General features: G+C 35.4%; 68 protein-coding genes, 1 pseudogene and 2 riboswitches (1 of these 71 only partly in view). Of the genes and pseudogenes, 19 read left to right on the top strand and 50 right to left on the bottom strand.

Annotated features, from left to right (window positions below; translation table 11 throughout):
- The first annotated feature begins 129 nt into the window (after positions 1-129).
- A complete protein-coding gene (locus NLW78_RS01195) occupies positions 130-606 on the top strand; it encodes a hypothetical protein (protein ID WP_254494473.1) in 477 nt (158 codons plus the stop codon).
- Positions 607-661: 55 nt separating this feature from the next.
- Here the strand turns inward: NLW78_RS01195 and NLW78_RS01190 are convergent, their stop codons facing one another.
- From NLW78_RS01190 to putP, 3 genes are all read right to left on the bottom strand, one after another.
- On the bottom strand, positions 662-1,348 hold the full coding sequence (locus NLW78_RS01190) for an aspartate/glutamate racemase family protein (protein WP_254494472.1): 687 nt from the start codon (positions 1,346-1,348) through the stop codon (positions 662-664).
- A 304-nt stretch (positions 1,349-1,652) separates the two neighbouring features.
- Positions 1,653-2,603: an agmatinase family protein gene (locus tag NLW78_RS01185; protein WP_254494471.1), complete on the bottom strand. Its 951-nt coding sequence runs from the start codon at positions 2,601-2,603 to the stop codon at positions 1,653-1,655.
- Between the two features lie 48 nt (positions 2,604-2,651).
- Positions 2,652-4,151: a sodium/proline symporter PutP gene (putP, locus tag NLW78_RS01180; protein WP_254494470.1), complete on the bottom strand. Its 1,500-nt coding sequence runs from the start codon at positions 4,149-4,151 to the stop codon at positions 2,652-2,654.
- A 521-nt stretch (positions 4,152-4,672) separates the two neighbouring features.
- On the opposite strand from putP, the gene NLW78_RS01175 reads away from it, so the two are divergent.
- Positions 4,673-5,689 carry a DUF3231 family protein gene (locus NLW78_RS01175; protein ID WP_254494469.1) on the top strand — a complete coding sequence of 339 codons (1,017 nt, stop codon included), beginning with the start codon at positions 4,673-4,675 and terminating at the stop codon, positions 5,687-5,689.
- 43 nt (positions 5,690-5,732) lie between these two features.
- Here NLW78_RS01175 and NLW78_RS01170 read toward each other — a convergent pair whose 3' ends face one another.
- The 3 genes from NLW78_RS01170 to NLW78_RS01160 all read right to left on the bottom strand — a co-directional run bounded on the left by NLW78_RS01170 (position 5,733) and on the right by NLW78_RS01160 (position 7,868).
- Positions 5,733-6,956: a dicarboxylate/amino acid:cation symporter gene (locus NLW78_RS01170; RefSeq protein ID WP_254494468.1), complete on the bottom strand. Its 1,224-nt coding sequence runs from the start codon at positions 6,954-6,956 to the stop codon at positions 5,733-5,735.
- A 262-nt stretch (positions 6,957-7,218) separates the two neighbouring features.
- Complete coding sequence (locus NLW78_RS01165) at positions 7,219-7,533, bottom strand: DMT family transporter (RefSeq protein ID WP_254494467.1); 315 nt, start codon at positions 7,531-7,533, stop codon at positions 7,219-7,221.
- The gene (locus tag NLW78_RS01160; protein WP_254494466.1) at positions 7,515-7,868 is read right to left on the bottom strand and encodes a DMT family transporter; all 354 of its coding nucleotides are present in this window, start codon (positions 7,866-7,868) and stop codon (positions 7,515-7,517) included. The genes NLW78_RS01165 and NLW78_RS01160 overlap by 19 nt, the downstream gene beginning before the upstream one ends.
- A gap of 151 nt (positions 7,869-8,019) precedes the next feature.
- Between NLW78_RS01160 and NLW78_RS01155 the strand changes: the two genes are divergently transcribed.
- Positions 8,020-9,171, top strand: a complete 1,152-nt coding sequence (locus NLW78_RS01155) for a conserved virulence factor C family protein (protein WP_254494465.1) — start codon at positions 8,020-8,022, stop codon at positions 9,169-9,171.
- An 11-nt stretch (positions 9,172-9,182) separates the two neighbouring features.
- A complete protein-coding gene (locus NLW78_RS01150; protein WP_254494464.1) occupies positions 9,183-9,614 on the top strand; it encodes a BrxA/BrxB family bacilliredoxin in 432 nt (143 codons plus the stop codon).
- A gap of 39 nt (positions 9,615-9,653) precedes the next feature.
- Here the strand turns inward: NLW78_RS01150 and NLW78_RS01145 are convergent, their stop codons facing one another.
- The 4 genes from NLW78_RS01145 to NLW78_RS01130 form a co-directional block, all read right to left on the bottom strand.
- A complete protein-coding gene (locus NLW78_RS01145) occupies positions 9,654-9,905 on the bottom strand; it encodes an alpha/beta-type small acid-soluble spore protein (RefSeq protein ID WP_302328399.1) in 252 nt (83 codons plus the stop codon).
- 107 nt (positions 9,906-10,012) lie between these two features.
- Complete coding sequence (locus NLW78_RS01140) at positions 10,013-10,996, bottom strand: TIGR03943 family putative permease subunit (RefSeq protein WP_254494463.1); 984 nt, start codon at positions 10,994-10,996, stop codon at positions 10,013-10,015.
- Between the two features lie 13 nt (positions 10,997-11,009).
- Positions 11,010-11,960 carry a permease gene (locus NLW78_RS01135; RefSeq protein WP_254496070.1) on the bottom strand — a complete coding sequence of 317 codons (951 nt, stop codon included), beginning with the start codon at positions 11,958-11,960 and terminating at the stop codon, positions 11,010-11,012.
- Between the two features lie 151 nt (positions 11,961-12,111).
- Positions 12,112-12,576: a GNAT family N-acetyltransferase gene (locus NLW78_RS01130; protein WP_254494462.1), complete on the bottom strand. Its 465-nt coding sequence runs from the start codon at positions 12,574-12,576 to the stop codon at positions 12,112-12,114.
- Positions 12,577-12,645: 69 nt separating this feature from the next.
- On the opposite strand from NLW78_RS01130, the gene NLW78_RS01125 reads away from it, so the two are divergent.
- Complete coding sequence (locus NLW78_RS01125) at positions 12,646-13,098, top strand: YaiI/YqxD family protein (protein WP_254494461.1); 453 nt, start codon at positions 12,646-12,648, stop codon at positions 13,096-13,098.
- Between the two features lie 12 nt (positions 13,099-13,110).
- Here the strand turns inward: NLW78_RS01125 and mgtE are convergent, their stop codons facing one another.
- Positions 13,111-14,457 (bottom strand): magnesium transporter, encoded by a 1,347-nt coding sequence (mgtE, locus tag NLW78_RS01120; RefSeq protein WP_254494460.1) that lies wholly within the window; start codon positions 14,455-14,457, stop codon positions 13,111-13,113.
- A gap of 357 nt (positions 14,458-14,814) precedes the next feature.
- Positions 14,815-14,899: riboswitch (cyclic di-GMP riboswitch) on the top strand.
- Positions 14,900-14,964: 65 nt separating this feature from the next.
- Here mgtE and NLW78_RS01115 point away from each other — a divergent pair.
- From NLW78_RS01115 to NLW78_RS01105, 3 genes are all read left to right on the top strand, one after another.
- Positions 14,965-15,486, top strand: a complete 522-nt coding sequence (locus NLW78_RS01115; RefSeq protein WP_254494459.1) for a hypothetical protein — start codon at positions 14,965-14,967, stop codon at positions 15,484-15,486.
- A gap of 14 nt (positions 15,487-15,500) precedes the next feature.
- Entirely contained in the window at positions 15,501-16,340 is an 840-nt protein-coding gene (locus NLW78_RS01110; RefSeq protein ID WP_254494458.1) for a DUF5667 domain-containing protein, read from the top strand.
- A 121-nt stretch (positions 16,341-16,461) separates the two neighbouring features.
- A complete protein-coding gene (locus tag NLW78_RS01105; protein WP_254494457.1) occupies positions 16,462-18,315 on the top strand; it encodes a copper resistance CopC/CopD family protein in 1,854 nt (617 codons plus the stop codon).
- A 50-nt stretch (positions 18,316-18,365) separates the two neighbouring features.
- On the opposite strand, the gene NLW78_RS01100 is transcribed toward NLW78_RS01105, so the two are convergent.
- Together NLW78_RS01100 and NLW78_RS01095 are read right to left on the bottom strand one after the other, a co-directional pair.
- Positions 18,366-18,920 carry a CBO0543 family protein gene (locus NLW78_RS01100; RefSeq protein WP_254494456.1) on the bottom strand — a complete coding sequence of 185 codons (555 nt, stop codon included), beginning with the start codon at positions 18,918-18,920 and terminating at the stop codon, positions 18,366-18,368.
- A 103-nt stretch (positions 18,921-19,023) separates the two neighbouring features.
- Positions 19,024-19,779 carry an STAS domain-containing protein gene (locus tag NLW78_RS01095; RefSeq protein ID WP_254494455.1) on the bottom strand — a complete coding sequence of 252 codons (756 nt, stop codon included), beginning with the start codon at positions 19,777-19,779 and terminating at the stop codon, positions 19,024-19,026.
- 191 nt (positions 19,780-19,970) lie between these two features.
- On the opposite strand from NLW78_RS01095, the gene NLW78_RS01090 reads away from it, so the two are divergent.
- Positions 19,971-20,576, top strand: a complete 606-nt coding sequence (locus NLW78_RS01090; RefSeq protein ID WP_254494454.1) for a CBO0543 family protein — start codon at positions 19,971-19,973, stop codon at positions 20,574-20,576.
- 170 nt (positions 20,577-20,746) lie between these two features.
- Here the strand turns inward: NLW78_RS01090 and NLW78_RS01085 are convergent.
- The 12 genes and pseudogenes from NLW78_RS01085 to NLW78_RS01030 all read right to left on the bottom strand — a co-directional run.
- A pseudogene (locus NLW78_RS01085) lies at positions 20,747-21,126 on the bottom strand (LD-carboxypeptidase); the annotation flags it as partial.
- A gap of 67 nt (positions 21,127-21,193) precedes the next feature.
- Positions 21,194-21,994: a hypothetical protein gene (locus tag NLW78_RS01080; protein WP_254494453.1), complete on the bottom strand. Its 801-nt coding sequence runs from the start codon at positions 21,992-21,994 to the stop codon at positions 21,194-21,196.
- A gap of 191 nt (positions 21,995-22,185) precedes the next feature.
- Entirely contained in the window at positions 22,186-22,341 is a 156-nt protein-coding gene (locus tag NLW78_RS01075; protein ID WP_254494452.1) for an aspartyl-phosphate phosphatase Spo0E family protein, read from the bottom strand.
- Positions 22,342-22,433: 92 nt separating this feature from the next.
- Positions 22,434-22,517: riboswitch (cyclic di-GMP riboswitch) on the bottom strand.
- A gap of 125 nt (positions 22,518-22,642) precedes the next feature.
- Positions 22,643-23,197 (bottom strand): histidine phosphatase family protein, encoded by a 555-nt coding sequence (locus NLW78_RS01070; RefSeq protein ID WP_254494451.1) that lies wholly within the window; start codon positions 23,195-23,197, stop codon positions 22,643-22,645.
- Between the two features lie 345 nt (positions 23,198-23,542).
- Positions 23,543-23,785: a hypothetical protein gene (locus NLW78_RS01065; protein WP_254494450.1), complete on the bottom strand. Its 243-nt coding sequence runs from the start codon at positions 23,783-23,785 to the stop codon at positions 23,543-23,545.
- Positions 23,786-23,854: 69 nt separating this feature from the next.
- Positions 23,855-24,352 carry a glycine/sarcosine/betaine reductase selenoprotein B family protein gene (locus tag NLW78_RS01060; protein ID WP_254494449.1) on the bottom strand — a complete coding sequence of 166 codons (498 nt, stop codon included), beginning with the start codon at positions 24,350-24,352 and terminating at the stop codon, positions 23,855-23,857.
- Positions 24,336-24,626: a hypothetical protein gene (locus NLW78_RS01055; protein WP_254494448.1), complete on the bottom strand. Its 291-nt coding sequence runs from the start codon at positions 24,624-24,626 to the stop codon at positions 24,336-24,338. Before NLW78_RS01055 ends, NLW78_RS01060 begins: the two co-directional genes overlap by 17 nt.
- Positions 24,627-24,738: 112 nt before the next feature.
- Positions 24,739-25,086, bottom strand: coding sequence for a DUF2512 family protein (locus tag NLW78_RS01050; RefSeq protein WP_254494447.1), 348 nt, complete (start codon positions 25,084-25,086; stop codon positions 24,739-24,741).
- A 397-nt stretch (positions 25,087-25,483) separates the two neighbouring features.
- Positions 25,484-25,855, bottom strand: a complete 372-nt coding sequence (locus tag NLW78_RS01045; protein WP_254494446.1) for a DMT family transporter — start codon at positions 25,853-25,855, stop codon at positions 25,484-25,486.
- A 319-nt stretch (positions 25,856-26,174) separates the two neighbouring features.
- A complete protein-coding gene (locus NLW78_RS01040) occupies positions 26,175-26,693 on the bottom strand; it encodes a CBO0543 family protein (protein WP_254494445.1) in 519 nt (172 codons plus the stop codon).
- Between the two features lie 216 nt (positions 26,694-26,909).
- The gene (locus NLW78_RS01035) at positions 26,910-27,305 is read right to left on the bottom strand and encodes a hypothetical protein (RefSeq protein WP_254494444.1); all 396 of its coding nucleotides are present in this window, start codon (positions 27,303-27,305) and stop codon (positions 26,910-26,912) included.
- A gap of 85 nt (positions 27,306-27,390) precedes the next feature.
- Positions 27,391-28,410: a DUF3231 family protein gene (locus NLW78_RS01030; RefSeq protein ID WP_254494443.1), complete on the bottom strand. Its 1,020-nt coding sequence runs from the start codon at positions 28,408-28,410 to the stop codon at positions 27,391-27,393.
- Between the two features lie 176 nt (positions 28,411-28,586).
- Here NLW78_RS01030 and NLW78_RS01025 point away from each other — a divergent pair, with 176 nt between their 5' ends.
- Entirely contained in the window at positions 28,587-29,156 is a 570-nt protein-coding gene (locus tag NLW78_RS01025; protein ID WP_254494442.1) for a hypothetical protein, read from the top strand.
- Between the two features lie 23 nt (positions 29,157-29,179).
- On the opposite strand, the gene NLW78_RS01020 is transcribed toward NLW78_RS01025, so the two are convergent.
- The 4 genes from NLW78_RS01020 to NLW78_RS01005 form a co-directional block, all read right to left on the bottom strand.
- Positions 29,180-29,797 carry an NUDIX hydrolase gene (locus NLW78_RS01020; RefSeq protein WP_254494441.1) on the bottom strand — a complete coding sequence of 206 codons (618 nt, stop codon included), beginning with the start codon at positions 29,795-29,797 and terminating at the stop codon, positions 29,180-29,182.
- Positions 29,798-29,916: 119 nt separating this feature from the next.
- A complete protein-coding gene (locus tag NLW78_RS01015; protein WP_254494440.1) occupies positions 29,917-30,468 on the bottom strand; it encodes a GNAT family N-acetyltransferase in 552 nt (183 codons plus the stop codon).
- Between the two features lie 94 nt (positions 30,469-30,562).
- Entirely contained in the window at positions 30,563-31,174 is a 612-nt protein-coding gene (locus NLW78_RS01010; RefSeq protein WP_254494439.1) for a hypothetical protein, read from the bottom strand.
- A 22-nt stretch (positions 31,175-31,196) separates the two neighbouring features.
- Positions 31,197-31,547, bottom strand: coding sequence for a hypothetical protein (locus tag NLW78_RS01005; protein WP_254494438.1), 351 nt, complete (start codon positions 31,545-31,547; stop codon positions 31,197-31,199).
- A gap of 251 nt (positions 31,548-31,798) precedes the next feature.
- Between NLW78_RS01005 and NLW78_RS01000 the strand changes: the two genes are divergently transcribed.
- A complete protein-coding gene (locus NLW78_RS01000) occupies positions 31,799-32,608 on the top strand; it encodes an Fpg/Nei family DNA glycosylase (RefSeq protein WP_254494437.1) in 810 nt (269 codons plus the stop codon).
- A gap of 19 nt (positions 32,609-32,627) precedes the next feature.
- Here the strand turns inward: NLW78_RS01000 and NLW78_RS00995 are convergent, their stop codons facing one another.
- Entirely contained in the window at positions 32,628-32,867 is a 240-nt protein-coding gene (locus NLW78_RS00995; RefSeq protein WP_254494436.1) for a hypothetical protein, read from the bottom strand.
- A gap of 179 nt (positions 32,868-33,046) precedes the next feature.
- Here NLW78_RS00995 and NLW78_RS00990 point away from each other — a divergent pair, with 179 nt between their 5' ends.
- On the top strand, positions 33,047-33,349 hold the full coding sequence (locus NLW78_RS00990) for a DUF2642 domain-containing protein (RefSeq protein ID WP_254494435.1): 303 nt from the start codon (positions 33,047-33,049) through the stop codon (positions 33,347-33,349).
- 111 nt (positions 33,350-33,460) lie between these two features.
- Here NLW78_RS00990 and NLW78_RS00985 read toward each other — a convergent pair whose 3' ends face one another.
- The 5 genes from NLW78_RS00985 to NLW78_RS00965 all read right to left on the bottom strand — a co-directional run bounded on the left by NLW78_RS00985 (position 33,461) and on the right by NLW78_RS00965 (position 37,596).
- Entirely contained in the window at positions 33,461-34,069 is a 609-nt protein-coding gene (locus tag NLW78_RS00985) for a LysE/ArgO family amino acid transporter (protein ID WP_254496069.1), read from the bottom strand.
- A 534-nt stretch (positions 34,070-34,603) separates the two neighbouring features.
- Complete coding sequence (locus NLW78_RS00980) at positions 34,604-35,005, bottom strand: rhodanese-like domain-containing protein (protein WP_254494434.1); 402 nt, start codon at positions 35,003-35,005, stop codon at positions 34,604-34,606.
- Between the two features lie 237 nt (positions 35,006-35,242).
- Entirely contained in the window at positions 35,243-35,695 is a 453-nt protein-coding gene (locus NLW78_RS00975) for a hypothetical protein (protein WP_254494433.1), read from the bottom strand.
- A gap of 16 nt (positions 35,696-35,711) precedes the next feature.
- Positions 35,712-36,476, bottom strand: coding sequence for a hypothetical protein (locus NLW78_RS00970; protein WP_254494432.1), 765 nt, complete (start codon positions 36,474-36,476; stop codon positions 35,712-35,714).
- 121 nt (positions 36,477-36,597) lie between these two features.
- Positions 36,598-37,596: a DUF3231 family protein gene (locus NLW78_RS00965; protein ID WP_254494431.1), complete on the bottom strand. Its 999-nt coding sequence runs from the start codon at positions 37,594-37,596 to the stop codon at positions 36,598-36,600.
- 274 nt (positions 37,597-37,870) lie between these two features.
- Between NLW78_RS00965 and NLW78_RS00960 the strand changes: the two genes are divergently transcribed.
- The 3 genes from NLW78_RS00960 to NLW78_RS00950 are packed head-to-tail and all read left to right on the top strand — an operon-like array spanning position 37,871 to position 41,369.
- A complete protein-coding gene (locus NLW78_RS00960; protein WP_254494430.1) occupies positions 37,871-39,163 on the top strand; it encodes a spore germination protein in 1,293 nt (430 codons plus the stop codon).
- A 17-nt stretch (positions 39,164-39,180) separates the two neighbouring features.
- Positions 39,181-40,281: a GerAB/ArcD/ProY family transporter gene (locus tag NLW78_RS00955; protein ID WP_254494429.1), complete on the top strand. Its 1,101-nt coding sequence runs from the start codon at positions 39,181-39,183 to the stop codon at positions 40,279-40,281.
- A complete protein-coding gene (locus NLW78_RS00950) occupies positions 40,278-41,369 on the top strand; it encodes a Ger(x)C family spore germination protein (protein WP_254494428.1) in 1,092 nt (363 codons plus the stop codon). The genes NLW78_RS00955 and NLW78_RS00950 overlap by 4 nt, the downstream gene beginning before the upstream one ends.
- A gap of 290 nt (positions 41,370-41,659) precedes the next feature.
- Here the strand turns inward: NLW78_RS00950 and NLW78_RS00945 are convergent, their stop codons facing one another.
- The 4 genes from NLW78_RS00945 to NLW78_RS00930 form a co-directional block, all read right to left on the bottom strand.
- Positions 41,660-42,265 carry a CBO0543 family protein gene (locus NLW78_RS00945; RefSeq protein ID WP_254494427.1) on the bottom strand — a complete coding sequence of 202 codons (606 nt, stop codon included), beginning with the start codon at positions 42,263-42,265 and terminating at the stop codon, positions 41,660-41,662.
- Between the two features lie 146 nt (positions 42,266-42,411).
- Complete coding sequence (locus tag NLW78_RS00940; RefSeq protein ID WP_254494426.1) at positions 42,412-42,714, bottom strand: DUF5316 domain-containing protein; 303 nt, start codon at positions 42,712-42,714, stop codon at positions 42,412-42,414.
- A 229-nt stretch (positions 42,715-42,943) separates the two neighbouring features.
- Entirely contained in the window at positions 42,944-43,474 is a 531-nt protein-coding gene (locus NLW78_RS00935) for a GyrI-like domain-containing protein (RefSeq protein WP_254494425.1), read from the bottom strand.
- Positions 43,475-43,636: 162 nt separating this feature from the next.
- Positions 43,637-44,137 (bottom strand): GNAT family N-acetyltransferase, encoded by a 501-nt coding sequence (locus NLW78_RS00930; RefSeq protein WP_254494424.1) that lies wholly within the window; start codon positions 44,135-44,137, stop codon positions 43,637-43,639.
- A gap of 247 nt (positions 44,138-44,384) precedes the next feature.
- On the opposite strand from NLW78_RS00930, the gene NLW78_RS00925 reads away from it, so the two are divergent.
- Positions 44,385-44,663: a DUF2651 family protein gene (locus NLW78_RS00925; RefSeq protein ID WP_254494423.1), complete on the top strand. Its 279-nt coding sequence runs from the start codon at positions 44,385-44,387 to the stop codon at positions 44,661-44,663.
- Positions 44,664-44,710: 47 nt separating this feature from the next.
- Here the strand turns inward: NLW78_RS00925 and NLW78_RS00920 are convergent, their stop codons facing one another.
- From NLW78_RS00920 to NLW78_RS15520, 6 genes are all read right to left on the bottom strand, one after another.
- Positions 44,711-46,054 (bottom strand): TrkH family potassium uptake protein, encoded by a 1,344-nt coding sequence (locus NLW78_RS00920; protein WP_254496068.1) that lies wholly within the window; start codon positions 46,052-46,054, stop codon positions 44,711-44,713.
- A gap of 359 nt (positions 46,055-46,413) precedes the next feature.
- A complete protein-coding gene (locus NLW78_RS00915; RefSeq protein ID WP_254494422.1) occupies positions 46,414-46,959 on the bottom strand; it encodes a GNAT family N-acetyltransferase in 546 nt (181 codons plus the stop codon).
- Positions 46,960-47,133: 174 nt separating this feature from the next.
- The gene (locus tag NLW78_RS00910; RefSeq protein ID WP_254494421.1) at positions 47,134-47,439 is read right to left on the bottom strand and encodes a MerR family transcriptional regulator; all 306 of its coding nucleotides are present in this window, start codon (positions 47,437-47,439) and stop codon (positions 47,134-47,136) included.
- A 51-nt stretch (positions 47,440-47,490) separates the two neighbouring features.
- Entirely contained in the window at positions 47,491-47,670 is a 180-nt protein-coding gene (locus NLW78_RS00905) for a Fur-regulated basic protein FbpA (RefSeq protein WP_254494420.1), read from the bottom strand.
- 37 nt (positions 47,671-47,707) lie between these two features.
- Complete coding sequence (locus tag NLW78_RS00900) at positions 47,708-48,007, bottom strand: LrgB family protein (RefSeq protein ID WP_302328396.1); 300 nt, start codon at positions 48,005-48,007, stop codon at positions 47,708-47,710.
- 6 nt (positions 48,008-48,013) lie between these two features.
- Positions 48,014-48,187: a CidA/LrgA family protein gene (locus NLW78_RS15520; RefSeq protein WP_302328430.1), complete on the bottom strand. Its 174-nt coding sequence runs from the start codon at positions 48,185-48,187 to the stop codon at positions 48,014-48,016.
- Positions 48,188-48,524: 337 nt separating this feature from the next.
- On the opposite strand from NLW78_RS15520, the gene NLW78_RS00895 reads away from it, so the two are divergent.
- The 3 genes from NLW78_RS00895 (at position 48,525) to NLW78_RS00885 (ending at position 52,667) form a co-directional block, all read left to right on the top strand.
- Positions 48,525-49,886 (top strand): cytochrome ubiquinol oxidase subunit I, encoded by a 1,362-nt coding sequence (locus NLW78_RS00895; protein ID WP_254494418.1) that lies wholly within the window; start codon positions 48,525-48,527, stop codon positions 49,884-49,886.
- A gap of 11 nt (positions 49,887-49,897) precedes the next feature.
- The gene (locus tag NLW78_RS00890) at positions 49,898-50,935 is read left to right on the top strand and encodes a cytochrome d ubiquinol oxidase subunit II (RefSeq protein ID WP_254494417.1); all 1,038 of its coding nucleotides are present in this window, start codon (positions 49,898-49,900) and stop codon (positions 50,933-50,935) included.
- Positions 50,936-51,191: 256 nt separating this feature from the next.
- Positions 51,192-52,667, top strand: a complete 1,476-nt coding sequence (locus tag NLW78_RS00885) for a Na+/H+ antiporter NhaC family protein (protein ID WP_254494416.1) — start codon at positions 51,192-51,194, stop codon at positions 52,665-52,667.
- A 119-nt stretch (positions 52,668-52,786) separates the two neighbouring features.
- Here the strand turns inward: NLW78_RS00885 and eutH are convergent, their stop codons facing one another.
- From eutH to fabI, 5 genes are all read right to left on the bottom strand, one after another.
- Entirely contained in the window at positions 52,787-53,914 is a 1,128-nt protein-coding gene (gene eutH / locus NLW78_RS00880) for an ethanolamine utilization protein EutH (RefSeq protein WP_254494415.1), read from the bottom strand.
- 191 nt (positions 53,915-54,105) lie between these two features.
- A complete protein-coding gene (locus NLW78_RS00875) occupies positions 54,106-54,630 on the bottom strand; it encodes a GNAT family N-acetyltransferase (RefSeq protein WP_254494412.1) in 525 nt (174 codons plus the stop codon).
- 33 nt (positions 54,631-54,663) lie between these two features.
- The gene (locus NLW78_RS00870; protein WP_254494410.1) at positions 54,664-55,326 is read right to left on the bottom strand and encodes a cyclase family protein; all 663 of its coding nucleotides are present in this window, start codon (positions 55,324-55,326) and stop codon (positions 54,664-54,666) included.
- Positions 55,327-55,463: 137 nt separating this feature from the next.
- Complete coding sequence (locus NLW78_RS00865; protein ID WP_254494407.1) at positions 55,464-55,994, bottom strand: flavin reductase family protein; 531 nt, start codon at positions 55,992-55,994, stop codon at positions 55,464-55,466.
- Between the two features lie 34 nt (positions 55,995-56,028).
- Positions 56,029-56,079 carry the 3' portion of an enoyl-ACP reductase FabI gene (fabI, locus tag NLW78_RS00860; protein ID WP_254494405.1) on the bottom strand. 729 nt of this gene lie beyond the right edge of the window, so the window shows 51 of its 780 coding nt (coding positions 730-780); its start codon lies beyond the right edge, outside the window — the gene reads right to left on this strand; its stop codon occupies positions 56,029-56,031.

Below are 56,079 nucleotides of genomic sequence, written 5' to 3'. Positions count from 1 at the left end.
TGGAGGAATAGTAATGGAGCATATTCAGGATAAAGAATCTTTACTCGGAAGTTATCATAACATTTGTTGGGATTGGTATCACTATTACAAACATAGTGTTAATAAAAACATGGTAAGGTTTGAACTATTATGAGCACTAACCAAAAAAAACCAACCGAAATGTTGTTATGGTCAATTGCACTACCTGGTTTCGGACAACTATTGAATGGTAAGTTTTTAAAAGGGGTTACCTTTATTATTTTGGAGTTTTTAATTAACGTACAAGCTAATTTTAATGAAATTATTCGGTTTAGTTTTAATGGACAAATTCATTTAGCAAGCGAATATGCGAACTACCAATGGTTAATGTTTTACCCATGTTTATATTTTTTTGCTATGTGGGATGCCTTTAAAGATGCAGGAGGAGGCCAAAAGCCTTATTCTTTCTTGCCATTTGTCTTTTCTGCGTATTTCGTGACAGTAGGATTAATGTATTCTGATCAAGTTAAGCTATTTGGTGTATCGTTAGGACCAGTTTTTTTTCCGATGCTTTCTGTTTTACCAGGGTTAATTGTAGGTTTTATTATTCAAAAAGTGATAACAAAAAAAACTAACGGCCCAACCTGATTGAACTTTCATCGCAATTTTAGTAATACTAATTCAAAACAGGTGGGCCTTGCAATTAGGCTAAAGCATATTCAACTGCACTTATTGCATGAATTCTAGTCGTATCAAATATTGGCATTTTATTCGACTGAAATTGAAAAAGGCCAAGTTCAGTGCAACCCAATATAATTCCTTCAGCTCCTTGTATGCCTAACTGATTTATGATCTGATTTAGTTTTTCTCTGGAAGTGGGCCTTATTTCTCCTAAACAAAGCTCTTCAAAAATAATTTGATTAATGAGGTTAATATCATTTTCATCAGGAAGGATTACTTGAAATCCTAACGCATGAAGCTCCCCTTTGTAGAATGAATGCTCCATTGTATATTTTGTCCCGAGTAGCCCCACTCTACTGATGTTTTCTTTTGTTAGTGCTTTCCCCGTTGCATGTGCTATATGTAACATTGGAACATCAATAGTAGCTGAAACAACGTTAAACACTTTGTGCATTGTATTTGTACATAGAATAATGATATCAGCACCTGCCGTTTGCAACGACTGTGCGGCTTTTGTTATGATTTCACTCGCTTTTTCCCACTGTCCAGTCGCTTGATATTTTTCTATCGGATGAAAATCTACACTATATAAAATACATTTTGCTGAGTGTAGACCTCCTAGCCTTTCCTTAACTTCTTCATTAATGATTCGATAATAGAACGCTGACGACTCCCAACTCATTCCTCCGATTAACCCTATTGTTTTCATTAGTACCTCCTTAGAAACAACTTTATTCCCGCTTCATCGATTGCAGGTCCATATCCCAATTCCACATCCGTTTATAATAGATAACTTTCTTGCCGTATCCGACGAGGAGAGACAGGAAGAATGTCGCCTGAAACACCACTTTTTCACCGGGAAACCAATATAGACTGCGAATTTACCTGCAACATTGTACATCCCACCTTGTATCATTGTCATTTCTTCTTAGGCGTAATTTACAGAGTTTTTAACCAAATAAAAGGAGATGGGGATAGCATAAACCATCCTCATCTCTCTTCTATAACCTTCATTAATTTTTTTCACTTAAAATGTTACCAGCAAGTGCATACAAAACAATTGTTGTCGCTAAGTGTGAAGAAAAGTCATTTGGATCCTGTTGTGGATATATTTCCACCAAATCCATACCACTTACTCCAAGTTTACAAAATTCATGTACTAATTCAACAAGCTCGTAAGATGAAAGTCCGTTACCGTCTACTGGCCCCCCTGGATTGAAGGCAAAATCTAGAACATCACTACAAATACTTAAGTAAACAGCATCTGTACCTTTACTAGCGATTTCGTATGCCTTCCTAGCCATTTCTACCAAATTACTTGATTGTTTAATGTCACGTGAAGTAATAGTAGTAGCACCGACTTCGTTTGCAAACTTACCTGTTTCGGGCTTATTTCTTGGGCCGTGGATTCCCATATGAACGATACTTTCATTTCGGACATTTTCATCCTCATAAATGCGTGCGAAAGGTGTACTTCTCGCATATAAGTCCCCTTCATGATCAGGATGATTATCATAATGGGCATCAAGATGGATAATTCCAACTTTTCCGTTAATCTCCTCGCCTAATGCCTTTACAATAGGGTATGTGATTCCATGGTCCCCGCCGAAGGCTACAGGAAATTTACCTGTCTTCCATACTTTTCCGGAAAAATTCTCGATACGTTTCATTGTTTCGATCGAATCTGCCGGAACAACATCTATATCCCCTAAGTCACCTAATGTATAATGACTTAACACATCAATGTGATTCAATTCAGGTAGATACCCTGAATATCTTGCCGACGAAAGTCTTATAACTTTCGGTCCTAGTTCACATCCTGTGTAATCACCCCAAGTTACTGAACCTTCCCACGGAACACCATAAATTAATACATCCTTTTCGTTAATCTCCTTTGAATCAAAGGACACTTTACGACCGCCTAGAAAGCAAGGAGTATTTCCATATATTTTTTCGTTACTCATGATGGCCTCTCCTTTTCACATATGTTTCGTTTAGTTTTATATTATGAGTTATTTTACGCCAGTAACCTTATCATATTCTTCTAAGATTTCTTCTGATGGTCCTTCTCCAATTAAACTAAAAACTACAATTGCAATGGATGAGAAGATGAAACCTGGAACCATTTCGTATAAATCTGATCCTGTGTAGCCCCAAAGGAAAATGGTAAGACCACCAACAATAATACCGGCTAATACACCGTTACGTGTAGTTTTTCTCCAAAATAGAGAAAATAGAATTGCTGAACCGAATGTAGCACCAAAACCAGCCCAAGCGTAAGATACTAGGTCGAGAACAGAGCTTGTTTCGTTCCATGCTAATGCCATTGCAACAAGCGCAATCCCTAGTACACAAAAACGTCCAACCCATACTAATTCAGTTTCACTAGCTTCTTTACGTAAAAACTTTTTGTAGAAGTCCTCTGACAGTGCACTAGAAGACACTAATAATTGAGAGTCAATCGTACTCATAATGGCTGCTAATACTGCCGCTAATAAGAAACCTGCAACCCATGGGTTATATATAACTTGTACAAGTTGTATGAATACTTGCTCAGGATCACTAAGTGGCACATCAAATGTTGTAATACCAACCATACCAACGATAATTGCTCCATATAGAGGAATAACAGCCCCCATTGTAATCGCAATTACTTTTGCTTTTGCTACTTCTTTATGGGATTTAATCGCCATAAAGCGTGCTAAAATATGTGGTTGTCCAAAGTAACCTAAGCCCCAAGCTAGTGCGGAAACAATTCCAACAAAACCAATTGAGCCAGCTGCAGCCCATACTACTGAACCTTCAGAATCATAAGCTGTTGCAGCCGAAGCGTCTATTAAACTACCATCGATAGATTTCAACGTATCAAATAAAGCACCAAAACCACCGATTTCAATTAGTCCGTATACTGCTGTAACGAATAGCGCAAGGAACATTAAAAATCCTTGAATGAAATCTGTATAACTTACGGCTAAGAATCCACCTAAGAATGTATATCCTACAATAACAATACCACCAAGAATAAGTGCTGTATGGTAATCCATTCCGAATGTACCATTAAATAGCTTCGCACCTGCTACTAAACCAGATGCTGTGTAAAATAAGAAAAATGCTAGAATAAAAATCGCGGAAATAACACGTAAAAGACTTGATTTATCGCGGAACCGATTTTCAAAGAATTCTGGTAATGTGATGGAGTTGTTTGAGTATTCTGTGTATACACGAAGTCTTTTGGCAACATACTGCCAATTAATCATTGCACCAATTGCTAAACCTACGGCAATCCATAAACTCCATTGCCCTAAACCCGCAGCATATGCAGCACCTGGAAGACCTAACAATAACCATCCACTAAAATCACTAGCTTGTGCTGAAAAAGCAGCAACCCAACTATTTAATTTACGTCCTCCAAGGATATAATCTGAAAGAGTACTTGTCATCCGGTATGTAATAATACCAATAACGATTAACATAACTAAATATAATATAAACGTAACTGTCGTGGGGTTCATTACTGTTCACCCTTCCCTTCTTTAATATAACTAATTACTGCCCAAACTACTAACAGTGGCATTGGAACTGCAAACCAAAAAAATGTCCATGCATCTAACATTTGTTGTGACACCTCCTGTTTATTTTAAAACAAAGAGAGCTCTGAGTGGTTTCATTGCAGAGATCGTTTGTTTTATAACAATAAAATTCAAATAGTACTAGTAGTAAAGACCTATTAAATACTACGAATAACTACTTTCGATTATGTATTTTTATACAATAATATCCATTTATGTTAATAAACAGAAACTGCAAAACCTTCTCGAAAGTAATAACTTAAAGTAGAATTATATAAAAAATGTATAATATTCAGACTATTATGTCAAGGTTGAGCACTTAATATTCGACAATTTCAAACAACTTAACCCTTTGATTTATAAGACTTTCGTAGGGGTTTCGCTATTTTTCGATACTTCTATACATATTAACAGAACTTATTTGGAAAATTATATATAATCATTGCTTCTTTAGGAGGCCGAATATGGAATTAAATCATAAAGTACGATTAACAGCTCCGGAAATTGCAAGCCTTTGGACTCAATATATGTATGATTCAATGTCTATATGTTTCTTTCGATATGCTTTAACCCACTTAGAAGATGAAGATACGATACATATTTACAAACGAGCATTAAGCTTAGCCGAGAGTCATATTGAAAGTTGTAAACAGTTTTTCCACGAAGAAGGATTTCCTATTCCAACAGGTTTTACAGAACAAGATGTAAACGTAAAAGCTCCTAGATTATTTCAAGATCCTTTTTACCTATATTACATATATATAATGACACTACATGGGTTAACAGGTTACAACTTGTCGGTTGGTACTTCCATTCGACCTGATATGAGAAAATACTTTATTCAGTGCAATGAGGAAACGATGGATCTATTCGATCAAGCAATGAATGCACTGCTTGAGAAGGGATTATTTACACGGCCACCTTCAGTACAACCACCGGAAACTACTAGCTTTGTAGATAAGCAGAGCTTTTTAACGGGTTGGTTCGGTAATCGTCGTCCTCTTACAGTAATGGAGATAGGTGATATATCTTTTAATATGAATAAAATGCACTTACACGTCGCTTTAAAAGTCGCCTTTGCTCAAGTAACTCAATCCAAAACCATTAAAAACATCGTTGAACGTGGCATACGGATTTCCAACAAACATACTGAAATTTTCAAATCCATATTTAACGAAGAACAGTTGAATTCACCGATCTCGTGGCAATCCCTAGTGACAAACTCAACAACGAAAACATTCTCAGACAAATTCATAATGTATCAAATTCAATTTTCCACTCAAGCTGCTGTTGGATTTTACGGTGCAGCATTAAGTGTTAATAGTCGAAGAGACTTAGGGGCTCACTATACCCGCCTAACAAGTGAACTATTAGCCTATGCGGAAGACTGCGCCAATTTAATGATTAAAAACCGATGGCTTGAACAGCCTCCTTTAGCAAGTGACCGCCAAAGTTTAGCGAAAAAAAAGAAAAAATCATAACAGTCCTTATATTGGGACTGTTATGATTTTTTAAAATTCTATATTATGCAACTTCACCTTCGTGTTTCTTTTCCGTTTTTGCTACAACTACAGCACATGAAGCATCCCCTGTAATGTTAATAGCTGTACGGACCATGTCAAGGAGACGGTCCACACCAAGTATTAGAGCAACAGCCTCTACTGGCAATCCTACAGATGTTAGTACCATCGTTAACATAATTAACCCAACACCAGGAACGCCTGCGGTACCAATACTAGCTAAAGTAGCCGTCAAAATGACAGTTAATATAGCCGATAACCCTAAATCTAAACCATAAATTTGAGCAATAAATACGGTTGCAACACCTTGCATAATTGCAGTTCCATCCATGTTAATTGTTGCACCTAATGGTTGCACGAAACTACTTACACCTTTTGGAACTTTCAATTTTGTTTGTGCCATATCCATGGATACAGGTAATGTTGCTGCACTACTTGCAGTACTGAAGGCAACAACCATAGCTGGCGAAAAGTTTTTAAAGAATTGAATTGGATTCATTTTCCCTAAAGTAGCCACCGCAGTGCCATATGTCAAAATAGCATGCAGGAATAATACAAATAGCACAACAAACATATATTTCCCCATTGCCATAATTGCATCTAACCCTTGGCCACCGATTGCAATCGCAATTAGTGCGAACGCACCATATGGAGCCAATTTCATGACTACGTGAACGAGTTTCATAATAATTTCGTTACTTTGTTGAACAAATTTCAATACTGTATCTGCTTTTTGACCTAATTGTGCTAAAGCATATCCAACTAAAATGGAGAATAGGATAATTTGGAGCATGTTTCCTTCAGCCATTGCCGTAACTGGGTTAGTTGGAATGATATTAAGTATTGTTTCTACAATTGGAGGTGCTTCTTGACCTTCAAATTCCGCACCATCTAGTTGGAAATTTCCGGAACCTGGTTTCACAATAAAAGTGGTAGCAATCGCTAATGTAAGCGCAATAGTCGTTGTTACTAAGAAATATCCGATTGTTTTTACACTCATGCGCCCTAACTTTTTAGGGTCACTAATACCGGCTGTACCGAGAATTAATGAAACAACAACAACAGGAACAACTAACATCTTAATTAAGTTAATGAAAATCTTACCTACCGGGTCTAGAATATATGTTGCTAAAAATTCATATCCTGCTTCTGGAACGGCTACATTTAATATTACACCTGCTACAATACCGGCGATTAAACCAATAATAATTTTTTTCGTTAATGACATACACGTTTCCCCCTATCTTTCATTTTTCGTTCCTATTGTTAGAATATTCGCATAAAAGCGTAGATAATACCACTTTATCATTTACTGTATATTTATAATATAATATTTTTTTGTACAAGTCATTAATTAAAAAATGGAAAATGGATAACTCCCTCTATCATCTATAGGTTGTAAGGTGATTATCGAAGCCTCAAAAAACAAACTTAAAATATCAACTTTTTCATTTATTATTCAAAAAAATTCATGATTACTCATTTATTATTTAAACAGTAAATTTTAGTCCTATTACTGTAAATAAAATGAGCATAATAAACGACAGACGCTGCCAATTCATTGATTCTCCAAAAAACAAAATATTACATAGTGTGCTACCAACAACACCAATCCCAGTCCAAACAGCATATGTAACACCCATCGGTAATACTTCCATGACAATAGCTAATAAAAAGAAGCTAGCACCAAAAGAAATGAGCAATAATAATAGAGAACTAATATTACGTTTCTCATGTAAATAATTAATCATAATAACGCCTAACATTTCAAATATGCCTGCTAAGATTAATAATCCCCATTCCATTTGTCTTCAACTCCGTCTTTTTCTTCATCTGTTATAACTTTTAACCCGATAATTCCGACTAACAAAAGTGCAATCAATAACAATTTCATGATACTTACATCCTCATGAAAAAAGACAATCTCTGATAATACAACTCCTGCAGTGCCTAATCCTACAAATACAGCATAAACCGTACTTGCTGGAAGGTATCGGCCTGCCATCACTAAATAATAAAAACTAAAGATAATGGCAACTACTGTACCTGACCATGATAAGAAGGTGTTAGCGTGCTTTAAACCAATTACCCATAAAATTTCAAATATAGATGCAATAAAGACTTTGATCCAGTGTTTCATGTATCTTCACTCCAAACGAAGCTCTCGAAAAGGTTAATATATTCAATACCGCCAATTATACAGAACGATATTCTTAAGTCCAAATCTCAATCAATGGAATCCTATCACTTTCTTTGATAAAATCACCGTAGTGGGTGAAAGGGGGAATTGTATGCAAATTGTCACGATTGAGCCGACACCAAGTCCAAATTCGATGAAAATCGTTTTAAGCACCCCGCTACCAGAAGGGGAAAGACATAATTATAAACATGGGGAAACTTATGCGAACGCACCGAAATATATTCAAAAAATCATTGCAATCGATGGGGTGAAGAACCTTTATCATGTAGCAGATTTTATTGCGTTGGACCGGAATCCAAAGTATTCATGGGAAGATATTTTACCTCAAGTGAAGCACATTTTTGGCACGACTATGCAGGAACCAATCCCTACAACAAAGCAAAAAGATCCTGAAGAAACATATGGTGAAGTGAAAGTGTTAATACAAATGTTCCGTGGAATTCCAATGCAGTTAAAACTCATTGATGATATAGCTGAACATCGAATTGGCCTTCCTGAAATGTTCATGAATGCTGCAATGGAAGCTTCACAGTCCTCTCCTAATTTCGTTATGGAACGAAAATGGGTAGAGCAATCTCCACGTTATGGCTCAATAGATGAAATTGGGAAAGAAATTGTAGAAGAACTAAATGCAACATATGATGAGCAGCGCCTTGCACATTTAACAGAAAAAGCACTGCACATGGATAATAATGACGTTATATTAACTGAAGAACACAAAGATGATGTAACATTAGAAGACTTGGACCATCCCGATTGGAAGGTTCGTTTTGCAGCATTAGACCGTATTGAACCTACATATCAATCTTTACCACTTCTTGAAAAAGCGTTACATGATAGCAAAACTTCTATTAGGAGACTGGCTACTGCATATCTTGGCATGATTGAAGAGCCTGAAGTTTTGCCCTATCTATATAAAGCACTCCAAGACAAAGTTGCAACTGTAAGACGAACTGCAGGAGATTGTTTGTCGGATTTAGGCTTTCCTGAAGCAATACCTGAGATGGTGAAAGCTTTAAATGATCCAAGCAAACTGGTTCGGTGGAGAGCAGCTATGTTCTTGTATGAAGTAGGAGATCATTCAGCTGTTCCTGCTTTACAAGATGCCATTCGAGACCCGGAATTTGAGGTTAGAATGCAAGCGAAGATGGCATTACGTCGTATAGAACAAGGTGAAGAAGCTAAAGGATCTGTATGGCATCAAATGACAGAAGCTACAAAAAAAGAACGAGATAATTCATAAGGAGGAAATAAATGATGAACCCGTATGAACAGTACATGCGTGAAATTTCACAACCAATGAGAGACGAGCTAACGAGTGTAGGTTTTGAAGAGTTAGTTACTCCTGAAGAAGTAGATCAATTTATTGCAAACACAAAGGGAACTGCACTTGTATTCGTAAATTCTGTATGTGGTTGCGCTGCTGGATTAGCACGCCCGGCCGCAAGAGCCTCACTAAACAATGAAAAAAAGCCAGACCAAACTGTAACAGTATTTGCTGGACAAGACCGGGAAGCAACCGCGAAGATGCGAGAATATTTCGGTGATATCGAGCCTTCTTCCCCATCGATGGCACTATTAAAAGACGGCCAAGTTGTACACTTCATTCCTCGCGAGCAAATCGAGGGACATGAAACTGAAGATATTGTTGAAAATTTAACAAATGCGTATAATCACTATTGCTAAAAAAGGACTTGCATGATCATCATGCAAGTCCTTTTTTCTTTATTCCTCATTCGTTAAGTTTTGTTTCGCGATTTCCACAAATTCTCGAACCATGCTTCCCCCGATATTGCCACCAACTTTACCGGCATCTTTCGCCTTTAAATCTCCATTATACCCTCTACGAAGATGAATGCCATGTTCCTTTGCAATTTCATATTTCGCTTCATTAGGATCAGTCGTATGCGCAACTTTTGCCTTTAACTGATTTACCTCTTCTCTTGCCTCAGGTACGAGTATACGATGTTTACTCATAATGATTCCCCCCTAGAGGTTCGTGAGAAAATACATTTCTCTTTTTTATTTTTTAAAAAGAGGCCAATTCTATACGCGATAAAAAAATAGCTATGTTTGCCAGCTTTCTACCCATCAATAATCGGATAATAAATATATGGCTGCTCCGGTTCATCAATTATTTCCCAACTTGTCACTTGTATTGAAGGGAGTGGCGTTCCTTGATAATCACCCGTACTAAATGTTCCTTCAACTCTCAGCCATGTATCTTCATCTATTGATGCTGCTTCCGGAACTTCCGATAAAAATCCGACAATACTTGCATCGGCGACACAATGTGTAATAAGAAATCGAGCAAGAACAAGTTCTGATTCCCCAAATTCTTCTTCTTTATACACAAAACCTTCAATCGTAACGTTTCGACCTTCATAATATTCGATGTTAGAGTTGATTTCCTCATAATATATAGAATAAACAGATTCGGTCATGTTAATAGTTGAATTCGAATCTCTTATACCTGTTCTAATTTCTCCATATTCCTCTTCAGTCATTTTGTTGGAATAAAGATTTGGATCTATTTCATCGTCAATTTGCCCATCTTGCCCGTCACTCACTTCAGGATTTTCAGGCTGTGCTACTTTATCTACTTGTGCCTTTGGAGATTTTTCAGCACCAGGTTCTAGTAAAGGTTGCTCATCTTTCGTACTGTTATTGGCTGGCTTGGTGACTTGATTTGTTAATGAAACCATTGCTCCCTTCTTCGCTGCAACTGACGCATCTAACGTCTTAGGAGGTAGCATAAATCCAGTTAAAAGTGGAAATATAATGACACCATATGAGAACCCTCTTCTCCATTTGCCACCTTGATCATGGCTATGATCATGATGACAATGATGGTGATTCGTACAGTCTCCTTGTGCTTTTTCTACCCGAATCTGTGTAATTTGAACAAGGAACAATACGAAAAAGAGCAATGCCCCTATTTGACTTAATTGTTTATATTTTGGATTAATATACTTTAAGATATCACCAGATATATGAAGATGAATGAGAAAATAGGTGAATGCCAGTAAAACAATTGCCCTCAATAATTGTTGACCATTAAATTTCAAAATGCACCCCTCCTTACATAAACCCTTGAAAGGCTATTAATGTAACGAATACTATCACTGTCACTAATAATGAAAAAACAACGACAAATCGAGCTTTAAAGTAATGTAACATCATTATCGTATTTTTCAAATCAAGCATTGGGCCATAAATTAAGAAGCCCATAATAGCTGTCGTTGGGAATAAATTCTTAAATGATGCACCAATGAAAGCATCCGCTTCTGAACAAAGTGAAAGTAAGTAGGCTAGTCCCATCATAACGACCGTTGAAGAAACAAGACCTGTACCGATTTCGAGCAAAGTACCTGTTGCCACATAAGTTTGTACAAAAGCAGCTAAAAATGCCCCAATAATTAAGTACTTACCCATATCAAAAAACTCATCAATGGAATGTTTCATCATACTAACTAATTTTTTCGTAAACGGAGCTTTATAATCTGAAGTTGTCTGTATATTGGACTGCTGCTCTGACGGTTTTAACGGATTGTTCTTGAAAAATAAGCTCACAATGAAACCAATAATCATAGCAATAATAAAACCAAAAACCATTCGATTTAGGGCCACTTTTAATTCATTCCCAAATGCCATATACGTAGAAAGGATAACAATTGGGTTAATAAGCGGACCTGTTAAGAGAAACCCCACCGCTGCATATATAGGTACACCTTTTCCTAGTAATCTACGAATAATAGGAACAATTCCACATTCACAGGCTGGAAAACTTGCACCAACAACACAGCCCATTGTAACAGCTGCAAATTTATTTTTGGGAATCCATCTTTTTATATGGTCCTCAGTGATAAAAATTTGAATCATTCCGGCAATTAAAACTCCAATGAGTACAAATGGTACAGCTTCTATAAGGATGCTTAAAAATATTGTATTTAAATTATAAAATGACGCCGGTAACGTCAGAAAGGTATCAATGGAATGTTGCAATACAGTTATATAAACCAAACTAAACATGATTATGGCTACCAATATATTTGCGAAGTTCGCTTGGACTAGTCTTCCCATTTTCGCCCTCCATTATTTTTATTCCAAATTACAAGTATTATATCGTAATCATTACGATTTTTAAATACAATTTAAATGGAACAAAATGGTGGAAATCTGTCTAACATAAATGTAATTCCATTTTAAAGTCAGTCTCTATATACTTCGATATTTGGCCCGACACCTTTTTAAATCCGTACTTTTCATACATTCGTAATGCTGTTTCTAAATTTTCATTTGTATATAAAATCATTCTCTTCATATTCAATTCTATTGCTTTTTGAATACTGTACTCCATTAATGCCTTCCCTATTTTTAACCCTTTATAATCTTCAGTAACTCCTAATTTTGCAAGTTCGACTGTATCATGATCTACTTTAAGTATTGAGACAGTTCCGACAATGTGCTGTTCATATTTTGCAAAGAAGATAAAACCGCCCTGATCAATAATTGCTCCTTGTGGATCCTGTAATAACTCTTCATCCTCTGGCAATACTGTTACATATTTCTCTAGCCATTCGTAGGATATCTTCCGAAAATCGTTCGCGTATTTCGGGGCAAACGGTATAATCGTCACGTTGTTCATTGACCTTCCTCCTCGGTGACAAACATGATATTCTAATTATAGTACATTCTTTGGAAAGAGGGCGGAATTATGGAAATCTACGTTGATGCAGACGCATGCCCTGTAAAATCAGAAATTATCCATGAAGCAAAACAATTTCAAGTGCCAGTTTTGTTGGTCAAAAGTTATTCACATTTTTCTCATAGCCCTGATCCTGAAGGTGTATCAACGAAATATGTTGATACTGGTGCTGATTCTGTTGATTATCATATTTTACAGTTAGCACAAAAGGGAGATATTATTGTAACTCAGGACTATGGCCTAGCAGCACTTGGTCTAGGAAAAGGTTGTACGGTTCTTCACCATAAAGGATTTATTTTTTCACAAAAGAATATTGATCAATTATTAAATACCCGACACGCTCATGCAAAGGCTAGGCGTAGTGGGGCAAAGACTAAAGGGCCAAAAGCTTTGACAAATGAAGATAAAGAAAATTTTTCCCATTTACTTCGAAACATTTTAACAGAAAAAAGCTGTGAGTAAATCACAGCTTTTTTACGTTAAATGTGCAATAAACGCGGTTGCTATACCAAAATAGATAAACAAGGATAATATATCATTAACGGTAGTAATTAATGGCCCTGATGCAATTGCTGGATCGACATTTAATTTATACAATATGATCGGAATAATTGTTCCCGCTAACGTCCCTATAATTAATGTGATAACAAGTGAACTTCCAACAACAAGACCGAGAAACGGATTGTCTTGCCATACGTATGCAATAATTGCAATTAATAGGCCGCAAACAGTACCAATGATTATCCCTACACCAAACTCCCGTAAAATTAATTTGGTCACGACCGATTTATGTATATCCTTTTGTATAAGACCACGAACTACAACTGCTAATGATTGTGTACCTGTATTCCCCGTCATGCCTGCAATCATTGGCATGAAAAAGGATAATGCCACAACGCGAGACAGGGTTTCTTCAAATTGACTAATGATTGTACCTGAAACAACCCCAATAAAAAGTAACACAATGAGCCAAGGTAAGCGACGATACGCAGCAACAAAGGCTTTTGTATCAAAATCAATTTCTTTACCTGATGCTGATAATTTTTCAATATCCTCATTCGCCTCTTTTATGACAACATCAATAATATCATCTACGGTAACAATCCCTAAAAGTATATCATTTTGACCAACAACTGGGATTGCGACGAAATCATACCTTTCAATAAGCTGTGCTACCTCTTCCTGGTCAGTATCGGCATTAACAGAAATCACTCTAGTAAACATAATGTCTTCTATCTTTGCTTCAATATCAGCTAAAATTATTTCTCGATATGAAACAACACCAACTAAACGTTTTGCTTCGTCAATTACATATAAATAATTAATGGTTTCAGCTAGTTCGGCAAATGATTTTAATTTTTCAACCGTTTGTCTCACCGTATAATGTTTCGGTATCCACACAAAACGATTTGTCATTAACCGCCCTGCTGTTTCAGGAGGGTAGTTCATTAAATTCTGAACAATTTTGGATTCTTCTGTTTTCATTCCTGACAGGAGAGTTTCAACTTGCTCTTCGTCTAATTCTCCAATCATACTTGCAATATCATCATTGTCCATTAAATCCATTACTTTAGCAGATTTTTCAATCCCTAATTTGGTTAATACTTCTAGTTGTTTTTCTTTGTCTAATTCTTGAATTAAGTCTGCTAATTGTTCAGTTTCTAATAAAAGCAAAAATTGAACTTGTTGTTTCGCCTCTAGCAACTCATATATACGAGCAATATCATACGGTTGTAATTCATCTAGAACAGATTGAAAATCGTTCTTTCGTGATTTGTGGAGTATGTCAATAATATGATCTTTCGTATTATGCTCTGCCATAAATATGTTCCCCTTTGTGCCACGAATAACTGCTTCCCTATTTTATTTAACCAGACCATAACCACTATAAACATATTTCCATTAATATGAAAGGCTATCTTATATTATCTCCTACTCAAAATAAGGTATGTATGCTGTGCAAGTCAAAAAGGAAGCCATAGTCAACGTCGATATATATGAAAGTTATTTCCACTTCCATATAGGGAGATTGAATCATTTTTAAAGATGTGCTTGTCTTCAAAACGATTTCAACTATAATATGCTTAACAATTAAAAAAAGTTTTTTCCCACACCCCCAAAAGAGCATTTAAGGCTTCGTATATTGTAGTAGATTTAAGGGGTACTAAAATACAGTTAATTGTTTAATGGCAAACTTAGTGAAAACTAAGGACGCAAAGCTATAGGGGCTAATGGATTACACCTATGCCAGCCAGCTACCGGTTACTGGATAAACACATCCACGTAAGCGGATGTGTTTTTTATTAAGATAGGTAGGGAGGGGAATTGTTGAAGCGGCACATATTGTTAAGCTTAATCTTCATGTTCTTATTGGTCATCGTTCTCGCAGCATGTAAGAATGAGAATCAACGAGATGAGAATCATCAAAACAAGTTTGATGATCGAAAAGAAGAACAAGAAGTGTTATACGATAACGATGATTTCAACCTAATAGTATATGAAACTGATAGTTGGAACGTTGATGAAGAGAAAAAGGATGAACATAAGCTTATCGTATCCTTTCAAAATGAACAGTCAACAGCCATCATAACATCAGTCAATACAGAGAAAAACTTTGATGAAATTAAACAAGAACTAAAAACCGCCTCAGGAAACGTAGAGATTATTCAAAACAGCGCAAACCAAATATCCTTTAAATCAAAGCGAAAAAGTAGTATTCGAACTGATATTTACTTAGAAAAGCAAGATCATCATACGTATATCTACAGTTTTAAAACGCCTGTAGCCAAGTACGATGAGGCAGCTGCAGAAAGTATAAACCAATTCAAAACGAATATAACCATAAATTAAAAGGAGTGTATATTATGAAAAAACTAACAAGTATTGTCTTAAGTTTTGCTATTATAACCGGAGGACAAGTATTCGCCGATGAACATGAAACAGATGAGCGTGAAATAGAAGTTGTAAGCCCTGATTCAGATCTTTACGACACGACACGTGAAATGGAAGACGCAGAATATGCGTTAACCGAGGATTCGGTTGATAAGGTCATTCTTCAAGATGAATATGCCGATAAAAGATTAAAAGAAGCTGAACTCGTCATTGAGACAGGCGATGAGGAAAAAGCAGAAGAATTACTTGAAGATGCTGAAGAGAACGTTAGTGAAGCAGAAAGAGTGTTAACAGAAGCAGAGGAAAAAGGCGAAGATTTATCTGAAATTGAGAGAGTTGTTACAGAAAATGTTCAAAAACGTACAGAACAGTTAAATACGTTATTAGAACGTGAAGATTTACCACAGGCTGCAAAAAATAGTATTCAAAACGCATTAAAACACCAAGAAAAAGCTGTTACTAAACTACAAAAAGCTCTAGATAAAGCAAATAAAGCTTTAGAAGAAGCGGAAACTGAAGAAGAAGTAGAAAAAGCATTAGAGAAGGCTGAAAAAAAGGCTGAAAAAGCACTAGAAAAAGCGGAAAAGAAAGCGGAAAAGGCGGAAAAGAAAGCTGATAAAAAAGCGAATAAAGGAAAAGGTAAGAAAAAGGGTCACAAAAAAGATGATGATGACGATGAAGAACGCGAAGACGAAGAGCGTGAAGATGAACGCAAAGATGAAGAACGCGAAGGCGAAGAGCGTGAAGATGAACACAAAGATAATGATGATGAAGATGATGACGAAGACGATGATGACGAAGATGACGAATAATTTTTATAAGTAATGATTAGTAACCCTCCTGTTGGAGGGTTTTTATTTTTGTTTTTGTTAAAACCTATTGTATGGTAGCCTATATATAACCTAGTAAAAAGAAAGTAAGTGGTGTTCATCAATGAATCTACATGTTAAATTTTATTTATTCATTATCTTAATACTTTATAGTCTCGCTTTTCCTGTTGAAATTTACGCCCACTCTTCCATTGAAAAAACGTCTCCCCAGAACAATCGTGAAGTTACGGAAAACATAAAAAAAATTGAGATCTGGTTTCAAGACCCAATTGAAATCCATTCTGAATCTATCACGATAAATAGGGATGACGAAATGATAGATATCGGTAACGTGCATTTACGGAATGAACGTAACACTCACATCGAAATTATGTTTGATAGAACGTTACGTCCAGGCCATTATAGTGTCGAAATAGAGGCAATCGCTCAAGACGGAGATGTGATAAGGGAGAATTTTCAATTCTACATAAGTACAACTCATAAAGAAAACAATGAAACTAAAGATTTAAAACTGATTACTTCCAAGCCCAAAGACGGTGATTTAGTTAAGGGACAAGTTGATGAAATCGAATTATGGTTTAACGAACCTGTTCAAGTTGCAATGATGGGCTTATTTAACGATCAAAAACAAATGATTATGAATGAACCTATCGTAGACCCAAATGACCCTAGCCATGTAACACTACATGTGGAAGAACCACTTGAAATGGGGAGTTACCAACTGTCATGGTTTGTCCGTCCAGCAGATCCAGACAAAAATGAAGAAAAAATGGGAATCTTTTATTTTGCCGTAAACGAATTTACCTCAATAGAAGGTCAACAGGAGATAGATCAACCATCACTTATTACCAACTTCGATACAAAACAATTCAGTCACTTCCTGATGATTGGAGGTATACTGGTACTGTTTGGCCTATCTTGTTACCAGCGGTTCATAGCAATAAGGACTAATAATAAGAAGATAGACTGGATTAATCTATGTTTGCTATTTATTACACTCCTTGGATACATTATATACTTACTTTATACAATAAACGTTTTATCTGTAGAAAGCTTTCAAGAACTAATCAAATTAAACATATTCCAATTCCCTACCGTACAAGTATTCTTCATACTATGTGCTTTTATGTTTAAAAGGTATCGTTACGTATTATTCGCCCTCTCTTTATTATTATTTTCTTTTTATACAGGGCACTCATCTTATCCTAGATATGGTGGGATGATTAATATAACAATGAACTCAATACACCTTCTTTCCATCGGAATCTGGATTGGAGGGTTAGTTGGGTTACTTACAGGTGTACGTACGAAAGCATTACTGACAAAGTTTTCCAAGTGGGCTCTCATTAGTGTAATGCTTACTATTGTGACCGGAATTTGGATGTCAATTCAATTTGTTCCCTCTTACACTTTTTCCTCCTGGGCGAGCAGCAATTGGGGAACATTTATAATAATTAAAATCATTCTCGTCATCATAGTGAGCATTTTTGCATTATATAATCGAAAATTGATTCGCCTAGGTTCTACTACTGTTCAACCGCAAGTTGTAGCGGAGCTGTGTATTGGTATAGTCATTATTCTGATTGCGTCTGCGCTAATTATAGCTTCACCTGGTGCAGCTGAACAAGGAGTTTATGCAGATAAACACAGTGGGGATAATCGTAAAATTGAGGTCGATATAACACCGTTTCAACCAGGGTATAATGATATGACATTTCAAATTAAATCATTGGATGCAAACATTAAAGATGTTTACGTCACCCTTTCGATGCCGCCAAATTGGGAGAAAAGAAACCGAGCATTTCAAATTAATGATAACATCTATAAAATTACAGGACTGAACATACATGCAGCAGGTACTACCTTTATGGAAGTAGAAGTAGTAAAAGAAGACAATACAGTGGAAACCTTTCCTTTTAAAATGATAACACCAGGGGAAATTCGTCTTAACGAGTAAATTATATTTTAAACATTTTATAGGAGCATTCGATATCGAATGCTCCTTATCTATTTCTCTATATGTTGAAACCCTTGCAAACGACTACTTTTATGACAGATAAGATAAAGTATAAAATATATTATAAAGGAATACGTATTGTACCAATTAATTGGTTCATAATATTGAAAATAAACAAACAGTGGTTCACCAACAAATGCCGTTAAAAAAGCGAATAGGAATGCTTTTATATATGGAGATAACTTCGGCTTCCACTCAAGCAATAACATGATTATGACCGGAATTAATGTCCAGTCCCACGGTAGATAAGCAGGTATCCACGGAAAAACCTCATAATAATACATCCACAATCCAAACTGAACACCTAAAAAATCTAAAAAAGAGGCAATAATAGTTGCAATAAAACCGACAAAGAGCAATCGATATCTTCGCTCACGACTATGCACTACGAACCACATTACCCAAGGAACCACTGACAATGCGACACTTCCCCACCAATGAGGGGTAAATAATATATGTTCTATCCACGTATTCAACTTTATATGGTTAGCTGTTTCGATAAGCTCATAAGAATGATTTATTTCTGTTTTTAGTTGAACATTCATCTCATTCAACTACCTTTTATTTTTAGCATGGGTGAAATGTCCTGAATTTATGCCAACTAATAAAAAGTGCGGCTTTACCTTTATCCGCACTTCATGATCAAGTTTACTTATTTTTAGATATAATATATTCTGTAGCCGCCTTTGTAGATGTGAAAAATTGTTCCTGATCAGAAAAACCGTGCAAATGTTTTGCTAGTTGAGGTTTAATGCCTACAATTAACGGATCGGCTCCCATAACTTTAAGTGCTTGAACCATCCGTTCTAATTGATAACGTATTTCCTCAGTCCATTCTGTTACACCATTTAAATCGATTGCAACATAATCTGCTTTGCGGCTTTTACATTCGTTTAAAATTTTGTAAATCACTTTGTCCAATCTTTTCTCATCTAGAGGTCCAATTAGGGGTACTGCCAGAGCATTTTCCCATATATGTAAAATGGGAACGGATAACTCACTGATTAATTGTTCTTTTCTCTCATCCTCTTGTGCTTTCGTCGTAATATCCATTAATAATACAACATAACCCTTTATTTCCCCTTCAACTTTAACAGGGTTAATAATGATATCGGCTATATACGTATCTTTAATATTTATTCTCGAACTATGTGTAGTTGTTAAGTTATCCATAATTGATTTTTGGTAGGCTGGTTTTCTATGAAAATGGCCCATATTTACTCCGATAAGATCCTCTACATGATCAATATTAAAAAGCGGGACTACATGTTCCATCAATTGAACCGCTGCTTCATTTAACCAGATCACATTGTATGCTTTATCAGCTAAAATGATATTTTCATTAATTGCGTTTAATACCGTAACTTCAGACATAAATTCCGGAAATTTCCCTAACGATTTCACAAATATCAGCCAACCTCTCACCGCTAAACTTTGTATCGATAAATTAATCTTCTTTCTATAATAAAACTTTATGAATGTAAAAGGAAGTATGTTCTAAAATTAAGTACGAAAAGAAAATGGATTAATACATATTTTATTAACATCCGTGAACATTAATTATAAGATGGATAATAAAGGAAGTAGGATATACGATGAGAATCCAAGAGTATATAAATTTAGGTTGGAATATTGAATCCTATATTTATGTAACAGTCATCCTATTCGGTATTGTTACGCTAATCTACTTTTTAAGGTTAAACTGGAAGTTGTATGGATTATTATTTCTATTGGCTACAATTATTGGGAACGTCTTATGTTACATCTTTGTGAAGCTTGGTTTTTATTCATACCCTTATGTTCTATTTCCAAAGATTCTCATTATGCCAGTAACAGCTGTTACATTTGCATTCCCCGCATTTGTACTTATCGGTGTTTATTTTAGTCCTGTTAAATGGGTTTGGAAAATACCGTTCTACTGGACACTCATACATATAGGGATGTTTTGTGAAACTTATGCTTTAAATAAGACGAGGATCATTGAATATAATTTCAAATGGGACTTTTGGGACTCCTATACGTGGTGGTGGATTTTCTTCTTATTATTCGAATGGATAGGAGGCTTAATCATACCGAGTCACTTACGTCGTCCAATCAACCTCCATCACTTACAGTATGGTAGGATTGGCTGGGCCATTATTCATTTCGTCCTCATCGTGACCATTTTTTTAGGCGGTTATTACGTGGGAACTATGCAGTAATCATTAGATGAACAAAAGAAGGGTGGACACTTATCCTTCTTTTGTCACTTCTTGTTTCTGCAAACTATTTTGAACGCCTCTTTTCAACGTATACACGCTGTTGACATTCTTATTTGTCCTCTTCAGTTCCCCCTCGATCAATACAATGATCAAGTTGGCAAAGCCGTAACTGTAGCTATCCCGGTATTTAACATTATTGATAACAGTAATGTGCTCGTATCCGAATATCCTAGCACCCACTTTTCTGTTAAATCCTCAAATGGTATATGCTCCAATATTTCAAAAAGTAGCTCTCCTCCCCTCGGAGGGATAATCATATCAATTTCATCATCTTTCATCATATTAAGAAACTCAATAGCCCTTTGTTTGGATGGTGCAGATTTCGCTTTTTCTTGCTGCCATACTGTGTCCCACAAACAACGTTATATCCTCTTTCACTGATTCGACTTAACGATGATCGAAACATTGCATGAAGTGAAACAGGGATTCCAGAAGAGGGGGCTGTAACACCAATCGTTCCGTTTTTCTTAAAACGAGGATACGTAATCATTTAATTTCCTCATATTCAACCTTTGGTTAATTTTACCACATATTAAAAATGACTACATAAATTGTAGTCATTTTTGCTTTGACATCACTTCACTCCAATTCCCACTTTCATCTTTCATCATTAAAACATATCTATCAGTCTTTTCTACAACATCAATATGATAATATACAATCTTCTTGTCTCGCTCATCTACATATTCAGGGGAATTGTCAATATAACTTAAATAGCGGTCTTTCTTATGTATTGTTGTCGTATAGATCGTTTCTTCCCCCCAATTCACCTTAAACACAATCGTTTTAGGCTTATGTGTACTAGACCAAACTCTGTTCACGACAAACATCATATCATCATTGAGTCTTCTTTTTATCGTACGTACTTTGTTTTCCGTTAACGGTTCCCCAGTATCTAAATACTGATCTAAAACATTATTTTTTGCGGTTCCGTAGTTTAAAGTAACCTTTAACTGTTTTGTTTCATCATGAAATGTAAATGTTTCTACGATAGCAAAATCTAAGTGATTTGGCCGGTTTAATTCGTCCTTTATTTCTTCTCTTACCGGCATTTGTTCTTTTTGTATTTCATGCACAATTATATGTGTATATAGGGGAATAACGAACAGAGAAATCAATCCTATTGATACAATATGGAAAACCTTTTTCATTTTCCAATTTCGGATAAACATAACGATACCAATGAAATATAACAATAGAAAACCATAACGTATTAGAGGTCGATCATCTAATTCATATGCAATATGATATAAAGTTGTATTTCCATTGAATAATTGAAACAGCTTCCCTTCTATATAAAGCCAACCCCCACATAATAATAACAGTGAATAAATAACAAACGATAGTTTCGTATTCAATGCTCTCTCCCCTTAAATAAAAATCCGAATTTTGTTACTAACACCTTATTTTATCATATAAAAAGAGCTCCTCAGCGCTGGGGAGCTCCTTAAAAACTAAATTAGTACCCTAAAAACAGTTTTTCATTCTTTAGACGTAAGTGCAAAGAAACCTACAATAACTCGCTCTTTTTAACCTTGATAAGAAATATCTATTTATGAAATTGCATGTATTGCTGAATTAATTGGTCCATTTCCTTTGAACATTGTAATACTTGTTCATTGTTAAGGCCCTTTTCATGAGCGCACTGGTTTAACTCTTTCCGTTTTTCCTCAATTTGCTGTAGAAGTGTGTTCCTCTCCGACATTTAACTCAAATACCTCCATTAGTCTAATAGGTAAAAACAAAAAAACAGGTATGCCGTAAGAAACTCGACACACCTGTTTTAGGAAATGTTTCTTCGGCGGCCCGGCTACCGTAGCGATTTGCTTTAGGCCCGTGGCTTTGCGTCCTTATCTTTCGATAAGTTTGCCTTTTTCGGTTAAAAAGAACTATTATTCTATAGTAAATTATACCTTCATTAACAAATAAATCAATAGTTTTTACCTAATAATTTCATTAAGAAAGATTAATGACTATGACTATTGACTCATTGGAGGGTGGTTTATTTAAATTGGAATATGTTCGACAGTTTTTAAAGATCTATCATGAAAAGATAGCTTGTAGATGTCAGGCATGTTTAGCTGTTTCCAAAATGAGTAGCCATACTTCTCATCAAAATAATTCATGATAAGCACCATAATATTTCCATGTGTACCAATTACAATATTTTCCCCTTTATACGTTTGTAAAATCCACATCATTGTTTTCACACCTCTTTGTTGAGCTACAACATTAGATTCTCCACCACTCCACGAAAAAGAGTAGTCACTCCATACCTTTTCACTAGCGTAGTCAAAATTGTCCACAGAAACTCCTGCTAATTTTCTCTCTCTTAAATCAGCTTCAATGATGACCTTTTGATTGAGTTGCTTAGCAACTCCTTCAACTGTTTGTATAGCCCGTTTGTATGGGCTTGAAATTACACAGTCAATCTCCTCTTGTTTCAACCGATTCGTAACCCTTTTTGTATCTTCCATCCCTCTATTGGATAATGGCCTTCTTAGTTCATCTGGTGTATAAATGGAATGGGCATGACGAACAAAAAATATAGTAGTACTCATAAAAAATCCCCTTTTTTTAAAAAACTTGTTTTAAATGTTCGTATATGTTATATTATTTAAATGCGATATATTGAATAAAGTAACTGGCATCCACTTATGTTTTTCGGAACTGCTTACTCACACTGGATCGGCTTCGGAGCCGTAAGGACGTAAGAGAGGTAGGGCTTACGTTGTTTAGGTTAAAACATCCAGGTGGAATATAACCGCGGCATAGATAATAAAAATTATAAATTTAAAACATTATTTTCAATATATTCAAAAAGCGAACGAGAAACAGCTCGTTCGCTTTTTCAATTTATAAGCTAATGCTACGTACCTCAACCTTAGTGATTCTCTAGCAGTTTTTTACTTCAGTCCTAACTTTTTTTTTATTGCATTTCCTTCTTTTCGGACCTTCGCCCACTTATACGGAAGTGTTCTAATTTCTCCACTGTTCTTTGCATCTTCCAAATGTTCCAATGCTTCTAAAATAATACTCCGTTGTAATTCCTTGTGAAAGGGAACGCCAAAATGATGTCCCATCATAAAAGGTACAAACACTGACCTTGGTGGTTTTATATATTCTGTCACATCTAATGCTACTGACATGGATACAGTAGGAATTCCTCTATTCTCTATAGCGCGCTGAACTAGCGCGATCGACTGATGGCATATAGGTCATGCGGGAGACAACAGAGCAATATCTGCATGATCCTTCACTACAGCATCAGCAATATTTTCAGCCAATGTTTCTTCTAAAAGAGTTGGGTCCATATTGTAGCCGATAAATGAGAAGAAATGGTCGGTTAATCCCCCAATTACACCTTCATCCGCTAATTCTTGTAATCTCTTAATGGGAAAAATTACGTTAATATCTTCATTGGCTCCAAACGTAGGATATTTTAATTGATGAATTTCTAAATCTTCTTGTTTTAAATGAGAAGGCACTTTTCGATATGTATAGTCTCCAACTGGATGTACTGTATCGAAGGGCATCGTACCTTTAGGTTGTACCCCTGCTGTGCTGACAAATGTTAAACGAGACTCTGAAATCGGCTTCGTTATATTTGCTAATGGTACGTAACTATCCTTTGTAATCATAGAACCTGGATACCTTTCGTTAACAGTATTCCATAGTCCTGAACGTAGTTGTTTTGATTTAAAGGTTTCCGTCATGCTTCCATTCCCCCGATCGTTTCACAAAATAAAAATGCAAATGAAAATATAAATGAGCTAAAGTAGAGTCGTCCTTTTTATCCATTGTTTCCAATATAAATTCTCTATCTGTTTCAGGTAAATCTAATAATAGTTTTAATGCTTCAATCCATGATTTATCAATCTCTTTTTTTCCCATTTCCTCATTGCCATCACCAAAGTGAAGACGAACATACCGGATTAATTTTTCATTGTCCCCGTTAGCAATGGCCTCTTTTAAGTAAGGTAAAGACATAAAACTTCCCCCTATTCTATTGCTATAAATTTCAATAATATAGAAAAATTTCGAAACTTTCAAACAAATAAGCAGTTGCCTTAACACGTCTGCCTTTATTCTATTTAATTCCCTATTTTTTCTTTGTTTTCCCACTTTTTATTAACCAACGATGTTGGATAATCTCCGTTATCGTTAACAGAAGCGCAGTTAATATAGCACCGAAAAACGTAACATATGTAACTTGTAATTGTGAGACAAAATAGACGATGAGCGTTGCGGCGATAAAATCGGCTATAGTACTCACCCAAAACGTTAATTTTCTTAATATAAGAATCTCCATCAAATGTGCTGATACTGCTAAAATGAAACCAATAATGATTGGCTGAAATATAGTTGTATAAAATACATTCGGAAACATAATCCAAGCTAATATAACCCCAATTGGGCACATAAACAATTTCATGACGAGGCCTGACATGTTGAATCTCCCCCCTTTACTTTGCATCTCATTCGAGAATTTTTGAAACTACATTTAACAGTCTAACCCTATTGTTCTTCTTGGTCTACATCATCAAAAAAAATACATGTCTTTTTCTAGTTTCTCCTTTCCGTAACTTCTACATCTAATTCATCCATTTCCATAATTGGGGCAATATTTGTCTTGTTTATCATATTTTCTTTCTTTTCTCCATACTACCACTGTTACAACTGCTAGTTTTGTACCTTATAATCGATATTAAGGGAGATACCGTTTCCACCAATTCATTTGCTCATGAAACCCATCCCTAATAGTATTTTTTGTTATCTTTCCCATTACTCTTTATAGCATTCATTCGATAAAAGAAAAAACTGCCACTTGGCAGTTTACAAGGTTATTATTGTATAGTCATTTGGTGTTGTTTGTGAAGTGACTTCTCGCTAGTCTGGTTTGGTTGTGCCGTCACGTTTAGTAACACTATTCCAATTACAATTAAGGCCATTCCTATTATTCCGGGTAGGTTTAACTTTTCTTTCCAAATAATCATACTAATAATGGATGCGCCGGCTATCCCAACTCCACACCATGTTGCATATGCAACACTTAAAGGTATGGTTTTAAAAGATAAAGCTAAGAAAAATAACGCGAAACCAAACCCGAAAATTGCACCTAAAATCGGTAAAACTTTCGTAAAACCATCAGAGGCCTTTAACATTGTAGTTCCAAAAATTTCGGAGATAATTCCTAAAAAAAGATATAAATACGCCATAAAGTCTCCCCCTATGATGTTTGATCTCACTCAAACGTTGTTGAGGAGTATATAAGTCATTGAACTTCAATACTAACATAACTATGTATGATTTCCCACTCGCCTGATTTACACCTTCTTATATGTTACGCTCTTTATACTGACCGACTATCGTGTTTTAACTATGTATCCATTGTTCTTTATGCAAGATTTCCTTCCAAGCTTGTAAATTCGTTTCGTGTTCATATTCCCCATTTTTTATCGAATTCCCCATACAATTTCATAAGTTTCCTCCCCAATCCCCCGGATTTACATTATTACAATTCCCTATTAATACCATTTATTTTAAAATGGAAACTGGTATATCAAGCATATTCCATAGAAGCAGGGTCCACATTAACGAAAGCCCCCAAGCAAGTAATGGTTTATGATGATGAATTTTTAACATGAGGAAAATAGAAATATTAAAGAAGACCGACCACCATAATGACCATCCATTATGATGACTAATAGAACCTATGTATAAATCAAACACTTCTATTAGTGAATAAACCCCAATCCAAGTTAATCCCCACACAATCCCTTTAACTTTCCCGGCTGGAAACAGGCTTAAATATAAAATTACAGTTGCAGGATAGCGAGTAAACATATGCAATAAGGAAATAATGACATCGTAATGAAACAATGGGATTGGGCCATCATGAAACATCCACATAGGATAGTCGTAAAACAAAACATTATATAGTAAGTCTCCAACCATAAAGAAAAGGATAGTTGGATAATATGTTCGCCATCTTTTCCAATCACCCCATTTGTAACATGCTGCAATAAATATTGTGCTGATTAAAACATGTATCATACTACTCGTCCTTTTTTATCATTTCATTTCCTTAATATCCTTTTCCAATAGTTGTAAAAACATCCCTCCTATTTACAGTTTTTTTCCAAATGAAAAATGATTTAGGAAATACCTAAACCAATTTTGATTCATTTCTTTATTGTTTTTATAATGTAACCGTAACAAAAACGTGTTCTGTTCTGAAACTAAAAACTGTCACTCGGGCAGTTTTCTCAATTATTGTTTATCTTGATACATTTGTAATTTATGTTCCAATAAGTATTGAAACAAGTATAGAAAAAATGCTTTATAAAAGAAGTAAATAAAAAACTGAAAGTTGCTTAGCTTAATTGTGCGAAACACCTTAAATTTACGACTGAGGAATTCAACTGGATAGGCAAATATAAAATCTACAATTGCATTTAGTGTAATGAACCTCCTAAAATCTCCAAACGTCCATTTTAATACCCATATAGAGCCAATTAAAAATGGGCCAATATGATAAGCGAATTCATTAAAGAAATATGATTTAGGTTTGTAGTAAAATTTCCACCACTTTCTTTTCTTACCTATTTGTACATCAATACTTCCCATTAATAACACAATTAAGGAAGCAGGCAGAAAACGTTTCAAATTACGCAACCCCAAAAACGGGAGAGAGAGCCAAGGAATTATGATCATTGCGATGCGAAAATACCATTGATATTTGAATGACATTTTAATTTCCCTCATTTTTATTTTTCAATTCGTTTCGGTCAGAGAAAGTCGGGGGTTGCTCCATCCACCCATTTTTTATCATAATGTTCATACCATCCTCAGCATACTTCATAACTTCTGCAATTAATACAGCATAAGTCGTGGCTAAATCCCGTCGTTGTGATACAGAGAAGGCTGCTCCATAATATCCGGAAGCTGTTGAAATGAGCGTAACGATATGAAATAGCATGAGCTTATCTGAAAACGGAGATTTTGTTGTACTTAAAACTTCGTCATTGTATCTAGGAGGGGACGAAATGTCATTATCAGACATTATAGAATCTAAAATATCAAATTGCTTTTCACAAATTTTCTTCCCTCTGTCTACATAATTACGGATTTCTTTCGACTCAGCGACTTGGCTAAATCCTAATTCTAAAGCAATTTTTAAAACATCTTTTTTCATATTAAAATAAACACCGCTTGCTTCAATAGCTGTAAGTGGTCTTCGGTCACCAAACCACCCTGTTAAAAAGCTTTGTTTCGTAACAAAATCCACATCTTCTGCGGGTGTTATAGAAGGTGGCCTACTAATTATCCCCTTTTCTACCATAACTTTTGTAATTCTTTTATGTAACTCCATCGTCTCTTTACTGCACTTAACAAAATAGTCTATTTGATCACTACGTATAGACGTACTAACCGCACCTGCATATCCAGTTAAACCATGAATTGTCATAATATGAATATAAAAAATTATGAATTTATCCGAAAATAATGGTTTAGCATTTAGATCCACATCATTATCGTTGAACCCAACCGGGATAGGATACTTTTCTTGCGATAAAAATGATTTAATTTTATCTAAATGTCTTTCAGCAAGTTCCAGTGCATACTGTAAAACTTCTTTAATATCTTGATCTTTAGCGCATTTTATATAATATTTTAGAACACAGGATGCCATGCTATCGTTCATGTATTGGCTCCAGAGATTCGCAACCTCTGCTGATGTTAACTGAACATTATGATTTACCTCTTCCATGCTAGTACCTCCACGCACTTTTTGTTAAAAGCTTTCATTAGTTTGCTTTTTCATATAAGTTTTATTCATGTCTTATTGGAACGAAAGAGTATACTGTAGAAAAATTGTATATTTTAACGAAAAATGCAAACACTTAATACGAATAAGTTTAGCGAGTAGGAGGTAGGCGGATAGACATGGGTTATCATGACTATTGGGATAAAATTATAGGAATTAGTAACGAATTAAGTTCTGTAAATGTGTCTTATTGGAGTCAATATTCACATATGGGCACATGGCAGTTTTGGGTTATCTTAGGACTCATGATTTGCCCGTTAATCCTTCTCTTCTTTACCGTGGATAGATTTCGCATTTTTGAAATCTTTTTCTTTGGTTTTATAGTACACTTGTTATGGGCATATATAGATATTGCTTTAACTCGCGAAACGTACTTAATCCATACATACTTTATAATTCCACTCTTTCCTTTCGCATTAAGTGTAACGGCATCAGCTCTCCCTGTTGGCTTTATCCTTTTATACCAGTACTGCACCAATCGAAATAAAAATTTTTACTTACATACAATTTGGTTAAGTGTTATGTTTGCCTATGTCTTTGCTAGTTTCGAAGAGATATTAGGACTATTGGAATTAAGAAAAGGTTTACTAAAATACCATTTATTTCTTATTGATATCGCCGTTGCCTATATTGCTTTCTTGGCAACAAAACTGATTTTAAAACTTAAGCAGAGAGAAACAAATAAATAGGGGTGCGAATTCCGAAACACTCTTTAGTCAAAGATTGACTGTTTCTTTGGGTCTTTTAAAAATTGAAAAACGATGTGAATTTGCTCTTCTGTATTTCTTGCTAACGAAAGGTTAGGCAAACGACCTTCCTCGAAAAAGTTAACTCCACTTGTTTCGATACTATGTTTAGCCTTTCCGCCAATAATTTTACATTGAATAAATATTTTATAATAATGATACGGTTGAGGTGGATGCGAATGCTTTTCCATATCCAACACTGCTAATAACCTTGTTGGCAAGACCTCATATCCAGCTTCTTCTCGAATTTCCTTTACAATATTTTCAACTGGGGATAGGCCTACTTCACAAAAACCACCTGGTAATGCCCAACCATTATCTCTTTTCTCCTTAACCATTAAAACCTTTCCTTGAGAAAACACGACGCCTCTTACATCTACTTTCGGCGTTTGATAACCTTGTTCATACTTATATAAATGTCTAATCGAACCTATCTCCATCTCCGAATGTTGTGCAAGTATATCCGCACTTATTGCTTGTAGTTCCTCATATCGTTCTCGGTCGAAATCATCTTTTGCATACGTAAGCCCCGCTTGTGATATTGCCCGAATTCTTTTTACCCATTCTAGCCACTTGTCACTCATTCAAAATACCCTCCCAATTCAATCAGCCTTAATACATACTTATTGATAAAATATTTTTCGTCCCTTTTCAAATTTATTTAATGATACAAAAAACTGCCTGCTTGGCAGTTCCTCTTCACTTAATGACGTTTATGAAACTCGTTTTTCAAAACCCCCATTATTATTGAATCGTGGTATTCTCCATTATAAAATAACTCATCCCTTATAATACCTTCCTGTTTAAAGCCAAGTTTTTCATAAGACTTAATTCCCCGAGGATTAAAAGGGTACACGCTCAAACCAATTCGATGAAGATGTAATATGTCAAAGGCATATTCCAAGATTAAAGATAAAGCATCGGTTCCGTATCCTTTTCCCCTATATTCTTTTTGAAATATCCCAACCCTTATTTGTGCATTGCGGTTTATATGGTCAATTTCCGTAAGTGCGAGATCCCCAATTAATTCATTCGTTTCTCGTGTACTAATGATTAAATCAATCCTGGAATCGTCCATGGCAACCCTTTCTATAAATTTTTGTACACTAATACGTGAAAATACTGTTTGAGTACCAGTTAACTTCCGAATTTCACGGTCCCAAAGTGCATTGTCAAAAAAATAGTCGATATCATCTTCTTCAAAAGGCCTTAAGTAAACGTGTTTTCCTTCTAAAAACTTTATCTCACTTCCCATTTTCTCCTACCTTTCCTAACCCTCTTTCATGAAACTCTATCATAAAGCAATCCGTTTAAGACACTGTCTATAAACTAACATGACTCCTATGCCGTCAGTATAACTGAAAATTTATTGCAATGGTTTCCATTTCGCTTAAAAGTTCAATCCAATATGTTTTTGAAACAGCATTATTATAATGTGGGTAGCTCCAATATTCACTTGTCATACCGTCTGTTTTTGCCCCTACAATCTTGTCATCAATCAATTCAGCTAATTGAAAATGTAAATTAGCGACCTTCAGTATTTCCTTATACTCTTCATGATTAAACTGATGGGATATAATCTCTACACTACTTTCTTCTACGAAAGAACGAAAATAATTTGGGAGTTCATCGGCAAATATTAACGTAGGTCGGTTACTAATGTAATGGGGGGGAATCTTTTTTGTTTTTATTCCTGTATGCAAAATCGTTTGATATGACTTCGCGATGTTATAGTAATTGTTGTTTAAGTCTTCAACTTGTGTAGCTGTAATTTTCTCCCGCGCTACTATTTCACGTAAAATTTCTTCATTACGCAAAATACTTGATGAAAGAGGTGAAATTGTATTACGTAATTGTTCAGAAAGATATAATTCGTAAGCTTGATTCTCTTGATAGAGAAAAACATTTATGATGATACTAATGATTAATAAAGGAATCACAACGATAGAAAGCTTTTTCACTCAAGACACCCCCCCACATTTGTTAAAACGTTTTCTCTTCCTCTTTTAAATATATCTTCCCTAGGGAGCCGTACACCTTTACGTCTAACCTATAATCAAAGTTTTCAATGTTACTATATAATACTCGCTTTTTCATAACAAAAATTCCTGGTGTATATGTGACTTGATTAGCTTGAAGCGTCATAGTTCGAACTTCCCCATTTTCTTCTATTTCAATATCAAATACATCACACTTCATATCCCAACAATGTACATCATAGTTTTCATTTAACCAAATACCGAAGTCATTTTCATCTGGTGTCATACTAGAAAATACAATACTTAATACTACTAAAGTAAAGGAGATCACGAGTATCCGCTTTTTATATTTCATCACCTATCCCCCCTCCACCTTATAGACGGATATTTATTTAGAGCCTCTAATGTAAGTGTAGTTAACGTTTCTCCTTATTCAACAATTATCTATCAAAAGTTTAACATAAATTGCCATGCCTATTTTGTACATATGATGGTACGAATGACTTATTTTCCTAATGAGTTCCCTTTTTTTCATGAGCCTAAAAATTTTGGCAACACTATTGTTAATGATATTTATAGGGAGGATATTCATTAGGGAGGATTATCATGCCAGAACTACCTGAAATGGAAAACTATCGGTTGTTGCTGAAAAATAAAATAGAGGGAAAAGAAATTACAGATGTTTTCGTAAATAGGGAGAAATCCATTAATGTTCAATCAACTATTTTTGAAGATAAAACGAGACAACAAAGGATTTGTGCAATTCATCGTCGTGCAAAACAGTTGTTATTTTACTTAGACAATGGTCATGTTTTACTTCTACACCTTATGTTAGGTGGTTGGATGTTTTACGGTAAAGAAGAGGATAAGCCTGACCGAACCATTCAAATACACCTTTCATTTGGGGAAGAACATCTTTATTTTATTGGATTACGGTTAGGGTATCTTCATTTATTCGAGGAGAAGGAAGTCGAAACAAAACTACAGGACTTAGGTCCAGAGCCATTAGATATTAATTTTAGTTTAAATGCTTTTCAAGATTTAGTTAGTAATAAGCGTGGTCGAATCAAAACTACACTCGTGGATCAATCCTTTTTATCTGGAATTGGGAATTGCTATTCAGATGAAATTTGTTTTCATGCCAAAATCTTACCTACAAGGAATATGAATGATTTAGCTTATAACGAAATCATTCAGTTATATCATTCCATTCGACAAGTACTTCAACAAGCAACTCAATATGGCGGGTATATGGATTACCCATTATATAAAGGAGATAGGAAGACTGGTGGCGTTGAACCATTTTTGAACGTATATGATCGTGAAGGTGAGAATTGCAAACGTTGTGGTTCAAAAATTACGAAGGAAGAAGTTTCATCTAGAAAGTGCTTTTACTGTAAAGGCTGCCAAAAATAATAATTGTACAAAAAAAAGGTTATTCCTCTTTCTTTATCTCAGCCTTCTTTTTTTCAAACTCTCTCCAATCTACGTACTTAGGTTCATCCATTATATGTCCACATTGTTTACAATAATATTTTGGAGGAAATAAAAACGGAACCCAACAAATGAGAATGCCATAAGGAATGAAAAGAAGCACTATGCAAGCAAAAATTTTAATCCCGATATTCGACTGTTTTTCGATTACATCGGAATTACATTCGTGACATAATTCCACAATACACCCCTCCTCTTTTACAACACGGGTCCTTACTAATCTATTACATAATTTTAACATATGTGCCCTTTTCCTTTAAAACAACGTATCAACGAATAGGCTAACATCGATGCCTATTCATGTAATGCTTCATTTATAGTTATATGTCACATCAAAGGAAATGAAAGGTGATTATTATTATGTACCAAAATATTCCTCATACTCATAATACAGGTTTATTGCCTCCTGGATATTATATGCACTCACCTAATCTGAAAAACACGATGAAATCAACTAATCCTAGTTACCATATTGATTTGGAACCGGTTTTCCATGAACATCTCATGCTACATTTAAACCAAAGAGTCCAAGTAGCTACGATTAACGAGAAATTAACGGGGAAATTATCCGGAGTTGCAATTGACCATTTACAACTAACTGTAGATGGTGTCGATTATCACATTCGATTTGAACATGTCATTTATTTTAAGCTGGCAAAATAATAGACAGGTAGAAAGATATTTTCTTTCTGCCTTGTCAATTTATAAGACCAAAGAATTCCCGACGATTAAAAATCACTTCGGATTATATTTTTTCCTTACACCATTACACCATTAAAAAACTTGAAAACCAATATAGATTGCCATCCCCCATATAATAAATGCCGATACTATGTTAAACCGTTTGACTAGCTTACCTGTCGTGTCCACCTTCCCTAACAATCTTCCTACTATCGCCAGACCAAAAAACCATATCCACGAAACAAAAATGCAAGCTAAAGTGAAAACGGTCAATTCCATTCCTTTATAAGCTAATGAATTAGGTCCAATTACGCCGATAATGTCAATAATAGCATGAGGGTTTAACAATGAAACAGAGGCTGCGAAACCAATTTGCCGCTTGGCTGGGAAGTGTACTCCAAACGATTCATGTTCAAGGGAATGATTACTTTTTAAAATAGACCATCCCATGTACATTAAAAAAAAGAATCCGACAATAAATATAATTTGTTTGATCCACTCAAAATTTAACACGACGAGTGAAACACCTGTTACAGCTAATAAGATAAGTACTGTATCACAAATTGCAGCCGTTATAATAGCTGGTAATGCTTTCGTTATGTACTTTTGTGTTGCCCCTTGGTTAAATATAAAAACATTTTGTACTCCTAATGGGAGAATTAATCCAAAGGCAAGAATTATGCCGTGCAATAACGCTGTAATCATTTTCACCATTCCTTTTCATCGTTATCACGTCGTTTTTTCTAGAATTTTATTACACTAAGTCTATATTATATCGCAATTGGAATAATAGAAATGAGGTGATAATTTTGAGGCTATTATTCTTTTTAAGTAGCGTTTTATTTCCATTCATTATGATTTACTTAAACCAAAGGCGGAATCTATTTGGGATTCTTATCCATTCAATTGCCTTACTCGCTGCCCTCATTTTGGGTAACATTGTGGCCAATAATATATATCGTGTTATTGTAACAGATACAGTGTTTACAACATCAATACACGGCATAATTATAAACCCTTTCTTTTTACTTACAGGTGGATATTTAGGAATTTACCTTCTATACATTATTGCTACGCACCTTTTGAATGTATTTAGAAACCGATAACTTGTCCTTTATGCTTTCGACTAATTCATCTCATACCATCTCATGACAAAAAAGAGTTCATGACTCATGAACTCTTTTTTGTGACTAAATAACATGTTATGCTTTTTTACTAAACCTAACATTCGTGCCGTTACACTTTAACACTGTTTTTTTTACTTGCGTATTGCAATTCATAATTACAATTATCAACCTGCTCTTTTCTTATGCTATACCCTACTATAGTAAAACCTTTTTTCTGGAGAAAGCGAATAGATAAGTTTTTTTCAACTGCGTCTGAAGCGATAACGATTATCCTCTTACTCGGTATATCTACATATTGCCTTCTAATATATGCTAACGGTATATTTTGTGACCCTTTTATCATATCTTGGGATGATGTTTGGAAATCCCTGGCATCTACTATAATAATATTATTGGACTTTTTATTACATATTGAAACATTACCGCTAATATTACTAACGCCGAATACAGGCATATATCTTCTATATATAAAACGGAACACTATTATACTTAAAAACAGCAAAACATACATCAGTTTACCCCTCTAGTTTGTCAATCTTCGTTGATACGATTCATTATATAACCCTCTGAATTAATTACCAACTAACAAGTCTTTCTATTTTCCAACAATACTAACAGTACGAAATTATATATGATTTACCACTCACATTTCAAACGTTATGAATATGTTTCTCTTATTTAAGAAGGTCTCAACTTTATTTGATTAAATTCTACGTCTCCACCTATTAATTAGTTATTAAAATATCTATTATTTTTGAACTTTTGTTACACCTAATGCCATGTTATCCCATAAAATATTTTCAATTGACTCCAATCGCTTTCTTTCACAACGTATCATTAAAACAATTTCTGATGTTATCTTTTGATTTCCTAATTTTCCAGTCTTAAATAGTATGAACTTGATTGCTAATCCGATAATAATACCACTTAAAGAACCGATAATTCCCCAAATGATTGGCCCCCAGGTTAATATATAACCGTATATAGCACCTAAAAGCATTCCACAAGTTCCTAAAATGGCCGCTGTATCAAATAAACTAACTCCGTCTGCCCGATGAATCGTATCAATTAACTGTTTGGGATTATTTCTTTTATCTAAAGGAGCAGCAAATATGTTTTCTTTTGATATACCTTCTTGTTCGATCGCGGAAATAGCTAACTCAATAAAAGTTGAATTTTCGAATGTAGCAATAATCATCATACAAACAAACACCTTCTTATATTGGAAACCGAAATTTTGAGCTTTGATAGTTCGTCCGTAAATATTTTGACATCTCTTTTTCAAACAATTTATTATACTCAACAGCCGAGGTATAAGCGTCATACAGGATAAAAAAATAAATGGATGGAATAAACAAAGTCCATTGCATATTCAAGACATGCTTCGCTTGTTCAAACTGGCCTATCATTGAGTAATGAATAGCTTGGGGTACATGACCAAAATACATAATCGTTATCGTATATCCAAAAATGAAAAATCCAGTTATGACTTTATGTAAATATAAATGGCCAATTCCAGGTATTACTGCTGACCACAATAAAGCCACCCATGGCTTTCGTTTATCTAAAAAATTCATATCCCAATTACCCATTTTCATATTTAATATTTGTGCATCTTCTCGCTCTGCTAAAATATATTGTTTATTTCCATCAACAGTAGAACGGTAACTATCCCAAATTCCAAACATATAAATACCGAGATAAAACATTAACCATCGTTCATCTAACACCTCAATAGCTTTGTCAAATTCACCGAGTAAGGAATATAAAATGCCAAGGTTTATTTTCGCCATACTGTTTATAAAGGCTTCCCATACTATTAAAATCAATGCCACAGCGTAACGATGTAACAACAAGTGACCAAATCCTGGATATGAGAAAGAAAAAAAAGCTACAACAAACGGATTTTTCAAGTGAAGCTGCCCCGTTGTAAATTGGGAGATATGAGCTCTCTGTCGTCTAGAGGAAGGAATTTGATTCATTCATATAACGCCTCTCTCGGATTCATTCATACTGATTATTTCCAATGTCTCGATGCTTATAAAACTTAGCAAAACACTTGAGGAAAGTTCACTCCTCAAGTGTTTATATTACTATTATATATTATTTTTTTCTTTCCTCTATCTGCGGTGGTTCTTCCATCCAACCATTTTTAATCATTATTTTAGCGCCTTTATGAGCATATTCAAATATATCTTTTGAGAAAACAGTCATTTTCGCAGGTAAATCGTTTCGTAAACTAAAAGCCGTTCCGAGTGAGTTGGATCCTAGAGAGAAACTACAAAAAAGACTTGTACAATACATCATAATTTTATCAGAAAATGGAGGCACTGTTGAACGGGTTGCATTACCACCAGATGGTGCGGGAGCTTGAATACCACTATGTAGCAATGTTTCACTTAACTCCTTTATAATACTTTTCGCAAGTTCTGCACCCTCATTAAAAAAATTTTTTACCTCTCTCTCATTTGCACATTGAGCAAAACCAATAATCATTTGCATACCAGTAACATTTGATTCAATTGCATGATGAAGGTGCGCAATTTCTACTGTATTCAAGGTTCGTTTTTCACTGAATGGATTTATAGCTATTCCCCCTAGAAAATTTGTACTTTTAACAAACTCAACAGACTGAGGCATTGAAACATAAGGTGAACGAGGAAGAAGCCCTTTCTCAAGTAAGTATTGTGTACAAAGATTGTAATATTTTTGAGTAATACTCGTGAGTTCCTTAAATAACATTACAATATCTTCACGATATGCCATCGTTATATTTGATGAATGCATTGCCATGCTAATTTCCTTGATTAGACGAACAAACATAATGTCAAAACCATTATCATAAAGCTTTGGGACACCTTTATTAACATCTTTAGCCGTATATCCGACAGGTATAGCAGCACCTTCATTTTGAAAAATGTCAATGATTTTTTCAGCATATGGTTCAATCTCACCATATAGGTTGGTCATTATGTTTTTAGCATTTTCATCATCTGCTTTCTCAATAAAGTACTCTAACATTCGCATAATCATGGTTTTCTGTTGATATGTAAGCCATAGAGTACCTAACTCGGATGACGTAATTTCAGGCTTTTCAGGCATCTTAACAGTCCTCCCTAAATTTTTTCTAGTTTAGGTTGTACGAAAAATTACATAACAATACACATTTTTAACGCTTCATTAATTACATCGCTCTTAAACTAATCTGCCTTACGTGCTTTAGATGATTTAAACACGGTACTTAATGTTTAGTTTTTATATACTTCATCATTAAAAGGCAACTTAATAAAGAGGTTGTCTTTTTTTATGAAATAATTTCTCATCTTTTGGCAAAAACTACCCTAGATAATGATAAGAAAAATGGAGAGTAGATCCCATGAGTTCGAATAAAGATGTCGTGAAACAAGAGTTGAAATTACACGATGATAATGTGACGTTATCTTACGTAAAAGAAATTGTAGATCCTCAACTTGTCCAAACAATGATTGTAAAACCATTTTTCGAATTAAAGGACGTAAATGATTACTATAACTATATTGAGTCCATAATGGGAAATAAGATTAACCCAACAGAAGATGAAATCATCAACGGGACAGCCAAAGGTGACGTCTCTGTCGAATTCAAAAAAAGTACTATTTTAGTTCCTGCCAAAAAAACGAGAACAGATGTCATTAATGAAGCGACAGTGGAGTCGACAATACAAGGTCCACGGTTAGCTTTTTCAGAAGATATTGTAGCTAATCTTAATTTGGTAAGAAGTCGCTATCAAAACCCCAACTTAACAACCGAAATGCACAACATAGGCACTAAAAGCAAAATGGAATGTGCATTAGTATATGATGAGACCATTGTGAATAAGGCTGTTTTAGAACTCGTTACGAAAAGGTTAAAGTCCATTCAAGAACCAATTATGGAATCCACAGAAAAATTACAGAACATGTTAAATGAGCATAAACTTAAACTATTTCCTATAAGTGTTATTACTGAACGTCCTGATCGGGTTGTTTATAACATTGGACAAGGTAAAATTATCATTTTTCTTGACGGGACACCATTTACTCTTATCGCTCCTGCAGTCTTTTGGGATTTTATGACGAGTATGGATGATATATATCAACCATTTTGGATTTCCCAATTTATTAGAGGTTTGCGATATACAGGGCTATTAATTGGACTTTTACTACCCGCTTTATATGTTGGAATCGTGTCATACAACCCAGAACTATTGCGAACACAATTAGCAATTTCTATCACTGCAAGTCGACAAGGTGTACCGTACCCGAGCTATGTCGAAGTACTATTTATGCTATTTATGATGGAATTATTAATTGAGGCAAGTATTCGCCTACCGAAATCTATTAGTGCAACAGCTACTACTGTTGGAGGTCTAATTTTAGGGCAAGCTGCAACAGAAGCATCACTCGTTAGTACGATTATGATTATAATCGTATCTGCAGTAGCAATTTCGAACTTTGCCATTCCATTAAACCATATGAGTTTTGCCATGCGGGTATTGAAGTATGTGCTATTACTGTTTGGCGTGTTTTATGGGCTGATTGGAATTGCGATTGGCTTAATGTTCCTTCTTCTATATATGGCAAACTTATCAAGCTTTGGAGAACCATACTTGAAGGTGCACCTCCAAGGAAAACCAAACGAAATGAAATAAGGGGGAAACATTCGTTTATGGGGAATCGATATTTTTATTATTTAATTGCAGGTACGATGTTAGCCAATATTGTGGGATTTGTGCCGAGAATTTTAATTGAGCAAAGAATGGATGGCCTTGTGTGGGCTATTTTCATTGGTACATTTCTCGGCATGGCCATATTATATTTTTACAGTGAGTTATGGGATAAATTCCCCGGAAAGACGTATGCAGAATTACTTTATAAGTTCACACCGAAGTGGTTTGCTAGTAGTTTTACATTTATTACAGCATGCATTTGGTTTACTTCTGGGTTTATGTTTTTATTAGGTTTCACTTTTATAGCAAGGCGATTTATTACTCCAGAAACTTCCCTTACAATGATCATGTTACTATTTTTGTTACCATTACTATTTGGTTGCATGATGGATTCTAAACGCATCCTTTATGCAACTGAAATGATTCTTATATTAGTCGTTCCATTGATGATTATTATTTTTGTTAGGGCATATACAAGCGAGAACCTCGATTGGAATTCGATGAAATTACCTATTACATATGTTGCGGCTATGCCTTCTTACTTTGCTATTGCGGCAGCCGGTTATTCGTACGATGGAGTATTGAACTTAGCCCATTTCAATAAAGTATTTACGAAAAAGCGGAAAATCAAAAAAATCATGTACACTTCAATTGCCATACTCGGTATTATGAATTTAGTAACGGCCTCCTTTATCCCCATCGGCATTAACGGTATAGATGGTGTGGGATCAATCAATCACCCTTGGATTTTAACATCAGACTCCTTCCGAATCGAATTCGGATTTTTCGAGCGCATTTTCTTCCTGTTTCTATTATTATTTATGGCAGTTGCAATCCTTGTTATCTTGCATCATTGGCATGTTAGTTATCGTTTTTTCGCCTTTATACTGCATTTTCCTAAATTAAAAATAAGAAATAAAGAAATTGTTCCTTACTTAATTATATTAAGTTTTTTAACGATTTCATTAATTGGTATTCATAGTATTGATGAAGATATGATATTCATATTAGCAAAATGGTGGTTCGTCTGCGTTCAACCTTTAGTAACATTACACACTATCGTTTTATATTACATGTACCGGAGGGCCAAGAAACGATGAAGAAAGGAATTGTTATGTGGTTTTGCATCATCCTACTCTTTCTCGGGGGTTGTGCATTTAAAGATATCGACAAACGGTTATTTGTCCTCGGTATGGGTGTGGATAAAAGTGAAAACGATGAAGAGCCGTTTCACATTTCATTGAAAGTGTCTATGCCAAGCTCCGAAAACGGCGGACGTCCTGAGGAACAACATGTCGTGTTGGAGGAAACCGGTGAAAGTATTACAGATGCGATTAATAAAATTCGCACGAAAGTTGACCAAGAAATTGACTTTGGGCATGCAAAGGTCCTTTTATTTGGCAGTGGTATATTAGAAGGAAAAGTTGACTATTTAGTCAACTGGTTTTTACGGAAACATACAATACAACAAATCGCTTTTACAGCCCTCGTAGAAGAGAAGGCGGTGGATATATTAAGTATTTCCTCCGATACAGAAACCCAACCTTCCTACGGGCTTGTCATTGCATTTGAACAAACAGGGACCGAAAGTCCGTATATTACTCGAAAATACTTATTTCAATTTCGCCGGGAACATATGGACGAAGGTGTCGACCCACTATTACCTGTCGTTCATTTGGAGGAAAATGAACATATAATTGAAACAGCAGGGATTTTAAATAAAAAAGGAGAGCTTATTAAATTAGAAAAAGAAGAAACGAAGATATACAACTTATTAAAACAAAACATAGATGAATTAGATATTAAAGTAAGGCCAGGAGATAATTTTCTTACAATGCGAGCAAACATTGTTCAGGCGCAATTTGAATTATTGACTGATCAGGATCCTTTAACAATAAAAGTCCCCTTAACGATACACGGTTCGGTGGAAGAAAGCTTTCACACTGTTTCAAAGGAAGAACAAAAGGAAGCGGAAAAACAAATAGAGGAAAAAGTTACGAAACAAGTAGAAGGTTTACTAAAAAAATTTCAAGAGGAAAATGTTGACCCATTAGCATTAGGTATTAAATATCGCTCGATGCAGTGGAATGACTGGAAAAGTATCGAACGTTGGAAAGAGCTTTATCCAGACGTCAAGTTTCAAGTAGAGACTGATGTGAAAATTAAGAGTATCGGTGCTGTTAAATAAAAAAATCCAGGTAGTAATTGCCTGGATTTTTCTCGTCAAATGGATTATTTTAATGGTTCTTTCACATATGTGGTTGCTATTCTACCGTATCCACGGCATTCTGTACACTTCTTCTTAAAAATAAACCATTTGATTGAGCCTGAACCATCACAATTATGACAAATGACTTTGATAGCTATCTTTTCCACCCCTTCACAATTGAATATGGTTGTTCACACATTCACATATCTACTTAACATAATATCAATTTTTTGACTATTTCAAAAATGTTTTGCTCAAAAGCAACCGTATCATTTGTTGATCGTGTTATTATCTTCCTTAACATAATCCACAATTAATAAGTGAAACTTTCTAATAACAATAGCTATAACGCCAAAAAGGACAAATGAATACCAATGCTTCCACTTAATAACTGTGTCATGAAACTTTAGCATTTCAAATTTAATAAAAAGTGGTTCAAATACAAATGCAAAGACAAAGGCAACAACAAATGAACCGATAACAAAAGATGTCCAACGGGAGGTGTATTGGTAGAGAAGCATGTATGTCACAGGAATAACGGTTAAATCAGATGGGCCTAACGGATGAATTAAAAACATTAATTGTTTCGGGTAATCCCATAGTTGCAAAGTAACCCCAATATCATCTAATGTTACAGCAACCAATATCCACCATAAGCCATATGTGACTATTTCTAACAGTCTCGCTTTATCGACTAACTTCCACCATATAATCCATGGCATAATTGTTGCAGTTAAGAGAAACCACCATTGCCATGTGAAAAGGACATTTTGTAGCCAATCGTTGTATTCAAGTTGAAGTAAAATTTCTTTAATCTTTTCTATATGTTCATGAGAGGGTGAATCCTTTATTTCTTCTGATATTTTGATTGTCATGCCTAATTAGTTAGCCTCCTAATATAATGAACTATATTATTTAATATAGCCAACTAGCCACTTTTCAATCAGTCTCAAAAGCTGCCATATTATAAGGAGAAATCATTTACATGTTATTGAGTAATTTAAAAGACAACTACCCCTATTTACATACCGAAGTACCCAACAATGATTACGATAACAAGTACTGCAATATTTGGTGCACTAAAAAGCAATAACTTTTTAACCCAATTCAGTTTTCGACTTCGGTCGTCTCTATGTTCATTATAATAATTAGCTCGATTCCGATCCCCACTTATAAATGCTCCCGTTAATAAGCCCGCAAACAACATTGGTACCAATGCGCAAACACCGACGATATTTAAGGAAGTATTCCAATCATTTGTATAAAAGCCTATGCCTATCGCAATCGCCATTACAATTATGCCCATTACGAAGTATTTTAACAAATGAACCCCCCCTATTTTTCCTAATATAAATATATGTTCGAAATTTCATAAATACCTTGTTAAATAATGATTAGCCTAAAACTTTTTTGAAGAACTGGTATCAATATGAAAAAGCTGCCAATAAAAGAATCACAACCCAAATATTAGTACAGAATGTCAAACATTAGGGATGCAATGTATAAGGGCAGCTTTTTACCATTTTGCAATTAAAAAATCTCTATTTTCTTCTCTATTCTTCCTCAAAAAATGATATGACTGTTTGAGATGTTTTCCTTTTTACGATGGGGATGAATATATCAAAGTGTGGATCGTTCCGGTCCAGGTCGGCAGGGTACTTTTCATGTTTAATCGGTAAAAAATCATTATAGTAAGTCGCGTCACCCTCTTTGAAAGGTTCATATTCACTCTCCATAATCCAATTTTTAATCTTTTCGTACGTTTCTTCAATACGATTCCCTTTTTCATGTTTCGTAACGAGATACGTCATTTCGGGTACGATGATTTCCTCCATTCGTGGTGGTACCTGTTGCTTATGTGACACTTCATAAACAGAGTAGTGTGTAAAGCCATCCGGTCTCAAATGATAAGATAACCCTAACTGTTCTGAAGGGTTCACAGCATGTTTTAACTCGATAACTCGTCGACTCGCCTCTTGAATTGTTTCTTTTAAATATTTTATCTCGGTCCAAGGACCATCCCATTTTAAACCTACTGCTCGATAAGATGGTATCTTCATAATTTCATAATGAAGTTCTGTCACCGTGAATCATCCTTTCTAACGATTTAATCAGCAAGCAGTAAAGAGTTCACCATAAATGTAATTCAACAGGTAGAGAGTGAGAGATTATTGCCTAATATAAGATTGTATGATTACAAATGCAATTTTTATGAAATGTGATCCCGGATTTTTCCGATTATACATTTACAAATATAAGACCATATACTCTTCATCAAAATAAGAATCGCCTATTTTTAATGCTCTATAATCGGTTCCAAAAACTTTAAACCCTACTTTAGAATAAAGTTGTTTTGCTCGTTCATTTGATGAAACAACTGTTAAATAAATTTGTTCAACTTCATCTAAATTCTTCGCTTTCTGGATTGCACTGAGAAGCAGCTTTTTTCCAATGCCTTTCCCACGTGCTTCTTGTTTCACATACATCGCAACAATATTTGCTCGATGGCGTAATTTATACATGTTTTCCCTATATAAAGTTACAACACCAACAAGGCTACCGTCCTTAAATGCTCCAAATGTAAAAGATTGTTGTGGATTTTGAAACCTTTTTACATACTTACCTGCTGTTTGCTTTTTCTCTTCTTCGTAACTTGACGCAAATGCTTCAGGGCTTGTTTGTAGAGCTTCAAGCCGAATTTGTACATATCGTTCTGCATCATCTGATCTTAATAGTCTAATATCCACCTTAAACGCTCCTTATACAATGGGATTTATGTTCATCTCAGGTTACGTGCTCTAAACTTAAATGCGTATTATTGATTTCACATCATACTCTTCGATAGCACTTTCCGAAACATTTTGGATAAATTCCATAATACGAGACTAAGCCCTAATAAAGCTAGCTTACTTACATGTTCAACGTATCACACGGATTTCCTTTAAATCTAACGAATATGGTTTGGTATAATATCCATATTGGGGGTGTTATAAGATGGAAAGTCTTTTCTCAATGAACCCTTTCCTCATACAGCTATTTTCTATTCCTCTCATCACGATTGGATTTGGCGTTCTCACCTCGTGGCTAACGATGAAAATTTACTTCGGGCCGATTGTAACTTTATTCATTAACCTTACATATGAGGCATCATATAGCTTCATTTATTATAATGATATTTTTTCAATTTCATTAACTTGGAATATCGTTTTACCGTTATTATCTCTTTTTTTCTGTTATATTGCAGTTAAAGTTCGTGAACAAAAGACTACATAAAGAATAAGGCTTCCCTTACAAGGGAAGCCATCATATTCTAATTGACATTAGCCAATAATTACTTTTTCCTTAGGAAAATCAAAGTTATCTTTCGGTGAGTTTCCTTTAATTAAAAACAGAAATGAAAAAATTCCAATCCTCCCTATAAACATTAAAGCTATAATAACAATTTTCCCTCCAGTACTTAATTCAGGGGTAATCCCCATTGATAACCCTGTTGTTCCAAAAGCAGATGAAACTTCAAAAATGATTTCCATTAAACGAAAGTTTGGTTCAAGGTAACTCATTAAAATGATAGCTGCTCCGTATATAATCATAGCCGTTGAAACGACGATGAACGATTTTTGTATATCCTCTTGAGCTACTTGTCTTTTAAAAATTCTTATAGAATTTTGGCCTTTCGCATATGACACAATTGTTAACACCATAATGGCAAAGGTCGTAGTTCTGATTCCCCCGCCTACACTACTAGGGGAAGCGCCGACAAACATAAGAAAACAGAGCAAAAGTAATGTCGGCACAGAAAATTCACTTACATCCATTGTTGCCAATCCACCATTCCTCGTTGTGATAGATTGAAATAGTGAGTAAAATAACGATTCATGCCATGCCATCCCTGCAAAAAACTTCGTCCGTTCAAACACATAGATAAATACAACACCAATGACAATCAGAAGGAAGAAGGTTGACGTCGTCAATAGTGTAAATAAAGAAAAACGGTAACGATATTCCCCTTTATATTTTAAGTAGTCTCGTATTTCAATTAAAACCGGAAAACCAATAGCTCCTAAAATTAACAAAGTCATATTTATAAATTGGACAAAGTAATCCTCGGCAAAAGGAACTAGCGAAGACCCTGTAATATCAAATCCAGCATTCGTTGTAGCACTAACCGACGCAAACACCCCTTGTAAAAAGGCTTCCTGCCATGTAGGGAAATATTGCAAAAACGTGATACCCAACACTGTAGCGCCAATCAACTCAATGACTAAAATTATACCAAGGATTTGCTTCATTAGATTAACTAAACCAGCAAATGTAGATTGATTCTGATCTGTTTTAATAAGTTGACGTTCTTTGAACCCAATCTTTTTCCCTAAGGCCACCCAAATAAACGTACCTAATGTCATAATTCCAATACCTCCGAATTGGAGAACAAACATTAATATAAAAATCCCAGGTACACTGAAAGTATCAGCAGTTGACACTACAGTTAGACCAGTAACACTAATTGCACTAACTGCCGTAAACATAGCATCAATTAGCGTCCATTCTACCTCAGGTTTATGAGCAATGGGTAAACTTAACAACGTTGTCGCAATGATTGCTGCGAATAGATAAAATAATACAATTAATTGCACAGGGGTTAAGTCGATACTTCTTTTTTTAATTTGATTACGTGTTTTCAATTTAACACACTACCTTTATTTGAAATGTACATTTTTTTAATTAATAGAATTGTAGACGAATTAAATTCTATTTGAAAGATATATTACATAAAAAAACTGCTTATCAAGCAGTTTTTTTGAGAAATAATTTTATATGGAAACTATCCGAATTCTTTTTGTCCCATACTCAACAATGAAAATAAATGAGTCCCAACAGATGTACACCAATTTCCGGGACAAAAGTATTCATTGTACACTTAATGTTCATAGTATTTATCAATCTCATCACTTATAGGTGTTATTAAATCAATGATTCTATTTACCCCTTCGGTTGTATTAACTCCATTTAGTGCCCTTCCCCTTTAAGTACAGTTTATATAATATACGAGGTTATCTGTCCACTCATCAAATTCATATATAAACCCTTTTCGAGTACATTCATACTCCATCCCAACACTTTCCGCAAGCCGGAATGATGCTTTATTATCTACATTAATATGGGCTTCAATCCTATGAAACGCAAGTTCCGTAAATGCCAACTTAAAAGCTTCTTGTACCGCTTCCTTACCATATCCGCGTCCCCAATATTGATTATGAATTGTATAACCAACTCTCCCCCATTGAAACTCTTTTCTTAGTAAAGTCGAAATGTCTATTATTCCAATGTGGTCCCCACCTTCTTTTAAAAAAGCGTTGAACACATATGTTTGATCTATTTTAGCAAGTTCTTGTTGTTTTCGTACTACACTCTCAAACCAATCCTCAGTCCATTCACTTGTATCTATCTTTCCTTCATCATAACTATGTCGGGAAGGAAATCTAGATTCAAAACTCTTCTTCCATGAATAAAAATCATTTAATTGTAATGGACGGATGATTAACCTTTCCGTTTCTGTACGTATATACATTTTGTTTTATCTTCTTGCTCCAATAAACTATCCCCTAACTTTTTAAAATAAAACCAATAGACACATTCTTTACCTTTATACTTATGTACATGTTCAACAAAATAGTGAAAAAACTGCCTACAAAAAAACTGCCAAATAAACAGCAAATATAATAAAAGCGGCAAGCTTTCATCATCACTTCCTCATATTAAAATGCGCGTTAAGTTGCCCTCGTCTCATCTCATCTCGTAAGTCAGCTTTCCTCTTTTTATTCTGGAAATCTTCCTTAATTTCATTCGTTTGAACACCGTCTTCACGTTTGTCAGCGATACTCATAAGTAGTTCCACATCTGAAAACGAATATTTTCGCGTTCCTTTTTTCGTACGTTCTGGAAAAATTAAACCTCGCTCTTCATAATAACGAATTCTTCGCTCCGATAACCCAGTCAATTCATGAACAGTCCCTATCCCTATGACCTTTTTATCTTTGTATGATGACAAGGTACCTCTCCTTTACCATTTTTTCTATTATACAATGATATGAATGTTATTTCATGTAAAAATTCCCAATCTTCTTTCATTTTTCAATGTCTTTTTCACTATCGATTGCAATTCCGAAAGTGTAAGGGAATACACTTCACGATCTGATTTTATATATAGACCTGCTTCGATAAGTTGATCAATATAGTAATTCCTCAACTTTTCAACTGCCTCTCTCAAGTAATTTTGCATGCAGATTCCTCCCAACTAGCTTCTATTAATCTTTTTTTCATAATGTTAAAAATACCGAAATTAAAGGAACAGAAACAGATAGAAATACGGCAGATGTAGTCATAGCGACACTTCCCATTGCTCCCTCCTCTTCTCCCCATTCCAATGAACGATTCGCACCCAACATTTGTGCTGATAATCCCATAGCAAGACCTTTTGCAGTTTTGGTACGAATGCCTAGTGTCTTTAATAGCAATGGTCCAACCATTAATGAACATAATGCTGAAACCAAAACGAATATAACTGTCACTGATGAAAGTCCTCCTAATGTATTGGATACAGTAAGAGCAATCGGCAAGGTAACTTAGCGTGGGGGAATAAAGAGTAAAGTTAAATGTTTCAACTGAAAAGAGGATATAGCCTCAATCCATTCCAAACTTACATATCCTATCAACAAAAATGTAAAAAGAAGAAACATCCCAACTATACTAGCGGGGAAAGATATATTGAATATTTTCACAAATACGTTTCCGATCATTAAAAAAACGGTAATCATCAAAATCTGTGTTAAAATGCGCCTCATTCTACCTCCTCCAAATATTAATGTAACTTTATTTTATAAAGGAAAAAGGATGACTTCATTCATTTTTTAGGAAAATCTTACAAAGTTTTTTTGTTCATTATTATAATCGTTAAAAAATATAACAAACGTTAAAGGACCTTATTGACCTAATCATACTTTCTTTCAACCTCTTGTTAACGACCATTCACCCCTTTTTCTTGAGAAATTCATAATCCCTTATCTCTTTCAAACATAATTTAGGCAAATTGGAAAACAATACTTTTATGTAAAACGTTTGAAAGGGAGAACTATCATGGATGATTTACTCATTGCACGGACGCTATTCGGAACAACGATGGGGTTCCACATAATCTTCGCTACAATCGGTGTCGGATTACCGTTAATGATTCTTACAGCTGAACTGTTATATCAAAAGACGAAAGACATTGACTACGTTGTTATGGCGAAACGATGGACGAAAACATTCGCCATCCTACTTGGGGTTGGAATTCCAACAGGAACAATCGCAGCGGTTCAATTGTCTCTTCTATGGCCTGGGTTCATGGAAGTTATTGGCCGTGTAATGCCTCTACCATTTCAAATTGAAATATATGCATTTTTTATTGAAGCACTCTTTATGTCTATATACGTTTATGCTGCAGACCGAATTGCTCCTTGGATGCGAATTGTAAGCCTCACCTTAGTTGCAATAGGCGCATTAGCTTCTGCTGTACTTATCACGAATGTACATGCCTTCCAAGGAACTCCGGCTGGCTTTCGATTTGAAAATGGGGAGATTGTTGACGTTGATCCATGGGCAGCCTTTTTTAATCCTAGTTTTTATGTTACAGCTAAACATGTTGCAACTTCAGCATATGTAGTTGGTGCATTTGTTGTCGGCTCTGTTGCTGCTTTTAAAATGTTAAGAAGTGAATATGGAACGAAGATTTATAAGTTCCATCAAAAAGCACTTATGCTGACTCTTATTGTCGGTGGAATCTTCGCATTTTCAACCGCAATTAACGGCCATGAATCTGCACAGTATTTACATAAATATCAGCCCGAAAAATTAGCAGCTGCGGAAGGATTATTTGAAACACAATCACATGCCCCATTAGCTATCGGTGGCTTTACGGATCGGGAAACACAAGAAGTAAAATGGGGGATAGAAATACCCGGCTTACTCAGTTTCCTTGCGGGAGATAGTTTTGACACAGTTGTAAAAGGGCTGAATGACTATCCTGAAGAACTTTGGCCTCCACTATTCGTTCATACACTTTTTAACATCATGGTTGGAATTGGTTCATTGCTTATTGTCATTTCTATTTTTGGAGTCGTGTGGAAGAAGATAATGAAAAAAGACCGCTTTCCTAAGTTATTTTTATGGACCCTCGTTGCGGCAGGACCTTTAGCTATTATTGCAATGGAATGTGGTTGGATAACAGCATGTTCCGGAAGACAACCATGGGTTATTTATCGACTGATGTCTACTGCAGAAGCTTCCACAACGGCTTCAAATCTAGGAATTCTCATTGCTTCATTTTCGTTCATGTACGCCATTTTAGGCACTGCAGTTGTTGCTGTTCTTCTTTACTATTTCAAGAAAAATAAAGTAGAGGACGACTTAAGGCGTGCTGAAGAAAAATATGTACCTTTATATGGTTCAAACTCATAAGGGGGATTGACATGCCAGATGTACTAATAGCCATTACTGTGCTGTGGGGATTTGTCTTTATTTATGCTGTTATGGCAACGATGGACTTCGGCGCTGGTTTTTGGTCGATGGTGTATTTAAAACACCCGAAAACGAAAGCAACAAACATAGCTAATCGTTATTTATCTCCTACTTGGGAAGTCACAAATACGTTTATTGTTGCCTTAGTTGTTGCTGTTTACAGTCTTTTTCCAAATGCAACATATACACTTGGCCCAGTTTTACTCATTCCCGGAAGCATGATTTTATTACTATTAGCGTTACGAAGTGCCTTTCTCGTATTTTCAAATATCGCTATTGAATATAAAAAACCATTAACTTATATATCAGGGATTACGGGAATTTTTATTCCAGGGCTGTTAATGATGGTACTTCCTATTACACATGGACAAGCCATCGACTATGTAGATGGGGCAGCTTCCTTAAATCTCTCCCGATTGCTATCCAGCCCTAATACGTACGCCTTTATGGCCTTTGCAATTTCGAGTACGTTGTTCTTATCCTCCTTACTGCTTGCCGACTATTCGAAAGTTTCTCGTGAAATGGAGGCGTATAAAATATACTTACGGGATGGAATGATTCTAGGTCCAATTACCTTGTTCATGGCTTTCCTCATTATGTTTACTTTAAGAATTGAGGTTCCTTGGCTATATGAAAGAATGATAAATGACTTACCATTATTATTGCTATCCATCGGTCTATTCATTGTAGGCGGACTTGGTCTTTTTCTTCCGTCCTTTTTTGAAAAGGGTGTAAGAGGGATGCCAAGGATTGCTGTAGTTGCCGTAACGCTCCAATATTTAGTGGCAAGTTATGTATATGGAAAGGCTCACTTACCTTATATCATATATCCAGACGTAACGATTCAATCTGCTTTTACAGACCCGACTTCTTTCCGGGCTGTATTTACAACTTATATAGTTGGATTTGCTATTCTATTTCCAGGGTTCGTTTATTTTTGGAGCCTGTTTATGAAAGATAAAAAATATTTACAGCAAACTTCAAAATAGTTCAGGTGATAGGTATACTATCACCTGTTTGTTTTCATCATTTCCATTAGTCTATAAGATGAAAAATTCCATAAATATACACTTCTAAAATTCTATAAATATCCATCTGTTACATATGTTAGGACTCAATATTTGTAAGAATATATAAACTGTTTAAATACAAACCCAAATGTATTTATATTCATTCATTTCTTTGGTAAAATCTTTTTTATCGTGAATTTTTAACATTTTATATATTTATATCAGGAGGATCATCATGTCAAATCATAATGAGGAGTTAGCACGCGCTACTGGTGATCGACGTATACAAAAGTTAGAGTTTCGATCAGGTGCCTTTGGCGCTGCAGTCCCGCTCCTATTTTTTGTAATATGGGCGATTACTACAAGTGTGCTACAATTATCGTCTGAAATTGGACTAGTTATGGGTGCTGTTATCGGTTTAGCACTCGGGTTGTTTTTTTCAAAAAGTAAATGGGAAGATTACGCTCAAGGTGTCTTTGACGGGTTAGCACAACCTATCGGAGTTATTGCGATGGTTGCGTGGTTCTATGCAGGGATGTTCGCTCAAGTCCTACAAGTTGGTGGCCTCGTCGAGGGACTTGTTTGGATTGGTGCAATTACTGGGCTTACTGGCGGTTTATTTGTTGCATTGACATTCCTTTTAGCTGCTACATTTTCAACAGCAGTAGGAACTGGTTATGGTACAACAGTTGCCTTTTGTACATTAATGTACCCTGCCGGAATCGCTGTTGGTGCAGATCCTGTTATGCTATTTGCAGCAATCTTGGCCGGTGCCGTATTTGGAGACAACTTAGCACCTGTTTCAGATACGACCATTGTATCGGCTACTACCCAAGATGCAGATGTGCCAGGGGTAGTACGATCTCGTTTTAAATATTCCATTATGGCTGCAGTTCCAACTACAATCTTGTTTGCCATGTTTGGGGCGGCTGGAACCCCACTAGGCGATGAAACGATTTTAAATGAAATGATTGCTACAACAAATCCTACCGGATTGTTTATGCTAGTTCCATTTGGCGTTGTTCTTATTTTAGCGTTAACAGGAAATCATCTCATTACATCATTAACATGGGGAATCGTTTCTGCCATTCCACTTATTTTACTATTGAACCTAGGAACGTTTGGCGATATTATTCGCTTTAATCCGGAATCAGACGCAATCGTTGAAGGTGCTTTAATCAGTGGTGTTTCTGGGTATATTAATATGGCCATTCTTATTCTCCTTATTGTTGCTTCAGCTCACCTATTACGCTTAGGTGGAACAATGGAAGCTATCACAAAAGGTTTAGTAAAATGGATTAAAACTTCCGTAAGACGAGCAGAACTTGCAATATGGAGTATTGTTGCCCTAATGAATAGTGCAATCACTATTAATACAGCAGCTGAAATAGCCGCTGCACCATTTGTTAGGGAATTAGGGGAGAAATATCGTATTCACCGTTATCGAAGAGCAAATATGCTTGATGCTGTTACATCTGCGTTAGGTTATATTTTCCCTTGGGGGGCACCTATTTTATTAGGTTGGTCGACCATTAAAATGATGAAAGAAGAGTACGCATGGCTTCCTGTTGTAGACCCAACAGCAGTATTTCCTTTCGTATTCCAAGGGTGGCTACTAGTCATTGTCATGCTTATCGCCGCTATAAGCGGTTGGGGACTACGCTTTGAAGGAAAGAACGGAGAAGAGTTAAAAGATCAACCACGTGATTAACATTTAACATTCGTAAAGCAGCAATCTGCATTGATTGCTGCTTTTTTATGCTTCATTTAATATGAAATCTATCTTTTCTTTTTAAATCTTTAAAAAAAGCTTTTAATACGGAATATAGATTAGCCGTTTTTAACATGATTCCCCCCTTTTTTGGTAGAAACAGTTTCTTGACTTATCATTTGATTAGTTGTTATAACTGCTAAAAAGATGGCACTCATTCCTCCTACTAGTTTTCCTATAACCATAGCAAACACAACTTCTTTATTCACTCCTGCAACAAAACCTAGATGACCTCCTAAAACAAATGCTCCACTTACCGCAAAGGCAACATTTATCACCTTACCTCTTGGGTCCATCTCTTTCAGAAGGGTAAACATAGGGATACTATGTGCGAGTGAGGCCACTAATCCCGCTGTAGAGGTTTCATTGATGTTTAATAAATCTCCTAGTTTTTTTAACAATTGCTTTAACGAAATGGAGATAAATGCCACCAATGGAAATGCACCGGCAAGGAAAACGACAATCATTGTAACAATTTCAATCCCTTCCATTAATGGAGTCATATTTGGAATCAATGTAAATCCTGTAAAGGTTTCTATACATATTGCGGTAAGCCCGGTGATTGCAATGCTTTCAATAAATTTCGCAAAAATAGTGAAACCGGCTATCATTTTTTCCGTGTTCTTCCATAATCCGATTGAAATTATAATAGATATTATCATTGTCGGAATGAGGTTTTGAATAATAATAAGCAAGCTTAACTGAGCTACCATTCCTCCTATGAAACAACCAACAGGAACAGTGATCAATCCTAATAAAATCCCTTTCGCAAAATATGGGTGATCTTCCTTTTCGATAATACCTAAGCCAATTGGTATTGTGAATACAAGAGTAGGGCCCATCATGGTTCCTAAAAACACCCATGCAAAAAGCTCTGCCTCTGCACTTTGCGACATTTCAGTTGCTAAGGCATGTCCCCCCATATCAAGAGCTAACAGCGTGTTGGCGAAAGCTGCTGGGTCTGCTCCAACCAACCCATAAACAGGGGCTATAATGGGAGTTAATAGTGATGCAATAACAGGTGCTAATGAAATGATCCCTACCATTGCTAAAGTAATGGATCCCATGGCCATAAACCCTTCAGTAAAACGATTGCCAAATCCCCATTTATTCCCGAAACATTTATCTATGGCACCTAAACAAAAAAATGCAATTACGATATACACAATTATGTCGTTAATACCCATTGTTCCTCTCCTGTTCGATGACCTATTTTCTTTATTCTATCAAATTTAGAATTGCTCCTATGTAACCTTTTTTAAAAAAAGAAAGACTACCATAAAGGCAATCTCATGTAGTGATATATAATTTATTGAATACATGATCGTACTTTTGTAATGTCAGTTGCTGCATATACCATAAAGCATGATCCATTAACTTATAGGTCAATCCAAAATCTTTTGACTACGTTACCGTCTTCTTCGATGAAATCTGAGTCAGGTGTTCCACCATTTTTTATAATCGTTTTTAATGAACCTAAGTTATCTTCGTCACAAACTACCAGAGCTTTTTTAATACCTAATTCCTTCGCTTTTTCTAAAGAAAGTGCTAATAGTTTCGTTGCATAACCTTTTCTTCTCTCTGAGGGGCGTATACCATAACCGATATGGCCACCACTATTTAACAGGAATGCTGTTAATCCATGCCGGATATTCACAGCTCCAATGATTCGTTTCTCTTCATTAATAAGCCAAAACGTTGAGTCAGGCACCCAACCTTCTGGTAGATTTACCCCGTCTTCGTTATCTCGCAGGAATTGTATCATCGCTTCAAAGTCCGTTGGGTCTTTCGAAATTACCCAAGGCACCATATTTTCACCACTTTCAACCCACTCGTTATAAAATGAAATATATTCTTTTTGTAAATCTAAGGTTGGCTTTACTAAAGTAACCTCATGTTCCATTATTTACACCCCATACTTTATCGAGATTCTTACTTATTTCGTTATTTCTGCAAAGGCTCTGACAGGAAATGTACCAAAATTTTTAATTTTAGGAGGGACAGCGTAAAAGGAAAATTCATGGTTACCGAGTTCCTCTAAGTTACATAAATGTTCAGCAATTGGTATTTCTGCCCCTAACAATGATGTATGAACAGGACGTGATGTTCCAGATGTATCGTCAATATTATGGGAATCAATTCCTACTAGAGCAGCCTTGTGTTCTACTAAATACTTTGCTGCTCCTTCGGTTAAGTAGGGGTGATTTTCAAAATATTGATCCGTATTCCAATGTTTATCCCAACCTGTATGAACTAAAACAGCCTTCCCGCTAACTTGGATATCATGGAAAAATGTTTCATCAATCTCCTTAACATGCTCAATAACAGAAACAACCACACCTTCCAAGCCCGCAAATTTATGAACGGTAACTTCAGATAAATCTTTCCCATTCTCATATCGATGAAATGGAACATCTACATACGTTCCTGTATTTGACACCATTTCGATTTTCCCAATATGAAATTCTGTCCCCTTTTCATAATGGTTTCTTGAATCTTCCCGACTTAAATAATCACAAATAATTGGAGCAGGAAGCCCTTTGTACGTAATGATTCCTTCTTCAATAGTATGGCTTAAATCGATAAACTCTTTTTTCACTTCAACCACTCCCTCCCAAATACACTCATTTTAACATAATAGTCAGATTAATTAGTCAATTATGATTTACTATTCGTAGAAACGCCTATAATGTAAAAGAGGCCTGATTTCCAGACCTCTTTAACGATTAATGACCTTTACTTATTATCAAATCCAACCAAAGGAACAATTGCCCCTTCGACTCCACCTTCTCGTTCCATCAAATGATTGACAGTAAGGCTTCGTTTATCCGGGTTCAAAATTTCTGAAGATAAAACGTTACCAATCACAATTAAAAAATCACGATTATCAATCATTTGGTCCACTTCACAATCAAAGTAAGCTTGAGAATGTTTTAATATCGGGCATCCTGTTTCTTTATAAATAAATTCGTCTTCCCCCATTGACTCAATATCTTGATTACCTTTAAAGAAACGGTCCATTAGTTCTTCCTGATCTTCTGCTGTCATGCTCAGGGCAAACTTTCTGCCACGCTTAACAATCTCTGCACCCTCCATCTCTTTCGGGAAGCACACGAGCATTTGAGGAGGTTCATGGGAACATTGAGTTACCCAACAACCGTTATGAAAATGAGTTCTTTTCCCATCTGTTGTCGAAATGAAGAAGCCACCTCGTAATCGTTTATTATACACTTCTTCGACAGGGTCTATTTTCGATTTTGTATCCATTTCAACACCTCCATTTGATTTTTTCAAATAACAGTTAGCCCATGATATGATAACCTGAGTCTACATAGACAACTTCTCCTGTTAC

Origin of the sequence: Salirhabdus salicampi (genome assembly GCF_024259515.1) — a bacterium.
Classification (GTDB): Bacteria; Bacillota; Bacilli; order Bacillales; family Alkalibacillaceae; genus Salirhabdus_A; species Salirhabdus_A salicampi.
Note: the sequence above shows the minus strand (reverse complement) of the source record. Positions and strands in the feature narration are given on the sequence as shown.

Bases quoted from the DNA above. Each gene is read 5' to 3' on its own strand.
- NLW78_RS01195 (WP_254494473.1), top strand. From the start codon at position 130: ATGAGCACTAACCAAAAAAAACCAACCGAAATGTTGTTATGGTCAATT.
- NLW78_RS01190 (WP_254494472.1), bottom strand. From the start codon at position 1,348: ATGAAAACAATAGGGTTAATCGGAGGAATGAGTTGGGAGTCGTCAGCG.
- NLW78_RS01185 (WP_254494471.1), bottom strand. From the start codon at position 2,603: ATGAGTAACGAAAAAATATATGGAAATACTCCTTGCTTTCTAGGCGGT.
- putP (WP_254494470.1), bottom strand. From the start codon at position 4,151: ATGAACCCCACGACAGTTACGTTTATATTATATTTAGTTATGTTAATC.
- NLW78_RS01175 (WP_254494469.1), top strand. From the start codon at position 4,673: ATGGAATTAAATCATAAAGTACGATTAACAGCTCCGGAAATTGCAAGC.
- NLW78_RS01170 (WP_254494468.1), bottom strand. From the start codon at position 6,956: ATGTCATTAACGAAAAAAATTATTATTGGTTTAATCGCCGGTATTGTA.
- NLW78_RS01165 (WP_254494467.1), bottom strand. From the start codon at position 7,533: ATGGAATGGGGATTATTAATCTTAGCAGGCATATTTGAAATGTTAGGC.
- NLW78_RS01160 (WP_254494466.1), bottom strand. From the start codon at position 7,868: ATGAAACACTGGATCAAAGTCTTTATTGCATCTATATTTGAAATTTTA.
- NLW78_RS01155 (WP_254494465.1), top strand. From the start codon at position 8,020: ATGCAAATTGTCACGATTGAGCCGACACCAAGTCCAAATTCGATGAAA.
- NLW78_RS01150 (WP_254494464.1), top strand. From the start codon at position 9,183: ATGATGAACCCGTATGAACAGTACATGCGTGAAATTTCACAACCAATG.
- NLW78_RS01145 (WP_302328399.1), bottom strand. From the start codon at position 9,905: ATGAGTAAACATCGTATACTCGTACCTGAGGCAAGAGAAGAGGTAAAT.
- NLW78_RS01135 (WP_254496070.1), bottom strand. From the start codon at position 11,960: ATGTTTAGTTTGGTTTATATAACTGTATTGCAACATTCCATTGATACC.
- NLW78_RS01130 (WP_254494462.1), bottom strand. From the start codon at position 12,576: ATGAACAACGTGACGATTATACCGTTTGCCCCGAAATACGCGAACGAT.
- NLW78_RS01125 (WP_254494461.1), top strand. From the start codon at position 12,646: ATGGAAATCTACGTTGATGCAGACGCATGCCCTGTAAAATCAGAAATT.
- mgtE (WP_254494460.1), bottom strand. From the start codon at position 14,457: ATGGCAGAGCATAATACGAAAGATCATATTATTGACATACTCCACAAA.
- NLW78_RS01110 (WP_254494458.1), top strand. From the start codon at position 15,501: ATGAAAAAACTAACAAGTATTGTCTTAAGTTTTGCTATTATAACCGGA.
- NLW78_RS01105 (WP_254494457.1), top strand. From the start codon at position 16,462: ATGAATCTACATGTTAAATTTTATTTATTCATTATCTTAATACTTTAT.
- NLW78_RS01100 (WP_254494456.1), bottom strand. From the start codon at position 18,920: ATGAATGTTCAACTAAAAACAGAAATAAATCATTCTTATGAGCTTATC.
- NLW78_RS01090 (WP_254494454.1), top strand. From the start codon at position 19,971: ATGAGAATCCAAGAGTATATAAATTTAGGTTGGAATATTGAATCCTAT.
- NLW78_RS01075 (WP_254494452.1), bottom strand. From the start codon at position 22,341: ATGTCGGAGAGGAACACACTTCTACAGCAAATTGAGGAAAAACGGAAA.
- NLW78_RS01070 (WP_254494451.1), bottom strand. From the start codon at position 23,197: ATGAGTACTACTATATTTTTTGTTCGTCATGCCCATTCCATTTATACA.
- NLW78_RS01065 (WP_254494450.1), bottom strand. From the start codon at position 23,785: ATGTCAGTAGCATTAGATGTGACAGAATATATAAAACCACCAAGGTCA.
- NLW78_RS01060 (WP_254494449.1), bottom strand. From the start codon at position 24,352: ATGACGGAAACCTTTAAATCAAAACAACTACGTTCAGGACTATGGAAT.
- NLW78_RS01055 (WP_254494448.1), bottom strand. From the start codon at position 24,626: ATGTCTTTACCTTACTTAAAAGAGGCCATTGCTAACGGGGACAATGAA.
- NLW78_RS01050 (WP_254494447.1), bottom strand. From the start codon at position 25,086: ATGTCAGGCCTCGTCATGAAATTGTTTATGTGCCCAATTGGGGTTATA.
- NLW78_RS01045 (WP_254494446.1), bottom strand. From the start codon at position 25,855: ATGGCGTATTTATATCTTTTTTTAGGAATTATCTCCGAAATTTTTGGA.
- NLW78_RS01040 (WP_254494445.1), bottom strand. From the start codon at position 26,693: ATGATACATGTTTTAATCAGCACAATATTTATTGCAGCATGTTACAAA.
- NLW78_RS01030 (WP_254494443.1), bottom strand. From the start codon at position 28,410: ATGGAAGAGGTAAATCATAATGTTCAGTTAACATCAGCAGAGGTTGCG.
- NLW78_RS01025 (WP_254494442.1), top strand. From the start codon at position 28,587: ATGGGTTATCATGACTATTGGGATAAAATTATAGGAATTAGTAACGAA.
- NLW78_RS01020 (WP_254494441.1), bottom strand. From the start codon at position 29,797: ATGAGTGACAAGTGGCTAGAATGGGTAAAAAGAATTCGGGCAATATCA.
- NLW78_RS01015 (WP_254494440.1), bottom strand. From the start codon at position 30,468: ATGGGAAGTGAGATAAAGTTTTTAGAAGGAAAACACGTTTACTTAAGG.
- NLW78_RS01005 (WP_254494438.1), bottom strand. From the start codon at position 31,547: ATGAAATATAAAAAGCGGATACTCGTGATCTCCTTTACTTTAGTAGTA.
- NLW78_RS01000 (WP_254494437.1), top strand. From the start codon at position 31,799: ATGCCAGAACTACCTGAAATGGAAAACTATCGGTTGTTGCTGAAAAAT.
- NLW78_RS00990 (WP_254494435.1), top strand. From the start codon at position 33,047: ATGTACCAAAATATTCCTCATACTCATAATACAGGTTTATTGCCTCCT.
- NLW78_RS00980 (WP_254494434.1), bottom strand. From the start codon at position 35,005: ATGTATGTTTTGCTGTTTTTAAGTATAATAGTGTTCCGTTTTATATAT.
- NLW78_RS00975 (WP_254494433.1), bottom strand. From the start codon at position 35,695: ATGATGATTATTGCTACATTCGAAAATTCAACTTTTATTGAGTTAGCT.
- NLW78_RS00970 (WP_254494432.1), bottom strand. From the start codon at position 36,476: ATGAATCAAATTCCTTCCTCTAGACGACAGAGAGCTCATATCTCCCAA.
- NLW78_RS00965 (WP_254494431.1), bottom strand. From the start codon at position 37,596: ATGCCTGAAAAGCCTGAAATTACGTCATCCGAGTTAGGTACTCTATGG.
- NLW78_RS00960 (WP_254494430.1), top strand. From the start codon at position 37,871: ATGAGTTCGAATAAAGATGTCGTGAAACAAGAGTTGAAATTACACGAT.
- NLW78_RS00955 (WP_254494429.1), top strand. From the start codon at position 39,181: ATGGGGAATCGATATTTTTATTATTTAATTGCAGGTACGATGTTAGCC.
- NLW78_RS00950 (WP_254494428.1), top strand. From the start codon at position 40,278: ATGAAGAAAGGAATTGTTATGTGGTTTTGCATCATCCTACTCTTTCTC.
- NLW78_RS00945 (WP_254494427.1), bottom strand. From the start codon at position 42,265: ATGACAATCAAAATATCAGAAGAAATAAAGGATTCACCCTCTCATGAA.
- NLW78_RS00925 (WP_254494423.1), top strand. From the start codon at position 44,385: ATGGAAAGTCTTTTCTCAATGAACCCTTTCCTCATACAGCTATTTTCT.
- NLW78_RS00915 (WP_254494422.1), bottom strand. From the start codon at position 46,959: ATGTATATACGTACAGAAACGGAAAGGTTAATCATCCGTCCATTACAA.
- NLW78_RS00905 (WP_254494420.1), bottom strand. From the start codon at position 47,670: ATGCAAAATTACTTGAGAGAGGCAGTTGAAAAGTTGAGGAATTACTAT.
- NLW78_RS15520 (WP_302328430.1), bottom strand. From the start codon at position 48,187: ATGATCGGAAACGTATTTGTGAAAATATTCAATATATCTTTCCCCGCT.
- NLW78_RS00895 (WP_254494418.1), top strand. From the start codon at position 48,525: ATGGATGATTTACTCATTGCACGGACGCTATTCGGAACAACGATGGGG.
- NLW78_RS00890 (WP_254494417.1), top strand. From the start codon at position 49,898: ATGCCAGATGTACTAATAGCCATTACTGTGCTGTGGGGATTTGTCTTT.
- NLW78_RS00885 (WP_254494416.1), top strand. From the start codon at position 51,192: ATGTCAAATCATAATGAGGAGTTAGCACGCGCTACTGGTGATCGACGT.
- eutH (WP_254494415.1), bottom strand. From the start codon at position 53,914: ATGGGTATTAACGACATAATTGTGTATATCGTAATTGCATTTTTTTGT.
- NLW78_RS00875 (WP_254494412.1), bottom strand. From the start codon at position 54,630: ATGGAACATGAGGTTACTTTAGTAAAGCCAACCTTAGATTTACAAAAA.
- NLW78_RS00865 (WP_254494407.1), bottom strand. From the start codon at position 55,994: ATGGATACAAAATCGAAAATAGACCCTGTCGAAGAAGTGTATAATAAA.